50 protein-coding genes and 1 riboswitch (1 of these 51 running past the window's edge) are annotated in these 57671 nt (G+C 28.7%); of the genes, 36 read left to right on the top strand and 14 right to left on the bottom strand.

Annotation, left to right across the window (positions count from 1 at the left end; translation table 11 throughout):
• Window positions 1-134: 134 nt before the first annotated feature.
• The 4 genes from OXH55_RS01825 (at window position 135) to OXH55_RS01810 (ending at window position 5248) form a co-directional block, all read left to right on the top strand.
• Window positions 135-2249: a methyl-accepting chemotaxis protein gene (locus OXH55_RS01825; protein WP_268047719.1), complete on the top strand. Its 2115-nt coding sequence runs from the start codon at window positions 135-137 to the stop codon at window positions 2247-2249.
• Window positions 2250-2421: 172 nt separating this feature from the next.
• A complete protein-coding gene (locus OXH55_RS01820; RefSeq protein ID WP_268047718.1) occupies window positions 2422-2976 on the top strand; it encodes a sigma-70 family RNA polymerase sigma factor in 555 nt (184 codons plus the stop codon).
• A 1-nt stretch (window position 2977) separates the two neighbouring features.
• Window positions 2978-4000 carry a DUF4179 domain-containing protein gene (locus OXH55_RS01815; RefSeq protein ID WP_268047716.1) on the top strand — a complete coding sequence of 341 codons (1023 nt, stop codon included), beginning with the start codon at window positions 2978-2980 and terminating at the stop codon, window positions 3998-4000.
• 186 nt (window positions 4001-4186) lie between these two features.
• Window positions 4187-4288, top strand: a riboswitch (purine riboswitch).
• 126 nt (window positions 4289-4414) lie between these two features.
• The gene (locus OXH55_RS01810) at window positions 4415-5248 is read left to right on the top strand and encodes a 5'-methylthioadenosine/S-adenosylhomocysteine nucleosidase (RefSeq protein WP_268047714.1); all 834 of its coding nucleotides are present in this window, start codon (window positions 4415-4417) and stop codon (window positions 5246-5248) included.
• A gap of 98 nt (window positions 5249-5346) precedes the next feature.
• Here the strand turns inward: OXH55_RS01810 and OXH55_RS01805 are convergent, their stop codons facing one another.
• Window positions 5347-5745, bottom strand: a complete 399-nt coding sequence (locus OXH55_RS01805) for a (deoxy)nucleoside triphosphate pyrophosphohydrolase (RefSeq protein WP_268047712.1) — start codon at window positions 5743-5745, stop codon at window positions 5347-5349.
• 68 nt (window positions 5746-5813) lie between these two features.
• On the opposite strand from OXH55_RS01805, the gene OXH55_RS01800 reads away from it, so the two are divergent.
• From OXH55_RS01800 to OXH55_RS01740, 13 genes are all read left to right on the top strand, one after another.
• Window positions 5814-6089, top strand: a complete 276-nt coding sequence (locus OXH55_RS01800) for a hypothetical protein (RefSeq protein WP_268047710.1) — start codon at window positions 5814-5816, stop codon at window positions 6087-6089.
• Between the two features lie 200 nt (window positions 6090-6289).
• Window positions 6290-6844, top strand: coding sequence for a PadR family transcriptional regulator (locus OXH55_RS01795; protein WP_268047708.1), 555 nt, complete (start codon window positions 6290-6292; stop codon window positions 6842-6844).
• Between the two features lie 4 nt (window positions 6845-6848).
• Complete coding sequence (locus OXH55_RS01790; protein WP_268047707.1) at window positions 6849-8537, top strand: NAD(P)H-dependent oxidoreductase; 1689 nt, start codon at window positions 6849-6851, stop codon at window positions 8535-8537.
• Between the two features lie 65 nt (window positions 8538-8602).
• The gene (locus OXH55_RS01785) at window positions 8603-8890 is read left to right on the top strand and encodes a hypothetical protein (protein ID WP_268047705.1); all 288 of its coding nucleotides are present in this window, start codon (window positions 8603-8605) and stop codon (window positions 8888-8890) included.
• Window positions 8891-9272: 382 nt separating this feature from the next.
• Complete coding sequence (gene uhpT / locus OXH55_RS01780) at window positions 9273-10688, top strand: hexose-6-phosphate:phosphate antiporter (protein ID WP_268047703.1); 1416 nt, start codon at window positions 9273-9275, stop codon at window positions 10686-10688.
• 321 nt (window positions 10689-11009) lie between these two features.
• Window positions 11010-11528 (top strand): GNAT family N-acetyltransferase, encoded by a 519-nt coding sequence (locus OXH55_RS01775; protein WP_268047701.1) that lies wholly within the window; start codon window positions 11010-11012, stop codon window positions 11526-11528.
• 164 nt (window positions 11529-11692) lie between these two features.
• Window positions 11693-12850, top strand: a complete 1158-nt coding sequence (locus tag OXH55_RS01770; RefSeq protein WP_268047700.1) for an amidohydrolase — start codon at window positions 11693-11695, stop codon at window positions 12848-12850.
• 36 nt (window positions 12851-12886) lie between these two features.
• The gene (locus OXH55_RS01765; RefSeq protein ID WP_268049004.1) at window positions 12887-13222 is read left to right on the top strand and encodes a YqfO family protein; all 336 of its coding nucleotides are present in this window, start codon (window positions 12887-12889) and stop codon (window positions 13220-13222) included.
• Between the two features lie 15 nt (window positions 13223-13237).
• A complete protein-coding gene (locus tag OXH55_RS01760; protein ID WP_336296761.1) occupies window positions 13238-13513 on the top strand; it encodes a DUF2691 family protein in 276 nt (91 codons plus the stop codon).
• Window positions 13514-13626: 113 nt separating this feature from the next.
• Entirely contained in the window at window positions 13627-13809 is a 183-nt protein-coding gene (locus OXH55_RS01755) for a hypothetical protein (RefSeq protein ID WP_268047699.1), read from the top strand.
• 161 nt (window positions 13810-13970) lie between these two features.
• Window positions 13971-14540: a hypothetical protein gene (locus OXH55_RS01750; RefSeq protein ID WP_268047698.1), complete on the top strand. Its 570-nt coding sequence runs from the start codon at window positions 13971-13973 to the stop codon at window positions 14538-14540.
• Between the two features lie 292 nt (window positions 14541-14832).
• Complete coding sequence (gene nagZ, locus OXH55_RS01745) at window positions 14833-16098, top strand: beta-N-acetylhexosaminidase (RefSeq protein WP_268047697.1); 1266 nt, start codon at window positions 14833-14835, stop codon at window positions 16096-16098.
• A 10-nt stretch (window positions 16099-16108) separates the two neighbouring features.
• Entirely contained in the window at window positions 16109-17197 is a 1089-nt protein-coding gene (locus tag OXH55_RS01740) for a glycerol dehydrogenase (protein ID WP_268047696.1), read from the top strand.
• 79 nt (window positions 17198-17276) lie between these two features.
• Here the strand turns inward: OXH55_RS01740 and OXH55_RS01735 are convergent, their stop codons facing one another.
• Window positions 17277-17447: a hypothetical protein gene (locus OXH55_RS01735; RefSeq protein ID WP_268047695.1), complete on the bottom strand. Its 171-nt coding sequence runs from the start codon at window positions 17445-17447 to the stop codon at window positions 17277-17279.
• 203 nt (window positions 17448-17650) lie between these two features.
• Here OXH55_RS01735 and OXH55_RS01730 point away from each other — a divergent pair, with 203 nt between their 5' ends.
• The 4 genes from OXH55_RS01730 to OXH55_RS01715 all read left to right on the top strand — a co-directional run bounded on the left by OXH55_RS01730 (window position 17651) and on the right by OXH55_RS01715 (window position 22319).
• Window positions 17651-18319, top strand: coding sequence for a response regulator transcription factor (locus OXH55_RS01730; RefSeq protein ID WP_268047694.1), 669 nt, complete (start codon window positions 17651-17653; stop codon window positions 18317-18319).
• The gene (locus OXH55_RS01725) at window positions 18316-19329 is read left to right on the top strand and encodes a sensor histidine kinase (protein WP_268047693.1); all 1014 of its coding nucleotides are present in this window, start codon (window positions 18316-18318) and stop codon (window positions 19327-19329) included. The genes OXH55_RS01730 and OXH55_RS01725 overlap by 4 nt, the downstream gene beginning before the upstream one ends.
• 211 nt (window positions 19330-19540) lie before the next feature.
• Window positions 19541-20308 (top strand): ABC transporter ATP-binding protein, encoded by a 768-nt coding sequence (locus OXH55_RS01720; RefSeq protein ID WP_268047692.1) that lies wholly within the window; start codon window positions 19541-19543, stop codon window positions 20306-20308.
• Window positions 20298-22319 carry an FtsX-like permease family protein gene (locus OXH55_RS01715; RefSeq protein WP_268047690.1) on the top strand — a complete coding sequence of 674 codons (2022 nt, stop codon included), beginning with the start codon at window positions 20298-20300 and terminating at the stop codon, window positions 22317-22319. The genes OXH55_RS01720 and OXH55_RS01715 overlap by 11 nt, the downstream gene beginning before the upstream one ends.
• Window positions 22320-22395: 76 nt before the next feature.
• On the opposite strand, the gene OXH55_RS01710 is transcribed toward OXH55_RS01715, so the two are convergent.
• Window positions 22396-22815, bottom strand: a complete 420-nt coding sequence (locus OXH55_RS01710; RefSeq protein WP_268047688.1) for an NUDIX hydrolase — start codon at window positions 22813-22815, stop codon at window positions 22396-22398.
• Between the two features lie 170 nt (window positions 22816-22985).
• On the opposite strand from OXH55_RS01710, the gene OXH55_RS01705 reads away from it, so the two are divergent.
• The gene (locus OXH55_RS01705; protein ID WP_268047687.1) at window positions 22986-23684 is read left to right on the top strand and encodes a hypothetical protein; all 699 of its coding nucleotides are present in this window, start codon (window positions 22986-22988) and stop codon (window positions 23682-23684) included.
• Window positions 23685-23864: 180 nt separating this feature from the next.
• Here the strand turns inward: OXH55_RS01705 and OXH55_RS01700 are convergent, their stop codons facing one another.
• A complete protein-coding gene (locus OXH55_RS01700; protein ID WP_268047685.1) occupies window positions 23865-25277 on the bottom strand; it encodes a sensor domain-containing diguanylate cyclase in 1413 nt (470 codons plus the stop codon).
• Window positions 25278-25504: 227 nt separating this feature from the next.
• On the opposite strand from OXH55_RS01700, the gene OXH55_RS01695 reads away from it, so the two are divergent.
• From OXH55_RS01695 to OXH55_RS01660, 8 genes are all read left to right on the top strand, one after another.
• Entirely contained in the window at window positions 25505-26191 is a 687-nt protein-coding gene (locus OXH55_RS01695) for a pseudouridine synthase (RefSeq protein ID WP_268047683.1), read from the top strand.
• 564 nt (window positions 26192-26755) lie between these two features.
• Window positions 26756-27901, top strand: coding sequence for a DUF116 domain-containing protein (locus OXH55_RS01690; protein WP_268047681.1), 1146 nt, complete (start codon window positions 26756-26758; stop codon window positions 27899-27901).
• Window positions 27902-28114: 213 nt separating this feature from the next.
• Window positions 28115-30073, top strand: a complete 1959-nt coding sequence (locus OXH55_RS01685; RefSeq protein ID WP_268047679.1) for a BglG family transcription antiterminator — start codon at window positions 28115-28117, stop codon at window positions 30071-30073.
• Window positions 30074-30084: 11 nt separating this feature from the next.
• Window positions 30085-30540, top strand: a complete 456-nt coding sequence (locus tag OXH55_RS01680) for a PTS sugar transporter subunit IIA (RefSeq protein WP_268047677.1) — start codon at window positions 30085-30087, stop codon at window positions 30538-30540.
• Window positions 30541-30562: 22 nt separating this feature from the next.
• On the top strand, window positions 30563-30871 hold the full coding sequence (locus tag OXH55_RS01675; RefSeq protein ID WP_268047676.1) for a PTS fructose transporter subunit IIB: 309 nt from the start codon (window positions 30563-30565) through the stop codon (window positions 30869-30871).
• A 33-nt stretch (window positions 30872-30904) separates the two neighbouring features.
• On the top strand, window positions 30905-31975 hold the full coding sequence (locus tag OXH55_RS01670) for a PTS fructose transporter subunit IIC (protein WP_268047674.1): 1071 nt from the start codon (window positions 30905-30907) through the stop codon (window positions 31973-31975).
• 18 nt (window positions 31976-31993) lie between these two features.
• Entirely contained in the window at window positions 31994-34603 is a 2610-nt protein-coding gene (locus tag OXH55_RS01665) for a glycoside hydrolase family 38 N-terminal domain-containing protein (protein WP_268047672.1), read from the top strand.
• A 57-nt stretch (window positions 34604-34660) separates the two neighbouring features.
• Window positions 34661-35698, top strand: coding sequence for a metallophosphoesterase family protein (locus tag OXH55_RS01660; protein ID WP_268047670.1), 1038 nt, complete (start codon window positions 34661-34663; stop codon window positions 35696-35698).
• Window positions 35699-35756: 58 nt separating this feature from the next.
• On the opposite strand, the gene OXH55_RS01655 is transcribed toward OXH55_RS01660, so the two are convergent.
• From OXH55_RS01655 to guaD, 3 genes are all read right to left on the bottom strand, one after another.
• Window positions 35757-36617, bottom strand: a complete 861-nt coding sequence (locus tag OXH55_RS01655) for a hypothetical protein (RefSeq protein WP_268047669.1) — start codon at window positions 36615-36617, stop codon at window positions 35757-35759.
• Between the two features lie 130 nt (window positions 36618-36747).
• On the bottom strand, window positions 36748-37899 hold the full coding sequence (locus OXH55_RS01650) for a GGDEF domain-containing protein (protein ID WP_268047667.1): 1152 nt from the start codon (window positions 37897-37899) through the stop codon (window positions 36748-36750).
• 350 nt (window positions 37900-38249) lie between these two features.
• On the bottom strand, window positions 38250-39506 hold the full coding sequence (guaD, locus tag OXH55_RS01645) for a guanine deaminase (RefSeq protein ID WP_268047665.1): 1257 nt from the start codon (window positions 39504-39506) through the stop codon (window positions 38250-38252).
• Window positions 39507-39845: 339 nt separating this feature from the next.
• Between guaD and OXH55_RS01640 the strand changes: the two genes are divergently transcribed.
• Both OXH55_RS01640 and OXH55_RS01635 read left to right on the top strand, forming a co-directional pair.
• Window positions 39846-42188, top strand: a complete 2343-nt coding sequence (locus OXH55_RS01640; RefSeq protein ID WP_268047664.1) for a glycoside hydrolase family 31 protein — start codon at window positions 39846-39848, stop codon at window positions 42186-42188.
• Window positions 42185-43213, top strand: a complete 1029-nt coding sequence (locus tag OXH55_RS01635) for a LacI family DNA-binding transcriptional regulator (RefSeq protein ID WP_268047663.1) — start codon at window positions 42185-42187, stop codon at window positions 43211-43213. The genes OXH55_RS01640 and OXH55_RS01635 overlap by 4 nt, the downstream gene beginning before the upstream one ends.
• Window positions 43214-43381: 168 nt before the next feature.
• On the opposite strand, the gene OXH55_RS01630 is transcribed toward OXH55_RS01635, so the two are convergent.
• The 3 genes from OXH55_RS01630 to OXH55_RS01620 form a co-directional block, all read right to left on the bottom strand.
• Window positions 43382-44029 carry a DUF3298 and DUF4163 domain-containing protein gene (locus tag OXH55_RS01630; RefSeq protein WP_268047662.1) on the bottom strand — a complete coding sequence of 216 codons (648 nt, stop codon included), beginning with the start codon at window positions 44027-44029 and terminating at the stop codon, window positions 43382-43384.
• Window positions 44030-44728: 699 nt separating this feature from the next.
• Window positions 44729-45799: a DUF6709 family protein gene (locus tag OXH55_RS01625; RefSeq protein ID WP_268047661.1), complete on the bottom strand. Its 1071-nt coding sequence runs from the start codon at window positions 45797-45799 to the stop codon at window positions 44729-44731.
• Between the two features lie 110 nt (window positions 45800-45909).
• On the bottom strand, window positions 45910-47241 hold the full coding sequence (locus tag OXH55_RS01620; protein WP_268047660.1) for a DUF5050 domain-containing protein: 1332 nt from the start codon (window positions 47239-47241) through the stop codon (window positions 45910-45912).
• Between the two features lie 297 nt (window positions 47242-47538).
• Between OXH55_RS01620 and OXH55_RS01615 the strand changes: the two genes are divergently transcribed.
• Entirely contained in the window at window positions 47539-48627 is a 1089-nt protein-coding gene (locus OXH55_RS01615) for an RNA ligase RtcB family protein (protein WP_268047659.1), read from the top strand.
• Window positions 48628-48705: 78 nt separating this feature from the next.
• On the top strand, window positions 48706-49632 hold the full coding sequence (locus OXH55_RS01610) for a VgrG-related protein (RefSeq protein ID WP_268047658.1): 927 nt from the start codon (window positions 48706-48708) through the stop codon (window positions 49630-49632).
• A gap of 61 nt (window positions 49633-49693) precedes the next feature.
• On the opposite strand, the gene OXH55_RS01605 is transcribed toward OXH55_RS01610, so the two are convergent.
• Window positions 49694-51742, bottom strand: coding sequence for a methyl-accepting chemotaxis protein (locus tag OXH55_RS01605; protein WP_268047657.1), 2049 nt, complete (start codon window positions 51740-51742; stop codon window positions 49694-49696).
• Between the two features lie 228 nt (window positions 51743-51970).
• Entirely contained in the window at window positions 51971-53185 is a 1215-nt protein-coding gene (locus OXH55_RS01600; protein WP_268047656.1) for an alanyl-tRNA editing protein, read from the bottom strand.
• 187 nt (window positions 53186-53372) lie between these two features.
• Between OXH55_RS01600 and OXH55_RS01595 the strand changes: the two genes are divergently transcribed.
• A complete protein-coding gene (locus OXH55_RS01595; protein ID WP_268047655.1) occupies window positions 53373-55037 on the top strand; it encodes a ribonuclease J in 1665 nt (554 codons plus the stop codon).
• Between the two features lie 150 nt (window positions 55038-55187).
• Here OXH55_RS01595 and OXH55_RS01590 read toward each other — a convergent pair whose 3' ends face one another.
• Together OXH55_RS01590 and OXH55_RS01585 are read right to left on the bottom strand one after the other, a co-directional pair.
• Window positions 55188-55649: a ribonuclease H-like YkuK family protein gene (locus OXH55_RS01590; RefSeq protein WP_268047654.1), complete on the bottom strand. Its 462-nt coding sequence runs from the start codon at window positions 55647-55649 to the stop codon at window positions 55188-55190.
• A 306-nt stretch (window positions 55650-55955) separates the two neighbouring features.
• Window positions 55956-56447: a hypothetical protein gene (locus OXH55_RS01585; protein ID WP_268047653.1), complete on the bottom strand. Its 492-nt coding sequence runs from the start codon at window positions 56445-56447 to the stop codon at window positions 55956-55958.
• A 337-nt stretch (window positions 56448-56784) separates the two neighbouring features.
• On the opposite strand from OXH55_RS01585, the gene OXH55_RS01580 reads away from it, so the two are divergent.
• Window positions 56785-57671, top strand: partial view of an insulinase family protein gene (locus OXH55_RS01580; RefSeq protein ID WP_268047652.1) — the 5' end (the start) only. It continues 2494 nt past the right edge of the window; only the first 887 of its 3381 coding nucleotides appear in the window; its start codon is at window positions 56785-56787; its stop codon lies off the right edge, out of view.

Here is a 57671-nt window from a genome sequence, read left to right as displayed (position 1 = left end):
ATAATAAAAATTAAATATAACGATCTGATAAGACTTTAGAGAAAATTTTTAAAATTAAGCTTTGAAGAAGTCAGTGTAAAAAAATTTAAAATTTTTTTGTGCTGACTTTTTTTATTTTAAAGGGGGAAGAGAGAATGACAATTAAGTTTAAAAGTTTTTCATTTAAAGTAATGATGGTAGTATCTATTGTAATACTCATATTTTCTATTAGTGTGAGTGCTTTTATAGGTAGAAAAATAAGCAAAATAACTGAAGAGAAGGCTTATGCAGAATCATCAAATTTAGCTTATAAATATGGGACGTTTATTAAACAAAGAATGGAAAATACATTACAAACTACAGCTACATTAGCATCAACTATAGATGGAATTATGGATTATGGTAATGTAAATAGAACTCAATTAGATTATATGCAGATAGCTGCTTTAAAAGGAAATAAAGATGTAAATAGTATATACGTAATTGCTGATAATAATGGTATTGATGGAAATGATGCTAATTTTGCTGGAAAAAAAGGTCAAATCAATAATGGAAGATATGTAACTTTTTTTGTAAGAAATGGAGGCGAAATTATTAATGAACCAATTGAATCAGATTTTACACCAGGTAAATATTTTCAAAACATGAAGAGTGACAAGCAACCAATAATGTTTGATCCTTATTTTGATACTGTAGCTGGAAAAAAGATTTTATTTACAAGTGTATTATCACCTATAGTGCATAAAGATAAATTTTGTGGATTAGTAGCAGCAGATATAACATTAGAATCATTTCAAAACTATATTATGGAGCTTACAAAAGATAATCCAGATATAAGTGTTAGGTTAGTTGCCTATAATGGAACTTATATTACAAATCCTAATAAAGAGTTGTTAGGAAAACCAGTATTTAAGGATGATAATAAAGAAAAAGAACACATTATGAGTATAATTCAACAAGGGAAAAATTCGGAAGAATTTGTATATTCTGAGTATTTAAATGAAGAGGCATATAGAATTTATGCACCTGTTTTTGTTGGAAATGTTAAAACACCATGGTCTCTTATTGTAGATACTCCAGTATCTAAAATTAAAAAAGAAGCAAACATGGTAAAAAAATATACTGTAATTATTACTATAATTTTATTGGTATTCCTTTTAATACTTATATATATTGTTTTAAAGAAAGTAACTAAGCCTTTAATAAAAGTTTCTGACCACTTAAAATGTTTATCAACAGGTAATTTTATGGAAGAAATACCTGAGGAAATTATAAAAAGAAATGATGAGTTTAAAGTTTTAGGAGACTCTATTAGCAAAATGCAGTGCAATATAAAAGATATTTTAATTAAGATAAATACATCCTTTAAGGAAGTAGATGAAGCTTTTGAAGGGGTAGCACATATGGCTGATCAATCAAATAAAACTGTGTGTGAAGTATCAAAAAGTATAGATGAAATTTCAAGTAGTATAGTGGGGGAATGTAATAGCATTGAAATATTATCAGAAAAAGCAAATAGTTTGGGCGATAAAATTAATGATTCTAATGAGTTAGTTTTTGATGTCTTTAATATTTCTTCTGACACAAGTAAATTAACTAACGATGGAATAGAAATTATGAAATTACTAGATGTTAGAACCAAAGAAAGTAATGAAAAAACTTTAGAAATAGCAAATGTGATACAAGATACTAATGAATATGCAAATAGTGCAGGAAAGATTATAGGATTAATTAATAGTATAGCTGCACAAACTAATTTATTAGCTTTAAATGCAAGTATTGAAGCAGCTAGAGCTGGAAGTTCAGGAAAAGGATTTGCTGTTGTTGCAGAGGAAATAAGAAAATTATCAGAAGAAACATCTAAAGCAACAAATGATATAAAAATTTTACTTGATAATATACAAGGGAAATCTAGTGAAGCAACATCTACAATGAATGAATTTAGTGAAATAATAGAAGAACAAAATAAAACAATTAGCAACACAAATGAAATATTTAACAATACTTCTCAATTGCTAGAAAGGTTTGTTGATAAAATTAATAAACTAAAGAAATACACAATGGAAGTACAAAATAATAAAGATGAAATAATAGATTCTCTTTGTAATATGTCAGTAACAACTCAAGAAGCAGTAGCAAATACAGAACAAATAGCAGCATCATCTGAAGAACAACTAGCAGGATTAGAAGGAATATCTACTTATACTGAAAACACAAAGAATTTAATTGAAAATCTTAAAAAAGAGATTGAAAAATTTAAAGTGAGTTAAAAAACTAAAGTCATTCATCCGAATGGCTTTAGTTTTTTATTTGTAGAAAAATAACAAGGCATCAAAGTTTTATAACTTCATTGATAGATAATGTAATATATAATACGAAGTATTAGGTGTAAGGGAAAATAATTCAAGTAATAAGCTTATTATTTAGAAGGAAGGGAAATGCATGAAAATTACAGAAGAGAATTTTGTTCCTCAGCTGAAAAAAAAGAATGAGAGGGCTTTGGAATATGTTATAGATAATTATGGATGGATTATTAAATCTATTGTAAAAAAACATTTATATAACCTTGAAAGTCATCAAGAAGAGTGTATAAATGATATACTTTTAGGAATTTGGAACAATATAGATAGTTTTAATGAAGATAAAAGTACTTTTAAAAATTGGGCAGCAGGAATAGCAAAGTACAAAACTATTGATTGCAGACGGAAGTATTTAAGAGATTTAAAAAATGAAGATATAGATCAGATAGAAATAGTAGTAGAAGATGATGTTTGTAAAGAAGTTATAAAAAACGATTTAGACAGGGACTTGGATGAACTCTTAAATTGCTTAAAAAAACAAGATAAAAAGTTATTTATTAAGTTGTATGTTAAGGAGCAGGAGATTGATTGTGTAAGCAAGGAGATAGGTTTAAAAAGAGAGATAATTTATAACAGAATATCTAGAGGGAAAAGAAAACTAAAAAAGATGTTTAATATTATGGAAAGTAGGGGATAAAATGAAAAAAAATATATATGATATGTTAAATGAAGTTGAAATAGACTTAAATGAATATGATATAGAAGATTTTAGTGATATTGAAAAAGCAAAGATTAAAAAGAACTTTAAAAAATCAATTAGAAATAAAAATACCCTATATAAAAAAGGTGCAATAATTGCTTCAATAGCTATATTAAGCATAGGATTAGTTGGAAGTAATTTAGGCAATCAAGTTTGGGCATGTGCAAATACAATTGTTTATGATATAGCAAGTCATTTGGGAATAGAAAAAAGCTTAGATGAATATAAGACTGTTATAGATAAATCAATAACTAACAATGGTATAACTATTAAATTAAATGAAGTTATTTTGGATAAAGACGAACTTATTATTTCATCTATTAGAAAATACAGTGAAAAAATAGGGGAGGATTCATTACCAATAACTGCTGATATTTATATAAATGGAAAAGAAGTAAGCGATGCATGCGGTGGAGGTTCAAGAAAAATAGATGAATACACAGTAGAGGATATAATGTCTTATGACTTAGAGGAAAATGATTTTAGTGGTGATTTAAACATTAAAGCTGTGTTTTCAAATGCAAGAATTAATGGAAAGACAAAAAAAGGACGTTGGGTGTTTGAATTTAAGACCAATGGAGATGAATTAAAATTAGACACTAAGGAAATTTCACTTAATAATACTTTTACACTTGAAAATGGTCAAAATATTATTTTAGAAAAATATACTAGTAATAATTTAGGACAAAAGATTTATTACTCTAAAACTCCTAAAGGTACTGATTATGATATGGTATTAAGAGGACATGATGATTTAGGAAATAAAATTGAGTTTTACGCATCTAGAGAAACTGCTAGTAATGGAATATTCAAGTTAACTACTATCCATGGAAACCTTAATGAAAATGCAAAAATATTAACACTTACTCCTTATGCTGTTAAGTTTCCTGAGAAAAGTGGCAGAATGAGTAATGATTTTAAAAAAGTTGGTAAGGAGTTTACAATAGATTTATCAAAATAGGTATTTCATTATTTGCCATGATTGCAAAGTTAAATTGCAGTCATGGCTATTTTATATTAATTAAATTTTTGTTTTTAAACGTTATTGTACGGATTTTTATTGAAAATATATATTAAAACATATCAAATTACATGTTGAAATGTGTAAAAGTCTAGTGTATAATATTGAATACAAACATTTTACAAAAAAACATAAATAATGTTCGCTTATATAAATTTAGCAATATGGGCTAAATGTTTCTACCAACTACCGTAAATAGTTTTGGCTATAAGTGTTTTATTGTCATGCATATATGACATATCTAACACCTTATACCAATAATGTAAATAAGGTGTTTTCTTTTTATATAAAATTAAAAGAACACTTATTCATAAATTTAATACATTATTTTACATAAGAAAAGGAGATATGGACATGAAAAAAAGTTTTTTAGCAGTAATTTTAGCAATTTTGATGACAGTGGTATTTATAGGATGTACTAAACCTAAAAATGAAGAAGGTTCTAGACCAATTGTAATTCAAGGTGCAATGGATGTAGAAACAGAAAATATGGTAAAACAACTGAAAAATGTTGAAGAAATAACATATGGAGGTTGGAAGTTTTGGAAGGGAACGATAGATGAGTTTCCTGTAGTTGTTGCTAAAACAGAAATAGGTATGACAAATGCAGCAGCATCAACACTATTAGCTATTGAAAAATTTAATCCTAGAGCAATAATCAATCAAGGAACTTCTGGAGGACATGATCCTGCTTTGCATCGTTGTGATATTGTTATAGGAAAAAAAGCTGTTAATTTTGGATCTTTTAGATCTGAGCATAGCGACTATGGTCAAGGAATTCACTCTGAAAATTGGATTCCAATGGATATCAATGTGAATGTAAATGGTGAAATGAAGGAAGTTAAAGAATTTGAAGGGGATGCTCAACTTATTAAAGCTGCTAAAAGTGTAGCAAATGTATATAACAAAGGTAAAGTAGTAGAGGGAGTTATTGGATCTGCTGATCAATGGAATCGTGAGCTAGATAGAATCAAATGGATTAATGAAAAGTATGGAACATCAGTAGAAGAGATGGAAACAGCTTCAGCGGCTCAGATTGCGAAAACATATAATGTTCCGTTCCTAGGAATTAGAATATTATCTAACAGTGAAGTACATAATGAGGACTATGATAGAAATTCAGGAGAATATTGTCAACAATTTGTTGTTGAAGTAACAAAAACATTAATTAAGGAATATTCAAAGTAAAATTCTTTCTAATATTTTATTACTAATAATATTGGCAAGAGACAAGAAAAGTTAATATTTTTATAGAAAGTCAGAAAAAGTATAGTTTTAATCTAAAACTATACTTTTTCATTTGCTAGCTGTTCTACTGCAGGAATATCCGCTGGCGCCCATCTTAAAGACTTCAGATTTTCTCTTTTAAGCCATATAAGCTTAGAGTGCTCATCAGCAATAGGCGTACCCTCTTTGATTTTACATTTGATTGTTATAAGGTTTACAATAAACTTTTCATAATCATGTGTATTATCATTAAATATTTCTTTATATTCAATGGAGCACGTTAGTTCCTCTTGAATTTCTCTTATTATAGCTTGGGCAAGATTTTCATTTTTTTCAACTTTTCCACCAGGAAACTCCCACATGTTTGGAAGACTCATTTTAGGGGAACGAAGAGCACACAATATCTCATTATTATCATTTTCAATTATTGCACCAACAACTTTTATTAATTTTTTCATCTTAAACACCTCCAGGTTAGATTAACATATGAGGAAAAAAATATCAATTATTAAGGTTTCATAAAGTCTTGGTAGTATGGGTAATAACATCATACATAAAAATAACTGTGTACTATTATGTTATTTTAAAATGTATTGAATATATATTTAACTTAAGTGATTATAGAAGAGTTGCATTTGCATTAGCCATATTTGTTGTACCTATTAGTTTAAATGTAATTTCAGGTATTGAAGATGTACTTAGTTATTTATATATTCCACCTATAAAAATTCCAGTATTATTAGTCACTATATTGGTATATATAAGAGCAAGAAGAATATGTGATGAAGATGAATTGAAATGAGAACATAGGTAGAGCATTTTAACACCAAAATCTTTTTTCAATTCATTTAAATTCACTATAATTTGACTATTTATAAGAACCATTGAAAATATTATTTTAAGTTTTAATAAAAAATCCTTGCAATATTATATTCTACATGTATAATATAATACATGTAGAATATAATATTGTGAATCTATTAAGATTTGAGGAGGTTAAAAATGTCATTAAAACATGGAATATTAGGATTATTGTCATATGGTTCAATGACAGGATATGATGTTATGAAGTTGTTTAATGAATCACTAAATTTTTTTTGGAACACACAAACCAGTCAAATATATCGAGAATTAGATACTCTTGAGAAAAAAGAGTGGGTAACTTCAGAATATGTAGTACAAAAAGATAAGCCGAATAAAAAAATATTTACACTATCTGATGATGGTAAAAGAGAGTTAATTAGTTGGCTAGATGAGCATTCGGTGAAGAATGCTATGAAAATACGTGATGAAATGACCATGAGAGTATTTTTTGGGTCAAATGGAGATAAAGATATTTTAAAAAAAGAACTCATTGAGTATAGAAAAATTAACGAAGAATTTTCTAGAAGATTAAAACAAGCAGAAGGAGAACTTGATTATAGAGAACAATTAACTGGTAAAAAAGGTGAGAAAATGTATTGGTTAATGGCAATAAAGAGAGGACATTTTACAGCTGAGTCCAATATTCAGTGGGTTGATGATTGCATGGAGTTACTTGAAGCAGAGGAGGGTTAATAGGGTGAAAAAAATAACAATCGTTAATGGAAGTCCTAGGGGTAAGAATGGAAATACAGCAAAAATAATTGATGGTTTTTTAAAGGGGTATCAATCTGTTGAATTAGAAAGTCAAATAGAGTATATAGAACTTCACAAAGAGAATATAAAAAATTGTATAGGATGCTTTACTTGTTGGACTAAAACTCCAGGAAAATGTATACATAAAGATGGTATGGAGAATTTATTACAAAAACTAATTGATTCTGATTTAGTAATATGGGCAACACCGGTATATCATTATGGTATGACATCAATTTTAAAAACATTTGTTGAAAGAACTTTACCTTTAGCGGAACCATTTATTGTTAAAGAAGATGGTGAATACGTTCATCCAATAAGATATAAAAGAATTAAAAGTAAAAATATAATTATTTCCAATTGTGGTTTCCCGGATTTTAGCAACTTCGACATATTAAAAGAGTCATTTGATAAAATTACGAAAAATAATATAGATGAAAGTATTTGTTGTGTGATGGGAGAATTATTATCCCAAAATGCTATGAAGGGAAGATTAAAGTGGTATTCAGATACTTTGGGACAAGCTGGGATTGAATATGCCAGAAATGGAAAGATTGAATCTAGTACAAAAGAAATGCTTAATCAACCTTTAGTTCCTGTTGATGATTTTATTGAAATGGCAAATTTAAGCTGGGATATTAATAATGATATAGATACTGAAAGTGTGACAAAGGGTGATGAAAGAACACAAAATAATAAGAAACAAAAGGGACTTTCATATTTAAAGCTTATGAGGCAAAGTTTTGTTAGTGAGAATGCTAAAGGAATAGATTCTATACTTGAATTTGAGTTTACAGATTTAAAAGAAACTCATCATTTTATAATCAAGGATCAAGTATGTGAGTTAGTTGAAGGTGCTAGTAATTCTTTTACAACAAAAATTATTACTACTTATGAGACATGGCTTAAAATTTCAAATGGAGAACTAGAAGGTGCAAAAGCTATGATGGATGGTCTTTATCGTATTGAGGGAGATCTGAATTTCATGATGGCTATGGGAAAAATTTTTGGATCAGATGATTCAAAAGAAGCTAATGATTCAAATGAAGAGCCTAAGAAGGATAAAATCCTGGGAATAAAAGGACAAAAATGGATGGGAATAACCTTTATACCTTGGATTATATCATGGTCAAGTATTACTTTTAGTACTTTCTTTGGGGTTTGGATTCCGCTGCTGCTTAGTTGTTTAATAGTAATGGCAAAGAAAAAGCATAAAGAAGTCACTTATTTTGAGCAAATGAGCTTTCAATATTTTGGTTTACTAGCAATAGTTCAAACTGTAGGAACTTCATTACTTAAGTCAGATGGTGCCCTTATAAATTACTTTGCCATAGCTTTAATATGGGGTGCTTCGCTGTTCAATGAAACACCACTGACATCTGACTATTCGAAGTTTGATTTTAATGGGAATATTAAAGGAAATATCTTATTTACTAAGACAAATGAAGTTTTAACATTATTCTGGAGTGTAATATTTATTATACAGGGAATCTTGTTTGCTATTTTGAAAGAATTTAGTTTATTAGAATTTACACCAGCTATATATATATTAACTTTTGGTGCATTGAAATTTACTAATTGGTTTTCAAATTGGTATCCTAAATATGTAGCAGGAGGAAGAAGAAGAAAGTAATTATCATAAAGAAAAATTTAATTAATATTGAAGATATAAAGTTGAAAATTTATGGAGGTATCATTATGAAATTAGAACGTAAACATGTATGGATTATAATATGGGCTATTACTTTACTAGCGATATTTAAAGATGGAGGCTCAGGAGCTAATATAGGTGGATTTTTTAGTGGTATATGGCATGGATGGATAGCACCAATAAAACTTATTATGGGAATATTTGATGAGAATGTTCGTATATATCAGGTCGCAAATAGTGGATGGTTGTATGATTTTGGATTTTATATGGCTGTTATAAGTGGATTTGGTGGGTTATCTTTAAGTCGTAGAAAAAGAAAAAAAGAAACTGCTTAATAATTTAATTATATATATTACATTGAGAATGTAATATATATAATTAAAAATAAGAAAGTTAAGGAAACTTCTTAAGAATTGTGCAATCTGAATTCTTAGGGAGTTTTTTTATTTTACAAAAATAGATAATCTAAGTAAAATATTAAATTTTCTATATTAGGAATATTATAGGATTTTAGAAAAGAAAAAAATAAAAGTAATAATAGCTAAAAATATATAGAAGAAATAATAAAAATATTTTGGAAACGACAAAATGTTACATTTGTGAAACATTTACGCAATATTTATGAAAAATTAAAAATTTATTATATAGGAGGATTAAGAAATGAAAAGGATTAACAACAAATTTAAATTGTAAATGGTTATGACAGGAGTGGTAAAAATGAGTAAAGTATCGGACTTTTTTAGTATTAAGAAAAAAGAACCATATGTGCCCCTTGAAGAACAAAGAAAGCAATGGGGTAAAGAGTTTTTTAAAGCATTCTTTGTTGTGTTTGTAGCGTATGCATGTATGTATCTAGTTAGAAACAATTTTAAAGCTGCTCAACCATTATTAAAAGATCAGCTAGGATTTACTACAACAGAACTTGGATATATAGGTTTTGGTTTTTCTATAACCTATGCTATTGGAAAAACTGTTTTAGGTTATATTATTGATGGTAGAAACGCAAAACGTGCAGTATCAGTACTGCTAATTATGTCAGCTACTATAGTTTTGGCAATTGGAGTTATTTTATTGACGGGTAACAAGCCTACAGGTGTAGTTTTAGTATTATGGGGATTAAGTGGATTCTTCCAAGCACCTGGTGGTCCAAGTGCCTATTCTACAATTACTAGATGGACTCCAACTGAAAAAAGAGGAAGATATTTAGGATTTTGGAACATGTCTCATAACATTGGTGGAGGAGTAGCAGGGATATTAGCGTTATTTGGAGCAAATGTATTTTTCCATGGAAAAGTAGCTGGAATGTTTATAGTACCAGCAGTAATAGCAATTATAGTAGGTTTTAGTATATTATTCATTGGAAAAGATGAACCTCAAGAATTAGGATGGAATTCATCAGAAGAAATATTTGGTGAAGCTAAGAATGAGAATGATGTAGAAGTAGAAGAAATGAGTAAGTTTGAAATATTTAAAACATATATTTTAAAGAATCCTTGGATTTGGATTTTATGTGTAGCTAATATATTTGTTTACATAGTACGTATCGGAATTGATAACTGGGCACCATTATATGTTACAGAACAACTACATTTTGGAATAAATGAAGCAGTAAATACAATATTCTATTTTGAAATGGGAGCACTTTTAGGTAGTCTTAGTTGGGGATTTATATCTGATTTATTAAAAGGAAGAAGAGCTCTTGTAGCTGTATTCTGTTTAGTGTTAACTGGTTTTGCAGTGCTAGGATATATGAAGGCTACAAGTATTACAATGGTAAATGTTTCATTATTCTGTCTTGGAACATTAATATTTGGACCTCAACTATTAATTGGAATATCACTTGTAGGATTTACTCCTAAAAAATCTATTGCAGTAGCAAACGGTTTAAGTGGTACCTTTGGATATTTATTTGGAGATTCTACAGCTAAAGTTTTATTGGCAAAAATAGCAGATCCAAAAGCAGGTGGTATAAATATTGGAAGCATAAATCTTCATGGATGGCATGATGTATTTACAGTATTTTATGGAGCGCTTATTTTAGGAATTATTCTTCTTTTACTTGTTGCTTATGAAGAAGAGAAGAGAATAAGAAGAGTGAAGAGGGAACCAATAGAAGAAAAGTTAGCTGCTTAGCAGTATAAAGGTTCACGATTTTTATGTAATATAATGCATAAAAATTGTGAACCTTTTTCTTGTAGCATTAATCATAATGAAGAACTTTTACTTAAGTTTTAGTGCAACCTATTTACATTTAATTAGACATATAATACAATTTATACAAAAGGATGGATATATTATATTTGTATCTTTTTATAATAAATTGTAACAGGAGTTGGTTTTATGAAAAGTTTTATAAATGGAAATAAGGTGGTTTATTACTTAAGTTAGATTTACAGGTATTAATCCACCTTTATTTCTATAAGTTATTTTTTATATTGAAAGGTGGAAAATAAGATGAATTTAAAAAATATATATACAAATAGGTTAATATTAATACCTATAACATTGAAAATAACTAAATCTTTAATAAGTAGAAGTAGTAAAGAAATTGAGAAACTTGGAATTAAATGTGATAAAAAGTGGCCTACAGAAGATACAATGGATATTTTACCAATTATAAACAATTCATTAGAAAAGAGTAAAATACCAACTGGATTTGAAACTTGGATGATAGTAGACAGAAATAATAAGAGAATAATTGGAGATATAGGTTTTCATGGAAAACCTAATGAAAAGGGCGAAGTTGAAGTTGGATTTGGATTAGTAGAGCATGAAAGAGGAAAAGGTTTCGGTTCTGAATCTTTAAATGCTATTATAGATTGGTTAAATTTTCAAGAAAGTGTTAAAGTTATTAAGGCTGAGTGTTTGATTAGCAACAAGTCGTCTGCTCGAATATTAGAAAAGGCTGGATTGAAAGAAGTTAATAGAGACAATGAATTAATTTACTGGGAATTTATTAAATCAGTATGCTAATAACCTGATATAATAAAGTTTTTCAGTATATGAATAAATAGGTAATCCGAAAACGGATTACCTATTTTTAAATACATAAATCAACAATTTATAAAAAAATACAATGGTGATAAAATATACTTATAAATAAAAACAATAACACTTAAAAGCTAGGGGGAATAGATGTGATTTTAATTAAAAATGCCAATATATATACTATGGCTGAGGAAAATTACGAAAATGGTATGATATTAATTGAAGATGGAAAAATAAAGGATATTGGAGTTAATATAGATATTCCTGAAAATGCTGAAGTTATTGATATAAAAGGTAAGTTCGTTATGCCAGGAATGATAGATGCACACTGTCATCTTGGTATGTGGGAAGATGGAATGGGCTTTGAAGGTGCTGATGGAAATGAGATTGTTGATCCAGTTACACCACATTTAAGAGCCATAGATGCTATAAATCCTATGGATGTATGTTTTAAAGATGCATTAGAAGGAGGAATAACAACTGTAGCAACAGGGCCAGGCAGTGCCAATGTTATAGGAGGACAATTTGCAGTTATTAAAACTCATGGGGACAGAATTGATGATATGATATTAGAGCAGTGTGTGGCTATGAAGTGTGCCTTTGGAGAGAATCCTAAGAGATGCTATAACAATTTGAAGAAAAGTCCAAGTACAAGAATGGCAACAGCAGCTATATTAAGGGAGAGTTTGATTAAAGCACAAAAATACGTTGAAAAGCAGGAAAAAGCAAATAATGAAGGAGAGAAGACTCCAGAATTTGATATAAAAATGGAGGCTCTTTCAAAGGTTATAAGAAAAGAAATACCTTTAAAAGCACATGCACACAGAGCTGATGATATTTTAACAGCCCTTAGAATTGCTAAAGAATTTGATGTTGATATTACTCTAGATCACTGCACAGAAGGACATCTTATAGGTGATTATCTAAAAGAAGGTTATCAAAAGGGAATCATCATAGGTCCAAACTTATCTAACAGATCAAAGATAGAACTTAGAAATCGCACTTCTGAAACATCAGGAATACTTAAAGAGAAAGGAATTAAAGTTGCCATAATGACAGACCATCCTGTAATTCCACTGCAATACCTACCAGTTTGTGCAGCTATTGCAGCAAGAGAAGGATTAGGGGAAGAAGAAGCTCTTAGAGCTATAACTATCAATCCAGCTGAAATTCTTGGGATAGATGATAAGGTAGGAAGTTTAGAAAAGGGTAAAGATGCAGATATAGTTGTTTTTACAGGACATCCTTTTGATTTAAGAAGCAAGGTTGAAATGGTAATGGTAAATGGGAAAATAATAAAGAAGTAAATAGTTCCATAAATTTTGTTGAAAGGAATATATAATATGCAGTTTAATATTTTCAAAATAGAAACCTTTATCCCAGAAGAATATGTGAAAGAATTAAGAAGAAGTCTTAATGATATAGGGGCACTTACCATAGGCGGAAATTATGATAATTGTATGTCAGTGTATAAGGTTATTGGTTCTTGGAGACCTTTAGATGGTGCTGATCCTTTTGAAGGCACAATTGGTGAAATATGTGAAGCAGAAGAGTGTAAAGTAGAATTTTGCTGCAAAAAAGAAATAGTAAAAAAAGCAGTTGATACAATTAAAAAAGTTCATCCGTATGAAGAATCTGTTATAAATATAATTCCTATATTAAATCCAAATGATATATAAAAACTCCATAATCTAATATATTATATCTCCCGTAGTAATGAAAAGTACTGCGGGAGTTTTTATATTCTTAAATTTACAATCAAGAACTTAACTATATATAAACTTATAGATCAAATAGGAAGTGATTGTGAAATAGCACTCGCAGTATATGACTGTTCTTATATTATGTTTTGGTGCAAAAATAATCAATTAGTATCGAGTATGTATAATTATGCTCTATCAGAGGAATATGAAGATATAAAGTATATTAGTGAAGAAGAGTTGCTTCAACGGAAATATTACATTGAATAGATAATATACTTTGTGATTTTCTAAAAATGCGAAGCAAATATGATACAATGAGTTATGATAAAATTGTAAGGAATGATGAAGATTATTTATATTAGACGAGGGAGAGATTTATTATGACAAAAGAAGACGAAGGACAAGGGAAAATATCACTTATGATATCAGCTCTGCTTTCACTCATAGTGGCAGTATTGAATATAAAATCCAAACACTATTTTTATGGGATTACAATGTTAATAGTGTTTGTTTTGGTCTCTATTGAAGTATTAAGAAAATTTAAAAATAGACATAGTACTTAAAATGTATTTTTCTTAAATTACGGAGTAAAAGGGTAATAATCAAGAAAACATATAAGTTATATTATAAAGAAATTATGTAATAATGAATATAAATTAATTAAATCATAATCGTAAAATATCACGTAACAAATATTAGAATAAATAAGGTCAGGTGATAAAAATTGAAATTTACATATGAATTATTAGGTGTGGGATGGGCAGAGGTAAATATTGAAATAAATGGTCAAAAGAGTTATTCTTCACCAAGTTACTTATCAGACGCATTAGGAGATTTGTTAAATGCTTTATTAAGAATTATTCCTGAATTAGATTATTATGAAGGAGCACCAGATAATAAAGAATTTGTTGTTTGGAGTGAAGAACCAGCAGAAACTCAATGGACTTTAGAATTAGTTGATTTAGATAAAATCAGAATTAAGATAGAATGTTTTGAAGATGAAGATAATGATAATGGAACTATTGATATAGACGAAATATGTAATTTAAATCAATTTTTAAGTGAAGTAGTGAAAGCACTAGACTTATTATTAGAAAAGCATGGATTCATAGGTTATAAAGAAATGTGGTATGAATATGAATTTCCTATAGGCGCTTATTTAAATTTGAAATATTATTTAGATAATAAATCTAGCTTTCCTATGCAAGAAAAAATTCAAGATGGTGAAAAATATAGAAAAAGTTTGATAAAAGAAGAATTAATGATTTTAAAAAAATTAAGTAGTAAGTTATAAGACACAATATTCTTAAATTACGATACAAAAGGTTAAAAATCAAAGAAGTAGTTAAGTCATAATAGCAAAATTTTATGTCTTAAAATAGGAGCACTAGCTCCTATTTTATTGGCTTGGAAAGAGTAGTGGAGGGTGTCAAGCTTCTTAAGAATTTAAGTTCTTAGGAAGTTTTGTTTATGTTTTGAGTAGTACCACTTAGACACAGATTACAGACAAGTTTAATGTGTGAAAAATTGTATTTATATGTTATAGTATGTATGAAAAAATAAAAAATTCTAAAAGGAAATACAAAATGAAAAGAATATTGATTTTAATGATAATAGTTTTAACAATAGTGGCGGGATATAAAATAGTACATATAAAAGATACTAATAACTTTCAGGAAGGTAAAACAAAAAAAATACTAGAAAAACAAGAAAAGAAGGAATTTGACAATCCTGAGTATTTGGAAGAAAAAAAATTAAATGATATGATAGATGATTTATTCTTAGAAGAAAAATTGGGGCAAATGATAATTGTAGGATTTAATGGATATGAAGTTAATCCTGATTTTCGTAAGTTAATAGAGGATTATAAAATAGGTGGGGTTATTTTATTTGAAAGAAATATACAAAATTCAAAACAACTTTTAAATTTAAATAATAGCATAAAAAGCATAAATTCAAAGAATAAGTTACCATTGTTTATAACTGTTGATGAAGAAGGCGGAAGGATTGAAAGATTACCTAAAGGTTCTACAAAATTTCCTTCAAATAAAGTTATAGGAAGGGTAAATGATGAAAAAATATCTTATGAAATAGGTAAAGTTATAGGAACAGAGTTAAAAGCTTTTGGTTTTAATATGAATCTTGCACCTATATTAGATATATACAGCAATCCTAAAAACAAGGTCATAGGGAATAGATCCTTTGGAACTGAGCCTAAAATAGTTAGCACCTTAGGAACTGCTACTATGAAGGGATTACAAGATGCAAATGTTATTTCAGTAGTAAAGCATTTCCCGGGTCATGGAGATACCAATGTAGATTCTCATATAGGATTACCGGTTGTAAATTATGATAAACAAAGGCTGGATAATTTTGAATTGATTCCTTTTAAAAATGCAGTTGATAAGGGAGCAGATGCAGTTATGACGGCACATATTGTTTTGCCCAAAATTGATATCAACAAAAAACCAGCTACCTTATCTAAAAAAGTATTAACAGATATTTTAAGAAATGAATGGAAATTTAATGGAGTTATAATTACAGATGATATGGAAATGGATGCTATTGCTAATAATTATAGTATTAAAAATGCAGCAGTAGAAGCTGTAAAAGCAGGAGCAGATGTTGTTTTAGTGTGTCATACTCTAGAAAAGCAAATTGAAGTATTACAAGAATTAAAGAAGGAAGTAAATTGTGGACAGCTTAGTATGAAAAGAATTGATGAAAGTGTAAAACGAATTATTAAATTAAAAGAAAAGTATGGTTTAAATAATGCTGTTAATAAAGAAGAAGAATTAAAAGTAGTAGGAAATCAAAAACATAAAGAAATTTTAAATAAATTATATAAATAGGAGGAATATTATGGCAACTATAATAAAATCCCCTGCAAAATACATACAGGGAAAAGGTGAACTAAAGAACATATTTAAACACATAAAAAAATTGGGAAGTAGAATATTTTTGTTAGCAAGCGAAAATAGCTATAAAAGAGTTGGTGAAATAATAGAAGAAAGCATGAAAGATATAGAGGGTGCAGCTGTAACATTTTCACCTTTTGGCGGAGAATGTTCAAAAGATGAGATAAATAAAGCTGTAGAGGCTTGCAGAAAATCAGAATGTGATATAGTAATAGGAGCAGGTGGTGGAAAAACAATAGATACAGCAAAAGCTGTTGCAGACAACCTTGATATACCTGTAGTAATAGTACCAACTATAGCATCAAATGATGCTCCATGCAGTGGAATTGCAGTTATATATAACGATGAGGGTGTTGTAATAAAAGCACTTTTCACCAAGAAAAATCCAGATTTAGTACTTGTTGATTCAGAAATATTAGCTAATGCTCCTATAAGAATGTTAGTAGCAGGAATGGGAGATGCCTTGGCAACATATTTTGAGGCTAGAGCCGTTAAAAACTCTGGTTCAAGAACAATGGCAAGAGGACAAAGCACAAATACAGCTTATGCAATGGCAGAGCTTTGCTATAAAACACTGATAAAAGATGGAGTACAAGCTAAGAAAGATAATGAACAAAGAATAGTATCAGAAGCATTGGAAAATGTGCTTGAAGCTAATATATATTTAAGTGGTGTGGGATTTGAAAGCGGTGGACTTGCCGCAGCGCATGCAATAAATGATGGATTTGGACATTTACCTGAAGCTCACGGAGCTTATCACGGTGAGAAGGTAGCCTTTGGAACAATAGTGCAGCTTGTACTGGAGGATGCAGCTGAATTAAATGAAGTAATAGATTTTTGCATATCAGTAGGGTTGCCTGTAACATTGGAGCAATTGGGTGTTACAGATATAAGTATGGAAAATATAAAAAAGGTTGCGGATGCTGCTTGTGTTAAAACTCAATCTACAAAGAATATGCCATTCCACGTTGATGCTGAAAAGGTGTGTGCAGCCATATTAAAGGCTGATGAATTAGGCAAAAGCAAACTTTAAGTTATAAAATTTATAAAACTTCTTAAGAATTTAGGAATTTAAGTTCTTAGGAGGTTTTATTTATATTTTAAGAAATACATTATATAGTAAACATGTTTTGTATAGTTATAAGAGCTTCTGCTGCTTCTCTATTATACTTTTCATCATTATCAAGTTTGTCTTTTATTTCTTCTAAATGACTTATTATTGATATTTCATTTTCTTCAACATTTTTAAATAATCTATCATAAAAATTTTTTAACATTTTCATTTAAATCACCTCTATAATTTATTTTGGATTTCTTAACTTCACTTTGTAATTTAATTATATATATTATGGAGCAGAGCATCCATTCATCTATATTACATTTAGCTATTTTAAACTTACACTTTTGTAATGTTGTTACTAATTTTCTGCTATAATATGTACTAAGTAATTAAGCAGTTTCAAATGTTTTATGTTGGAGGATGAATATGAAAAAAATTATTATAATCGAGGATACAGAAATTATAAGAGAAGAACTTAAAATATTTTTATCTAAATATGGTTACGAGATTGATGCTCCAGATGATTTTGAAAATATAGTTGAATATATAGATAGAGCAAATGCTGATTTAATATTATTGGATATAAATTTACCCGTTTTTGATGGGTATTATATATGTAGAGAAGTTAGAAAAAATTCAGATATACCAATAATAATAGTTACAAGTAGAGACAGCGAAGTAGATGAGCTTATGAGTATGAACTTGGGGGCAGATGATTTTATAACTAAACCTTATAACACACAAATACTTTTAGCACGTATTTCAGCAGTCTTAAAAAGAGCTTGTAAAAATAATTATAAAGATGTATTGATGTATAATGATGTTGAATTAAATTTATCAAATGGTTGTGTTACTCATAAAGGAAATACGGAACAACTAACTAAAAATGAACTAAAGATACTTTCTTATTTGATGAAAAATAAGGGAACTATAGTATCAAGAGATATATTGATGGAATACTTATGGAGTTCAGATGTTTTTATTGATGACAATACATTATCTGTTAATGTCACAAGACTAAGAAAAAGACTTGAGGAAATAGGGGTAAAAGGTGTAATAGAAACTAGAAGAGGACTAGGGTATATAATGCCATGAGTATGAAAGAGTATTTAAAAGAAAGGATTTTATTCCTATTTATAAATTTCATAGCATTTTTTATTTTAGCTTGTATACTTGCAATAGTAGATATAGAAAGTATTGTGATATTTTCAATTTTTATTGTATGGTTTTTGCCACTAATAAGTTATATTATTATAGAGTTTATTAAGCATAAAAAATATTATCATAATACAGAAGTTGTATTACAAAGCCTTGATAAAAAGTATTTACTCCCAGAAATTATGGAAAAACCAGAGTTTTTAGAAGGAAAACTTTTTTATGAAATATTAAGAGAATGTAATAAAGAAATGCATGAACATGTAAATGAGTATAAAAATCTTCAGTTAGAGTATAGAGAATATATAGAGACTTGGGTTCATGAAATAAAAACACCTATTGCATCAAGTATGCTAATTATAGAGAACAATAAAAATTCTATCATGAATAATATAGGGCAAGAAATAAAGAAAATAGATGAATTTGTAGAACAGGCGTTATACTATTCAAGAAGCAGTGATGTTAGTAAAGATTATCTAATAAAAAAATTTGAGCTGAAAACTGCTGTCAATAATGTTATTAGAAGAAATTCTAAGGATTTTATAAGTAAAAAGATAAGCTTACAATTAGATGAAATAGAGAATGTTGTATATAGTGATATAAAGTGGGTACAATTTATACTTAATCAAATTATAAGTAATTCCATTAAGTATATTAAAGATAAAGAAGGTAAGATAAGAATATATTCTACTAGCAATAAGAATAATGTAATACTTACAATTGAAGATAATGGAATAGGAATTCCAGAGAAGGATATAAATAGAGTTTTTGAAAAGGGCTTTACGGGAGAGCATGGAAGAAAGTACAGCAAATCTACAGGTATAGGACTTTATCTTTGTAAAAAGCTTTGTAGTAAGCTAGGTTTAGGAATAAATATTACATCTGAATTGGGTGTAGGAACAAAAGTTAATATTATATTTCCTTTAAGTAAATTTAATTTGGGTATTTAAAGAGTGTGAATTTTAATATTTACACTTTTTTTGTTTTATTATATATTCTAATCAATTTGTAATACATTTTATATCAATAATCTTAATGAAAAGTTATCTTACAAAAATGTAACTTTAATGAAAGCTAATGCAATATGTAATTTTTACATAGGATAATATAATAATCTTGTAAGGCAATTTGAAAATCAATTAGTAAATGAAGGAGATACATATGAAAAATATACTAAGTGTAGAAAAAATAGAAAAATATTATGGGAAAAAAGGAAATGTAACTAAGGCATTAGATAATATAAGCTTTAAGGTAGATAAAGGTGAATTTGTTGGAATAATGGGGCCATCAGGAAGTGGTAAAACTACATTGCTTAACTGTATTTCAACAATTGACAACGTAACAACAGGTCAGATTATCATAAATGATCAAAATATTACAAAGCTGAAATCCAAGAAATTAGATAAATTTAGAAGAGATGAGTTAGGGTTTATATTTCAAGATTTCAATTTGCTTGATACATTAACTGGTTATGAAAATATAGCTTTAGCGTTAACAATACAAGAAAGGAACCCAAAGGAAATAGATGGTTTAATAAAGATGGTTGCAGAAACACTTGGAATCTCACCAGTTTTAAATAAATATCCTTATCAAATGTCAGGTGGGCAGCAACAAAGAGTAGCATGTGCTAGAGCAATAGTTACCGATCCATCATTAATATTAGCAGATGAACCTACAGGAGCGTTAGATTCTAAATCGGCAAGACTACTATTAGAGTCTTTTGAAAGATTAAACAAAGAGTTAGAGGCTACTATATTACTTGTAACTCATGATGCTTTCACTGCAAGCTATGCTCATAGGATATTATTTATAAAAGACGGTAAGATATTTAATGAATTAGTTAGGGGAAATGATTCTAGAAAAGAATTTTTTAATAAAATTATTGAAGTTGTCACACTTTTAGGAGGTGACGTTAACGATGTATTTTAAAATGGCTGTTAACAATATAAAAAAGAGTTTTAAGGATTATGCTATATATTTCATAACACTTACATTAGCAGTATGTATATTTTATAATTTTAACTCAATTGATTCTCAAACAGTAATGTATGAGATGAATAACTATCAATTACAGAGTATAAGTGTGTTATCTAAGGGAATATCATATATATCTATATTTATATCGATTGTTTTTGGTGGATTAATTATATATGCTAATAACTCCTTAGTAAAAAAACGTAAAAAAGAGTTTGGAATATATGCTACATTAGGTATGGCTAAAAGGAAAATCTCTCTAATATTAATTTGTGAAACCCTTATAGTTGGGATTATATCATTAATTGTAGGGTTATTGTTAGGAATAGTATTATCACAAGGAATTTCAGTGCTTACAGGAAAATTGTTTGAATTTACTATGACTGAATATAAATTTATCGTATCTATGAGTACAATTAATAAAACCATTATGTATTTTGGAATAATGTTTATGCTAGTTATGATATTTAATACAATAGTTGTGTCAAAACATAAGTTAATTGATATGATAAATGCTTCAAAGAAAAATGAAGATTTAAAGCTTAGAAAGCCTATAATTTCAGTTATAATATTTATTTTAGCATTAATTGTTTTGGGTAGAGCTTATTATTTAGGATGGAAGTTTGCACTTACTCCTAAAAATACGAACTTTCCTTTATCTATAATATTAGGAAGCTTGGGTACTTTACTATTTTTCTTTGGATTAGCTGGGGTTATATTAGTTATACTTAGAAAAAGTAAAAAAATATATTTGAAAAAGTTAAATATATTTGTTATAAAACAGTTTAATAATAAGATAAATACAAATTTTATATCCATGGCAATAATATGTCTTATGTTGTTTTTAACTATTGTAATGTTATCATCTAGTTTAAGTTTTAAACATGAAGTAGAAAAAAGATTAAAAAATGTAATGCCTTTTGATGCAGAAATTGAATTAAGAATTCCTTCTGATAATAAACAAGAAGTGAAGGATATAAGAGAAGCTTTGAAAAAAGTAGGGTTTGAATTAAAAGACTATTATAAGTATAATATTATAGATTTTTATGGGACAAAGGTTAAAACTTCTAGTTTACTAAATGAATATGCAAATGAAAATTTAAAGAAAAGATTAAGAAATTATGCTTGGGAGTTAGGTGCTGTAAAAATATCGCAATACAATGAAATGAGAAAATTAAGAGGAGAATCCACCATAGATTTAAAAGAAAATGAAGTTTTATTAATAACAGATGATGTCGATGAAAATGAAACATTACAGAATTTAATAAAAAATAAAAAGGAAATAAAGATTGACAATAAGAACTATATTATAAAAAATAACATAGGTATAAAAGAAGATTATTATGGTTTAACTGCAGTAGTACCAGATTCTTTAGTGAAAAATATGACTAAATACTCCTCGAAAATGCATATAAATGTAAGTGAAAAGAATAAAGAAGAACTTGATGATGCAGTTAGAGAAATAGAGGTAAAGTTTAAGAATGTAGACTATGAGCGTGACAAGCTTTTAAAGAAATATGGATTTATTATATCTGCTTATACTAAAACTGGAATGGATAATAAAGTTAAAAGTGCTGTAGGTACATATTTATATATAGGAATATACTTGGGATTTGTGTTTTTGATATCAAGCGCAGCAATATTAGCAATTCAACAATTAACGGAAGCTAGTGATAGCTTAAATAGATATAAGGCGCTAAAAAATTTTGGAGCATCTGATGATATGATAAATAAAAGTATATTTGCTCAAATTTTCATACATTTTATGCTGCCTCTTGGTTTAGCTTTAATACATTTTGCAGTGGCACTACAGATTATAAAAAGAATGTCTGAGTATGCAGGGGTATTAACGATTTTAGATATTGGACCAACTATGATGGTAACTGCAGGTGTTATTATTATAATATATGGGGGATATTTTTACGCTACTTATTTAGGATATAAGAATATAGTTAAAAATAATTAATAACAATTAATAACAAGACATAAACCCATCACGATGTATCAACACACTTTGATGGGTTTTTATGTTTATAAATAAACTATATTTTTTCATTTTCTTCAACTTTTCCATTAGGGAATTTCCACATGTTAGGAAGAGACATTCTAGGAGAATGAAGATCACACAACATCTCATTATTATCATTTTTTTTCTTTTCATTTTGTTGCATTTCAACAATCATAATCATATCTGCTGGGCTCAAATTTTCTACTTGGGCTAAGATTGATGGATCTGCATCTTTTAAAGGAATTGTTTTAATACATTCCTTCTTAATTCCGCCTTCTACAAGATATAACTTTATTACCCCACCTTCTAAAAAGTATTTATAAGCTCTATCTTTAGGTTTATTTGCCCTGAATTTTTGAATATCAAAAACTTTCTTTTCTTCATTACATTCTTCGATATTTTTTTTGTGTGTATTTTTTTGATAAGAAATGTTATTGAGTTGTATTTTTTCCATTAAGTAAATCTCCTTTCTAAAATAATATATATTAAATATTAGCATTTAAAGAAAATTATTTCAAATGAAAATATTGCTAAAACTATAGTAAAGATGATAATATTTTTAATGACTTTAAATAAGAAATTCACCTTTCATAAAATAGGGAAAGGGGGAATAAGGGGGAGACTATGTATTGTCCAAAATGCAAAAGAAAATATACTGATGGAAGTTTAAGATGCAGAGAATGCAATGAAAAACTAGTAGTAAGATTGCCAATGGAAAAAGTTAAAAAGAAAAAGGAAATTCAGCATCATAATTCAAGATTAAAAAACAACAAAAGAGATATCATAGGAGAATTGTTCCTTAAAATGATATTTTCTAATAAACCTTTGCATATTTATATTTTGGGATTTTTAATAGGTGGATTAGTAATATATTTTGGTGCAATGGAATTAGCTTTTGAGAAGATGGATTTAAAAGATGCATTGCTAGTAGTGAAGATTCTTGAAAAATTTAAATTTATACTGCTAACAATAGTGCCTTTAATACTTTTTGTATATGGAATAGAGGAGTGGAGATGCTACGAAAAACTAAAAATGAAAAATAAGACTGCTGCAGTTATAATGAAAGGTATGTTAATACTGTTTATAGTTACTGCTGAAATTAATATGTTAAGTAAACCAGTCCTTGATTTTATTTACAAAGACCATTACATATCCAAAGGTACAGTAACTAGTATTTATAAAGAAAGACGATATGGAAGAATTACTATATACGTTGACCACAAAGGTTACTCATATACAAAAAGATTAAGACGTGTGACAATTGGAAAAACATATACTTTTACTTATTCTAGAAGAAGTCATCTAATACTTGATATTAAATAATATAGGTCCACTATAAAATTGGTAGTATCAGGTGATTTTGTGAGTGGTATTTAAAGAGAAAAAAAGCTCTGCAGTTATAAAATACTGCAGAGCTTTACTTAGGACAATAGAAACTTTGCTTTCTTGGATCTGTGATAAATCACAAGAAGGTTTATCTAAATAAGAAATTTTTTCAAGTAATTAGTTATTTACTCTATTACGACCACCAGTTTTCGCTTCGTATAGAGCTTTATCAGCTTTGTCAATTACCTGTTCTATAGTAATTCCATCACAAAATTCGCTTACACCGAAACTGGCTGTTAAATTACCAACTCCAGTGAAGGAATAACCTTCTATTTTTTTACGTAGATATTGAGCTAAGAGTATTGCTTTACACAAATCAGTATGTTTACAGATAATTAAGAACTCTTCCCCACCCCATCTACCAACAACATCAGTTTTACCAATATTACTTTTTAATAGGTTTGCTATTTCGTAAAGTACTTTGTCGCCAACATTATGTCCATAAGTATCATTCATTCTTTTAAAATGATCAATATCTAATATTATTATAGAACATTTTTCTTTATATAGATCATAAGATTTTTTTTGATTTAATAGTATTTTGTCAAGCATCATTCTATTGTAAATAGTAGTAAGATTATCTGTTTCAGATAATTTTTTTAATTCTATCATAAGATTTTTATTTTCTAAATTGATTTTCAGCCATTGAATTACAGATTCAATAAGTTTAGATATGTTGATAAATGATTCTCTCCATTCTTTCAATAAGTGTTTTGAACTGTTGAAATCAATTATCAAAAGTCTTTCTTTATTAGGCATTGTGTCATCATTAATTTTAATGATCATTGTGTAATCTTCATTTCCAGTTGAAATAGGCAAATTAAGATAACCGCTTTTTTCAATTATAAGTATTTTGTTTTCTTCTGTAAGAGTATTTTTTGTGATATATTCTTTAGCATATTCGATAATAGATTTTTTATTTTCATCAAGGGTTTCGGATTTGTCAGAATTAGGTTCAAGGACAGCTTGTAGTATTTCAGGAGGTTCATTTAATATTGCACTTAAATTATTATAATAATCATAATCTTCGTTCTCAAGAAGAAGGGCGGAGATATTTGCTTCAATATACATAATCATTTTCAAAAATTTTTCATAAATTAGAAGTTGAGTTACTGCATTAACTGAGTGCATATAATAATCTAAAGTCCTCAATTCACAAAATGTTCGTTGAAATTCACCATCATCACTGTATTTTGATGTACCATTTAAAGCAACTTCTATAACTACTCCATCTTTACGTTTTAGCTTTAAGCATACATTATTTACAAAACCATAGTCTTTAAGATGAGGAAATTCTGTTTTGGTTTTTGAAAGACTTTCATCTACAAGAAATTCTCCAAAAAAATGACCTATAACTTCTTCTCTTGCATAACCAGTCATAAAAAGCCACCCTGGACTGACATCTATTATAATACCTTCCTTGTTCAAAGACTGCACCATTTTCTTTGTACTTTGCAAATCCATTGAATGTTCTCGTGTATTAATCATATTAATAGCATTTTCCATTAATAATTTTCTTTTTTTAATCATTAAAACACCTCAAAAATTCATTTTAATTAAAAATACATTACGCAATTAAAATATCAATAATTATAACTATTATACTATAATATACTTATTTAAAATATCAATAATCATTATATGGAAATAATAATATATTATAAAAAATTTTTTTATATAGTGAAAGGAAAGTGTAATTTAAGATATAATATTTTTATAATTCAAGTAGATATAAGTGAAAGGATAAAGATTTTAAAATGAGAATAAATAAACTTCTTAGCAATTTGGGCTTGTGTTCAAGAAAAGAAACCAATAGACTTATTGAGGCAAATAGAATAACAGTAAATGGACGGCTTTGTGAGCCTGGGCAGTGGGTAGAAGAGGATGACATTATTCTTATCGATAATGAGCCTATTCCAGTGAAAGAGAAAATTTATATTGCATTAAATAAACCAGTAGGGATTACCTGTACTGCAGCCAAGGAAGTTAAAAGCAATATAATTAATTTTATGAATTATCCAGAATATATTTTCCCGGTTGGCAGATTAGATAAAGCGTCTCAAGGGTTAATACTAATGACAAATGATGGAGAGTTAGCAAATAAAATTTTAAAATCAGAAAATGAACATGAGAAAGAATATATAGTAACTGTTAATAAACCTTTTGATGATTTGTTTATGAAAGGAATGTCTGAAGGGGTGGAAATTTGCGGAGTTAAGACAAGGCATTGTAAAGTGAGCAGAGTTAGTGAAGATACTTTTCGTATTATTCTTACGCAGGGACTTAATAGACAAATTCGTAGAATGAGTAAAGCTTTTGGATATACAGTTGTGCGACTAGAACGCATTCGAATTCTTAATATAAAAATTGATGGGATAGATATTGGCAAGTGGCGTAATCTTACAGAGAAAGAAGTAATAGAATTAAGGAATTTATGTATTTAACAATAAAACTTCTTAAGAATTTAGAGATTTAAGTTCTTAAGAAGTTTTTTGTTTAATAAGAAAATACTGAAAATTCAGAAAAAACCTTTTCATTTTTATTAAGACATGCTATAATATACACAAGAAGAAGAAAAAAACTTCTTGCAAACCCTAATATTAAAGGAAAATTAGTTTTAAAGTAAAGAAGTATGTAGGTTAAGAATTAAGAATCAAAGAATTAAAGAATTAAGAATCAAAGAATTAAGAATCAAAGAATTAAGAATTAAAGAATCAAAGAATCAAAGAATCAAAGAATTAAAGAATTAAAGAATTAAAGAATCAAAGAATCAAAGAATCAAAGAATTAAAGCAAGAAAAAGTGTAAAGTGTTTTAGAAAGTAAAATTTTAGATTTACCGAAATATCAATTAAAGAGTATGCAAGTGCAATTGGAACCGAGGTAATTAGGAAGGAAAGTTTTGTGATTAAGGAAACAAAGAATCAGTTTAAAAATGAATTAGGGTTTGCTTAATAGCCAGTTTATAGATTTTATATAAACTGGCTATTATCATAGAGGAGATTTAATTATGAAAATAATAACTTATTCCTTAAGAAATCATAAGGAAAAGTCGGAACAATATTATAAAGATGTTTCTGTTTTTACTGATAATGTTTTAGAGAAAGCTTATACAGAATTAATAACTTTTCTTCAGGATATTTGTGATTTTATATCATCTAGTAAGGTTGAAAAGATAAGGAGTAAAGATGAGTATATTATAGATTTTTTAGCTCTAAGTGTATTTTATAAATTATATATAGGTAAAGCAAAAGGATTGCATACAATTCCACAGAGAATATTAAAGAATATATCATATAAGCGTGATAATAAATATTTAAAAACAAGTATTGATCATATTAGAGGTATACTAATTACTTTGTTTGCTGTACATGATAAAAGAGATTCATTATATGATTTAAATAGTATAGAAGTTCTTATTAAGTGGATGATGGCAGTAGGTGATTTTAAACAGGAAGTTACAAGATTTAATATTATAACAAGTTTTCTCACTGAAAAAGATGAAGCATATGTTAAAAATTTTTTAGATACAATTTTAGACTTTGGAGAATGGTTTCAGCATGAAAGCAAACAAGCTTTAGGAATTTACACATGTAATGTAGAAAAGTTTTTAGAAGAAAATCATAAATCTTATAGATATAAGGAAGATTTTGTTTTCTGCGGTAGAAAGGAAGTTGAATACCATCTTAATATGGTTGGTGCAGAAATAATGAATAGAGCCTTTAAAGAAGATTTTCTTAACACAAGAAGAAAACTTCTTTTGCTGCCAGCATGTATGAGAAAAGCTGGGAGCAGTTGTAAAGCTGTTAAGACAGAGCAAGGATATTCTTGTATTGGATGTAGGCAAGACTGCCGAATAAATGAATTAACTAATTGGGGTAAAAATAATAATTTACAAGTTTTTATAATACCACATCAATCAGATGCCTTTTCAAACAGAAAAATAAAGCTAGGAGAAATTGGAATCATTGGAGTGGCATGTGTTTTGAACTTGTTAGATGGGGGCTGGAAGGCTAAGGAGTTAAATTTTGTTCCACAATGTGTATTATTAGATTATTGTGGATGTAAAAATCATTGGGATAAAAATGGAGTACTTACAGATATTAATGTGAAACAAATTGAAAGAAAACTATCAAGATGTATAAATACATTTTGATAGTTTTTTTATTTTACTTAAAATAATAGCTTATTTAATATATTATCAAATATGGAATAAAGTGAAACTTATGGTAAAATGAATAAGCAAGAAAAGATTGAAAATAAATAGAAATTATAGAATAGTCTGACAAGTTCCTTTGACAAGGGAACTTATTAGACTATTCTTTGATATAGGGTGTTTGCTAAAATAAAACTAAGATGAGGTGAGGAAATGATTAATGAAAGAGAACTAAAAATAATAAATTTTCTGATAGATAAAGATCATTACATTACTGGAGAGGAAATTTCATCTTTTATAGGGATCTCATCTAAAACCTTAAGAGTAGATGTAAAAAATATAAACCAAAAGCTAAAAGCAATAAATACAGAAATAGCTTGTGTAAAAGGAAGAGGATATATATTAGATACTTTAGATAAAAATGCATTTAATAGAGAACTAGTTAAATTATATGAAGAAAAGGTTAACAATAAAAACTTTATTCCAACTACAGCTAATGGTAGAACAGCCTACATTATAAAAAGACTATTAATATTAGAACTTAAAGAAAACAAAGGTATAACTCATAGTGAATTATGTGATGAATTATATATAAGCTTAACTACACTAAAAAGTGACTTGATAACTGTAAAGAAAAAGCTGCATAAATTTAATATACAAATACTAAAAGACGGTTTGAGGGGAATTGCTTTAAAAGGCAGTGAAGATGACCTTAGAAGCTGCATAAGCTATTTTATTTTTCGTTGGGATGAAAACGATATTGTAGATTTGGAAAATGTGCAGGCTATATTTAATAAAGATAAGGCTAAACAAATAGAAGAAATATTAATAAAATCTATAAATAAAAACGGTATAACAATTACAGATATGAGTTTTTATAACCTGTTAATTCATATTCTTATAGCAATTAAAAGAATCGAAAATGAAAATACTGTACAAGTAGTTGAGTTTATAGATGAACTAAAAAATACCTTTGAATTTCAGGTAGCTAAGAATATTGCAAATAGCATATTTGAAGTTACCCAAACAGAGTTACCAAAGGAAGAAATATATTATATAACTCAACATCTATACACTAGAAAAATAATTGATAATGCTAGGGAACAACAAGAAATAGATGTGCAAGATGAATACAACGTATTAGTAAAAGAAATTTTAGAAGAAATAGAAGAAGCTATAGGCATTGATTTTAAAAATGATAAGGTATTAATTTGGAGTTTAGCAACACATTTAAAGTCATCTATCAACAGAATAAAGTTTGATATGCATATAACAAATGATATGCTTCAAGAAATAAAGAAAACCTATTCCTTTGCTTATAAAATTGCATCTATTTCAGGTAATTATCTAGAGAAAAAAATAGGTAAAGAAATTAATGAAGATGAAATAGGATTTATATGTTTACACTTTGCAGCAAGTCTACAAAGATTAAAGGGAGAAAAGGGTAAAAACAAATTAAGAACCCTTATAATATGTGCTTCAGGACTTGGAACATCAATGATACTTTCAGCAAAGATAAAAAGTGATGTCAATAATAAAATTGAAATAGTAAAAGTACTTCCTTTAAACGAATTAACTTCTGTTAATAAGGAATCCTATGACTTAATAATTTCAACTATTAAAATTGATGCTAATGCTTATGGAGTACAAGATAAAAAGGTTATATATGTATCTCCTATCTTAAAGCCAAAGGATATGTGCTATATAAAGGATTTTGTTGAAGAAAGCAGTGATGAGTTTCTTTTAAGATTTTTAGAATTTACAGAGGAGGAGCTATTCTTTGTAGATAAGGATTTTAAAACCAAAGAAGAAATATTAAATTTCATGCTGGAGGAAATGGTTTCAAAGGAGTATTTAAATGAAGAAGATAAAGCGTATTTCTTTAAAAGAGAAAATATATCTTCAACAGAAATAGGAAATTTAATAGCTATTCCTCATGCAATAGATATTAATCCTGAAATAAGCAAGGTATGTATTTTAGTAAATAAGAAGCCTATACAGTGGGAAGAAGAGAATGTAAGACTAGTAATTCTTATGAGTATTGAAAAGGAATTGTATTTGGAATTTGGTGAAATACTTGAGAATTTGTATACACAGTTTAGTGATGAAGAAAAAGTTATAAAGTTGGTAAATTCAAGGAACTATAAAGAGTTTATAAAATTATTGAGATAAGGAGAAGAAAAATGGATATAACAACTATGATAACGACAAATACAGTGGAATTAGATGTAGACTTAAAGTCAAAAGAAGAAGCATTAAGTTACATTACAGAAATTTTAGAAAGAGAAAAAAGAATAACTAGTAAAGAAGAAACATTTAAGGGTTATGTAGATAGAGAAGAACAATGTACTACAGGTATTGGATTTGGATTAGCTATACCTCACTGTAAGGTTGAAAGTGTAGTAGAACCAACTATAGTTTATTTAACCTTAAAAAATCCTGTAGATTGGCAGGCATTAGATGATAAACCAGTAAAGATAGTTATAGGATTAGCTGTACCAAAGAAGGATGAAGGTACACTTCACTTAGAAATATTATCAAGTCTAGCCTCGAACTTAATGGAAGATGAGTTTAAAGATAGCTTGTTTTCAATGAATAGTAAAAATGATTTAATAAAATTTTTATATAACAATCTTTAAATATTATAAGGGGGAATTAATTATGAAAATTGTAGGAGTAACAGCTTGTCCAACAGGAGTTGCACACACAAATATGGCAGCAAAGGCATTAGTAAAAACAGCAGAAAAACTAGGACATATTATCAAAGTAGAAAAGCAAGGAGCATTAGGAATTCAAAATAGGTTAACTAAACAAGAGATAGAAGACGCAGATGTTGTAATATTTGCAGTTGAGCAAAAGGTAAGAGAAAAAGAAAGATTTACAGGGAAAATAATACATCAGGTTCCAGTAGCAGCGCCAATTAAGAATGGTGTAAAAGTAATAGAGGATGCATTGAATTTACTTAAATAAAATTTTTAATATTAATATGAGGGGGAAATATTAATGAAAGAATTTTTTCAAAGTCTTAAAAGACACGTTTTAACAGGAGTATCCTACATGATTCCATTTACTATTGCAGGAGCGGTAATAATGGGAATTGCAAGAGTTGGTGCAATGATTTATGGTGTCACAGATATATGGGATGCAGCTCATGAAACAGCAGGAGGTTTGGTTCCGTTCTTCCACACTTTAGACGGTTTAGGTGGATTAGCTTTGGGATTAATGTTACCAGTATTTGCAGGGTTTATTGCATATTCAATAGCTGATAGACCAGCTTTAGTTTCAGGTTTTGTTGGTGGTATGCTTGCTAACAAGCTTGGAACAGGATTTTTAGGTGCATTAGCAGCAGGGCTTATAGCAGGTTATTTAGTGAAGATAATGGCTGAAAAAATTCAGCTGCCTGAAAGTGCAAGCAGCATAGTACCAGTGTTTATATTACCAGTGTTTGGAACTTTATTTACAGTTTTAATAATGCAATATATCATTGGTGGTCCATTTGCAGCATTAAATAGTGGTTTAGTAAATTGGATGAGTACAATGAGTAAAGGAAGTGGATCATTAGTAATAGCATTAGTTGTTGGTGGTATGGTTGGTTTTGACCTTGGTGGTCCTATAAACAAAGCAGCAGTAGTTACTGCAATGGCTTTAATTACAGAAGGTTTATTTGTTGCAAACACAGCAGCTCAAGTTGCTATAATTATACCAACTTTAGGTTATGGTATGGCTACATTAATTAAAAAAGCTAAATTCTCAAATGAATTAAGAGAAGCAGGAAAAGCTTCATTTATAATGGGATTAGTAGGAATATCAGAGGGTGCTATTCCATTTACACTAATCAATCCAATTAAAATGATTCCAGTAAACGTAGTAGGATGTGCTGTTGGATCAGCAGTTGCAGTTTCATTAGGTGCTGTAAATACAATTCCAATCTCAGGCATTTATGGATGGTTATTAGTTAAAAATTGGCCAGTATATGTTTTAGGAATATTAGTTGGAGCTTCAATAATTGCAGCAGGAGCTATTTTCTTAGGAACAGGCTTTGATGCAACAGATGAAATTGATGCAGTAATGTAATAATCAGTTATGGAGGAGATGAATATAAAAATTTATTATTTAGTTAATCATACTCATTGGGATAGGGAATGGTACTTTACAACTATGGATGCATTGGTTCTTAGCGATCAAGTATTTACAGATGCATTAGAGGAACTTAAAAATAATAAAGATGCTAAGTTTTGTTTGGATGGACAATCATCTATTATAGAAGAATATCTTTCAATTAGACCAGAAAAATTAGTTCAAATAAAGAAGCTTGTAAGTGAAGGTAGATTATTTATTGGACCATGGTACACTCAAACAGATGCTCAACTAGTTTCAGGAGAATCTATCATTAGAAACCTAAGTATAGGAATTAATGAAACAAATAAAATAGGTAAGCATATGAATGTTGGGTATTTACCAGATACCTTTGGATTTAATGCTCAAATACCAACTATACTAAAAAGCTGTGATATAGATAATGTGATTTTCTGGAGAGGAATAAATTATGATAAGCACGTAAAATCACCTTATTTTCTTTGGCAAGGTATTAGTGGTGATAAAGTATATGCAGCAAACTTCATAGATGGATATGGGAGTGTTCCAAGACTGTATACAACAGAAGAATTTAGAGAAAAGAAACTATTTCCTTTAGCTAATAAAATTAAGAAACTATCAAACTTAGATGAAATAATTATACCTATTGGAAATGACCAAGTTGAAATGACTCATGATTTAAATAAGAAAATAGAAGAAATAAACAAGCATACTGAGGATGTATACAAGCAAAGCACTTATGAAGAATTTATTGATATCCTTAGAAAAAATAAAGAAAAACTAGAAACATATGAAGGTGAATTTAGAGAACCAAGAACAGGAAGAGTACACAAAACTATCGGGTCTGTAAGATATGATATAAAGAAAACCAATTTTGATGTGGAGCAATTATTGATAAATAGAGTAGAGCCATTATATGCAATGGCAAAAAGCTTAGGAATTGATATAAGCAGAAATTTAATAATTAAAGCTTGGAAGAAAATTATGGAAGGTCAAGCTCATGATAGTATAGGGGGATGTATTACAGATAATGTGGCTAAGGATGTTTTATATCGTATGAAGCAAGCTAGAGAAATCTGTGATGGATTAGAAAATCTTATTAAAAAAAGAATAGCTGAAGGTATAGAAATTAAGGAAGATCAGGTTATTGTGTTTAATACTCTGCCATATAAGTATTCAGGTTATAAAATTGTAGAATTTATGAGTAAGAATAAAGACGTTTCAATGGAAGGCGTAGAAGAGTTTACTATACTTTCAGTGGAGGATTTTGAAGGAAAGAAAAATATTCTAATAGAAGCTCCAGAAGGAAACTACTATATAAATGAAGAGCCTTATTGCAAGATTACTGCAATGGTTAAGCTAGAACTACCATCTATGGGATACAAAGTATTTAACATAGTGAAAGATAGTGCAAAAGAAGTAGAAGCTAGCAGGGAATTACAAATAAGTAATGGGGAATACAAAATTTTTGTAGAAGAAAATGTACTCTGTATAGAGTTAAAGAATGGAACAATAATTAAGGATTTTATAAAATTTGAAGACTGCGGTAATGATGGTGATACCTACGATTTCTCGCCATTGAGAGAAGATAAACAAATTTGTTTTACAATTACTGAAGGAATCAAAGTTTATGGAGATAATATTGAAAAGTTAATATTATGTGGTAAAAAATTATTACCTAAAACTCTTGAAGATAGACTTACAAAGAAAGAATTAGGGGAGTTAGATATTAAGTTAGAAATAAGCTTAATAAAAGATTCTTCATTAATTAAGTGTAAAATAATGGTGGATAATAAAATAGAAAGCCATAGATTAAGAATAGGAATAAAATCAGATATATTGGCAAAGGAATCAATAGCTTCAATTCCATTTGGATATATCAATAGACCTATACTTAATGGAAAAATTAGAGAATGGAATAAAAGCTATCTAGAAATACCAATTGATATAGAAGTATTTGATAGCACAGTATCTATTACAAATGATAAAACCACATTATCAATTTATTCAAAGGGAATTAAAGAATATCAAGTAATAGAAGATACAATGTACTTAACTTTACTTTCAACAACAGGACAGTTAGGTAAACCTAACTTACTATACCGTCCAGGTCGTGCATCAGGGGATACGACAAAGCAAGGTCATGTAATGATACCAACACCTCTAGCCCAAATTCAGGGAGTAAGCCAATTTGAATTTGCAATATCATTGATAGAAGAGAAATTTAATGAGCATGTGGTAGAAAAAAGATATGAAGCATATACCTCACAAGATATTTCATACCAAATGCAAACATTAAACAAATTTATACACAGAATAGATAATAAAATTCAACCAACTCCAAAAGCAAGGGTTAAATACCAAAAAGAATATAGCTTGCTATCTATAGGAGAAGAAGTTGCATTTAGTAGTATTTCACCATCACTTAAAGATGAGGCTCTGCTGCTAAGATTAAAAAATTCTTCAAAAGAGAAAATTACATTAAATGAGTATAACTTTGAAAACTTCACAAAATGGGAATTGGTAAACAATATTGAAGTAGCTAAAGAAAGTAATAATCTAGCAATAGAACCATATAACATGATTACTATTAAGTTATATAAGTAAGTGGGGAATTGAGGTTAGTTCAAGTAATACTATGCTAGTCTAAAAGAGGGGGATTTTATGTTAGGAAAATTTATAAAAAAAGTTTTAATTACTACCATGGTCATATGCTTTAGTAGTATTAGTTTTTCTACTTATGCGTATGCTAGCCCTAAAGTTGTTACTTCATCAATTAATAATGAGCAAGGAGGGAAAAATTTTACCTTCGCACATATTACCGACATTCATATGGGAAGAGATATTGATGACTATGGTACTGAGGGATATGATGATGAAGCGCCAGAAGGAGATGTAGGAGTTGCAGCACAGAATTTAAGAGACACTGTTAACTGGATTAATGAAAATTACGAGAGCAAAGGGATAGAATTTGTTATTATAACTGGAGATATAAGTGACAGTGCTGAAAAATCAGAATTTGTGAAGGCAAAAGAAATTCTTGATACACTTGAAATTCCATATGTTCCGCTTACAGGAAATCATGATATATGGCCTTATACTTCTAATGATGAAGCTCCAGAAGCTGTTGGTGAGCAATATTTCATGGAGGTTTTCGAAGATACTTTTGATTCTTTGAGTACTCATTTTGAGGAATGGGATGATGGTACAAGATTAACAAAGACTTGGAATCCTGAACAGAACTGTTATAATTACTTTCAAAATTTTGCATTTAACTATAAAGGATATCATTTTATGTGTGCAGACTTTAATGCTAGATTTCATTCTAAGACGGTAGGAGTACCTTCTGAGGCTAGTTTATATGATTTTTCAGGAGGAACGTGGTCTTGGTTTAAAGATCACTATAACGAATATAAGTCAGATGAGGAAGATAAAATGCTAATATTTGCACACCATGGTCTTACAAATGATTTTAAAAGTACTTTTTCACCAAACGAGTATAAGAAGGTTAGCAGTTTTTTATATGATAATGGGAATATCAATCGTACAGGACTTTGGTGCTATGGACATATGCATATGAACATAGAGGCTAATGCTTATAAGCTAGGATCACTAGGAGCAATATGTCCTAGAATACAAACTGCTGCTTGTAAAGATGGGGACGGTAAGTTGAGAGTTATTACAGTATGGGGTGCTGAATAATTTATAAAATATAGAAGTTATGTGCTATCACATAACTTCTATATTTTATATTTGTTATTTATTTAATATCAAATGCTTTTTTTAATCCTTCTTTTATTTTATTATCAATTGCATCGCTATGACCGCTTTCGTCAGATATAACAGTAGCATTTTTTGATTTTAAAAACTCTATTTCTTTATCATTCAATTTACCAACTTGTTCATCTGTTTTACCGTACACATAAGTTACCTTTGATAAATCATATTTATCTAGTTTATTTGTATACCTATTTCTACCCAAACCAGCAGCTAGTTTATACATATTTTTTTCTGTAATATCAGTTACATCTTCAAGAACTGGTTTTACTCCATTTACATAGTGTCCATTTTTGCCTTGGCTAAATCCTTTCCAAAACATTTCATTAATATTTAATCTTCCAACCATTATTAAGTATTTGTCTGCTGCATCAACGCCTTTTTCAGCTATTAATTCTTGAGTCATAAATGCTCCAAAAGATATACCTAAAACATATACTTTTTTATTTTGATCCTTATAATATTTCACAATTTTATACAAGTCTTCTACACTTTGTTTATCGTATTTTATTGCTTCATCAAAAGATATTTCTTTTTTAATAAATAATTCAGGTTTTTTTGTTTGTGATTGATGTACATTTACTATCAAATAATCTTTTGTATTTACTGAAGATAAAATTTCCTTTAATTCATCATTCATAAGTTCAGGAACAGGTCCACCTTGAGTATTAATTATTACAGTATCACTTTTTTTATTACCATAAATATAAGTAAGTGAATTAATTTCTTCATTATCTGTAACTATAGATGATTTGTTTGTCTTATTTGTTCCACATCCAGTAAATAAAATACCAATCATTAAAGTGATAATAATTGATTTGAAAAATGTTCTCCCTTTTGACATAATTATCAGCTCCTCTTTTGTTCACTGCTATTTTAGCAAGGTTAAGTTTTTTACTTTATATTTATAATAACTAATTATTCTTAAATCACCCTTAAAGTGACCTTAAATTATTATGAAGATATACTTAAATTTACTCAGTAATTTCAACCCTATTTCTTCCATTTTCTTTGGCTTTATACAATCCTTTATCTGCTCTATTTATTAAACTCTCAATTGTATCTCTATTTTTATAAGTTGCTACACCAAAACTACCAGTTCTTTTATTTACAACTGAAAATTTATAAGTTTCAATTGCTTTTCTTAATCTTTCAGCCATATGTAATGCTTGTTGCATAGTGGTGTCAGGACAAATAATCAAAAACTCTTCTCCACCCCATCTACCAACCATATCACTGTTTCTAATGTTATTCTTTAATATTTTACATGTTTCAATTAATACTTTGTCTCCTACATTATGTCCATATGTGTCATTAACAGATTTAAACCAATCTAGATCCAAGAGGATAATTGAAAACTCTCTACAATACCTTTTGGCTCTATTATATTCACATTCTAAAATTTCATCTAATTTTCTGCGATTGTAAATATTCGTTAATCCATCTTTTATTGAGATAGCTTTTAATTTTTCATTCATCTTCTCAATTTGCAGGGTCTTTTCTTTAAGCTCTTCATTGTTTTGGTTAATAATTTTCTGATTTATAAATTCTTTCACATACTTTTCATAATTAATTATTGAAGCAATCCAAGAAATAATATTATTAGATAAAATATCTTGTATGTAGCTATTTTGTATAATAGTTGGTTGAAATATTGGAAATGCTACAATTAAAATCGCACTAGTTAGCCCATACACAAAAAAGCTTTTAACAGGATGAAAGCAAAAAATTACAGCAAATCCATAAAGCACTGCAATGTATATAGTTGGTAGTGGAAAAACATTATTTGGTATTAGAAGCCCTCTTATTATTGCAATTAAAAAGCCATAAAAACCAAAACTAATTTCATAAATTTTATGAAGCCAAGAGGTGCAAAGAGGTCTTTTCATTTGAATATATATACTTACAATAGCATAAAACAACATAATAATAGCAGTGAAAAAGTGAACCTTTTGAATAAAACTTCCAGGTTCTCGTACATATAAACAATAATACATCTGTTCTATTGTTAAATAAACAGATAAAAACAATATGCTTAAATTATTATGCATAAATCTTTTTTCAAAAAAATCCTGTTTATGCTGTAGTAAAACAGGATGAAAAAGGTTTTTATGAAACGAAAACATGGTAACCCTCCAAGTAATTAATACTTTTTTACATGCTTTTGCATATTTACTGTAAATATTGAAGAGAATTTTGGCTTAGGGTATAGTGTTGAAAATTTATTAAGGAATAATAAAGTTTATAACATGTGAGTGCTGAAGAAGTCTATCAAGAATAGAGTTAGTTATCATAGAGCAACTAAAGATTTTTAGTCACTTCTGAAAGGGGTGATTAGTAATTAAAATTGTATTTTTACCTATATATGGATAACTTTATTTTACCACTAACATACCATATTTGTCCAATAGTAAAATAGCCAGTTTATAGATTTTATATATAAACTGGCTATTATTATGAATTTTTAATGTATCTATTAAAGTTTATTACCTTCTACATATCGTGCACAAATATTTCTATCATCACCAATATACAAGAATCTTTCTAATCTATCTTTTAAAGTATATCTATCGGATATCAACCTATCATCTTCGATAACTAATGCATCAAAACAATATCCTTCTTCAAAGCTTCCAATTTTTCCAAAAAATTGTCCGCCTCCTTTAGTTCCTAAATAAAATGCTTCTGACACACTAAGTGGTTCATATTCTGGTTGATTCATACTTAATAATTTAGATAATTGGATAGCCCTAACTATTGCTTCATTTAGAGCAATTTTATGTCCGCCTGCTATATCACTACCTAATCCAACTTGAATACCCATGTTTAAATATTTTCTCAAAGGCATTATCCCACTTCGCACATTAATATTTGAATCGGGACAATGTACTAATGTTACTTTATTTCTTTTTACCTTATCGATTTCAGAATTATCTAAATAAATACCATGTGCCATGACTGTAGGAGTTTGTCCAAATAAAGAGTGCTTATCATAAACATCTAAATATTTTCTTGAATCAGGGAAAAGCTGCTGTACCCAATTTATTTCATCAGTATTTTCACTTAAATGAGATTGTACAGGTACATTGTATACTTTAGCCAATTTACCTAGTTCCTCTAATAATTCATCTGTACTTGTAGGTGCAAATCTTGGTGTTATAATGGGTTTAACTAATTTTTCATTATTATATTTTTCTATAAGATATTTTGTACCTTTTATTGATTCTTCTGTAGTTTCAATAATAAAATCAGGAGCATTTCTATCCATATTCACTTTACCTACATAAGCACCAATTCCTTTTTGTTTCAATATATCAAATAATACTTCTGTACCTTTAGTGGATGAAGAAGCAAAAATACATGCTCTAGTGGTACCATTAGCTATTAGTTTATCTGCAAATTGTGTATAAACTTCTTTTGCAAATTCCACATCTTGAAATTGTCTTTCCAAATCAAATGTATAATCATTTAACCAATCAAGTAATTGGTTGGTCATACCCATTCCACATTGAAGAAATTGAGCGGCATGTAAATGTAAATCAACAAACCCTGGAATGATTAATCTATCTCCATAATCTTCAACAGTACAATCCATATATTTTTCAGGTAATACTTTATATATGCCTTCTACCTTTCCATTAACCGATACTATATAACTATTCTTACAAATTTCAAATCTATCAGATGTTTTTGTAAATATAATATTTCCTTTTAGTATTAAAATATTTTTCATTTCTATTTCTATACCTCCTAATTTTTAGGCTGAAAACACAATTATATTTTTGTAGTTTATATATTTAAGTAATTATTATACCATAAATTACATTATTAGATAAAAATTTCAGTTGAAGAATATTAGAAGAACAATGGTTTTGCCAAATAAAATATTTGCTGCCAATATATTGACAGAATAAAATCAACTATGATATGCTAATAAAAAACATAGGTTAAACGTTTAAAAAACTTTTCATTTAAAACATTGTCATGCAATTATATAAAACATTTTATATTTTTTTACCCAATCGGTTAAACGTTTAACAAGATTATTATAATTAATAGAAGAGGTGGTAAAATGTTTGGTAAAATAAAACGTTTTCAACAGGAAGATAATAAGATTTTCATTGAATTTGAAGAAAAAAAAGTAACAGTAGAAGTTATTACTCCTTTTATTATAAACTTTTTTGCGCCTATTAAAAGAGAACAGCGTTTATCTAAAGCAGTAGAAAACTTAAAAATACAAGAATGCAGCTTTAATGTGGAAATGAAGAAAGAAAGTATTGAGATAACTACGGACGAGCTACAAATTTATATTTTTGATAACTTTAAAGTGGATATTTACGATAATGAGGGAAATGTATTGTGTCAAGATTATCGTTATGATAGAGAGCCTTTTGTACGAAGAGGTAATGGTGCAGATTTGGCAGCAGCGGAAGGACATAAAGTAGGAGAGGAATCCGGAAAATATACCGTAGAAGTAGTAAAGAAAATGGAAGATGATATGTTCTTTTATGGGCTTGGAGAAAAAACAGGTCATCTAAATAAAAAAGGATATCATTATAAAATGTGGAACACTGATGATCCTAGACCGCATGTAGAAAGTCATGAAGCTTTATATAAATCCATTCCTTTCTTTATTGCACTAAAACAAAAGAAAGCTTTTGGAATTTTCTTTGACAATACTTTTGAATCTCATTTTGATATGGGAAAGGAAAATAGTGATTATTACTATTTTGGAGCAGTAGATGGAAATTTAGATTATTATTTTATATATGGACCATCAATCAAAGAAGTTTTAGGAGGATATACTCATTTAACAGGAAAAACTCCTATGCCACAACTTTGGACTCTTGGATATCAGCAGAGTCGTTGGTCTTATGCTCCAGATAGCAGAGTGTGGGAACTTGCAGATAATTTCAGAAAGAGAGACATTCCTTGCGATGTATTACATTTAGATATAGATTACATGGATGGATATAGGGTTTTTACATGGGATAATGAAAAATTCCCTAATCACGAAGCAACAGTTGGTAAACTAAAGGAAAAGGGATTTAAGGTAGTAACTATCATTGACCCAGGAGTAAAGAAAGATAAAGGTTATAATATTTATGATGAAGGTATTAAGAATAATTACTTTGCTACAGATAAGGATGGAGTACCTTATGTAAATAAAGTTTGGCCTGGAGATTCTCTATATCCTGACTTTGCAAATGAGAGAGTTAGAAAATGGTGGTCAGAAAATCAGAAAATCATGATGGATTCTGGAGTTTCAGGTATTTGGAACGATATGAATGAACCTGCAAGCTTCAATGGTCCGTTGCCAGATGATGTAATGTTCAATAATGATGGCGTTGTGGCAGACCATAGAGAAATTCACAATGTGTATGGACATTATATGTCTAAAGCTACTTATGAAGGAATTAAGAAATGTACTGGGAAAAGACCATTTGTTATTACTAGAGCTTGCTATGCAGGAACACAAAAATATTCTACTGTTTGGACAGGTGATAATCAAAGCTTCTGGGAACACTTAAGAATGTCTGTTCCTATGTTAATGAATTTAGGATTAAGTGGAATGAGTTTTTGTGGTACTGATGTAGGAGGATTCAGCTTTGATTGTACTGCAGAGCTTTTATCAAGATGGGTACAAATGGGATGCTTTACTCCATTATTTAGAAATCATGCATGCAGTAATACAAGAGATCATGAACCTTGGGCATTTGATTCTGCAACAGAAGAAATTAACCGTAAATATATTAAACTTCGTTATAAACTTATTCCTTATATTTATGATCTTATGTGGGAAGGTGAAAATACTGGACTTCCAATAATTAGACCTCTTATGCTTCACTATCAAGAAGATGCAAAAACTTATGAGATTAATGATGAATTTTTATTCGGTAAAAACATTCTGGTAGCCCCAATATTAGAGCAGGGTAAAACTGCAAGAATGGTATATCTTCCAGAAGGAGATTGTTGGATAGATTATTGGACAAAAGAAGTCTTTGAAGGTGGACAGTATATTATAAAAGAAGCACCTTTGGATGTATGTCCAATCTATATTAAAGAAGGCAGTATCCTTCCAAACTATCCTGTACAAAATTATATTGGGGAAAAAGAAATTGAAGCATTAACTTTAGATATTTATCCTCCTAAGGAAGGAACAGAAGTGAAGTACGTGCATTATCAGGATGATGGAGAAAGCTTTGAATATCAAAATGGAGAGTTTAATTTATATGAGTTTACAGTAAGAAGAGAAGCAAAAGGTATTGTTATTGATATACACAATACTCATAAAAAATATAGAAATGCTTACAAAGGATTTAAATTTAAGGTGAATGGTATACAGATTTCAGAAATTTTAGTAGAGGGAAAATCAGTTAACTTTAGTATAAAAGATGGAGTTGCTGAATTATGAAGTCTAAAGTTACAATAAAAGATGTAGCAAAGGAGGCTGGAGTTTCTACAGCCACAGTGTCTTATGTAATAAATGGAGTAGACAAGGTTACAGAAGAAACAAGAGCTAAAATTTTAAAAATAATAGATGAACTTGGTTATAAACCAAATTTAGCTGCTCGAAGCTTGGTAAAAAAAGAAAATAGAGTTGTTGGTATCTTTGTTCCTTGGTCGGAAAGTTATCAAAAAACTATATTCACAGAAAATCCATTCTTCCAAGAATTTTTAAGTGGAGTAGAATACAAATGCAGAGAATATAGATACAATACTTTGATAATATGTGTTAAGGATGAAGATGAATGCATAAAAACTTTAAGAAGTGGTTCTCTGTCAGGTTTAATAGTATTAGGAGAATACAATAAGAATATTTATAAAAGATTAGAAGAAGTAGATATTCCTGTAATTATGATTGATCATCAGAAAATCAGTGATAAATTTACTTATATATCTTCAGAAAATGAAAAAGGAGCTTACTTAGCAACGGAATATTTGATTAAGAAAGGTCATAAGAATATTGGATTTTTAGGTCATCCAGCACATAAGGATAGATACGAAGGATATTTAGAGGCTTTAAAAAAGTATAATATTGATCCTAAGAGTGATTTTGTGTTCGAATCAGAAGTTAGTTATGAAGGTGGAAAAAAAGTAGCTCTTTTAGTAAAAGAAAAAGTAGAGGAAATCACAGCTATATGTTGTGTTTCGGATATAATGGCAATAGGTTTAATTAAAGGACTTTATAAAGAAAAAATATATGTACCACAGCATATTTCAGTAGTAGGATTTGATGATATTAAAAATAGTGAGTATTTTATTCCTGAACTAACTACTATAAGGCAAGATATATTCAGAAAGGGTGAAAAGGCTGCAGAGGTAGTAATAGATAGTGTAAATACTAAAAACTATGCTGCTAGAGAATATGTAATGCCCGTAGAGTTAATTGAAAGAGAATCAGTAGTTGATAGTAAGGGGTTAGCCAAGGGGTGTTAACAAATTATAAATAGCATCAAATTCAAAATGCAGAGACTTAAATAGATTTGTGTAAGTACAAATTTATTTAAGTCTCAACTTTTTTACTTACTAGGAAATTATAAAATTTTATAATTTCCAACCTTTGTTCTTGCAGTACATCATATAGTATTTGCTAGTACTGCATTGCTAATCATATAACATTTTGTAAAGTGGAGTATCTTCCTGAATAATATCCTGTATTTCGTATACTGAGATTGGAAAATAAGGAAAGCCATATGCATATGCGGTTAATTCATATAATTGAAAATATATTACTAAAGCTTTGTCAGCTATATAATAGTCTTGATCACTAGTTTTAATACCTTTAAATTCATTAATTAGATGAATATCGCGTTCCTTTATTTGTTTAGAAATAATGTCGGATAGTATTTCCATATAGTCGCTTTCGGGTTTAAACAAATTATATAATTGATATATTCTCCCTGTTTGTATATCAAATGTTAATGACTTAATAATGGTAAAACCATGAGCAGCAGGATACGCCATAGTGTAATTGCCTATGGATAAACTTAAAACACCTCTTTCGTTTGTTTTAATTTCATACCAACCATTAACTTCCATTTTAGGTATCTGCGGGTATCCTTGAAGAAAAACTAGTTGATTGATCTGATCAACATATAGCTTGTTAACAAGAAATAGTATTGCATCATTTATTTTCTTTTGAACAGCCTTATTTGTCATACAAATAACCTTCGGATATTCTATAACTATCTTGTGGCCTGGTTTAATCAATCCTTTTGTTATAATCTGAACAGAATTCTGTATGTAGTTCATATACTATACACCTACCTACCCACATAATAATGTTACAAAATATAATATTCAAAGGTGCATAAGGTTGTTAACATTTTAGAGATAAGAGAATTAAGAAATTTATATACTTAACAATAAAACTTCTTAAGAATTTAGGAATTTAAGTTCTTAAGAAGTTTTTGAAATAAGAAGAAGTAGAGTGTTTTTTAGTAAAACAAGAAAATACTGAAAATTCAGAAAAAACCTTTTCGTTTATATTAAGACATGCTATAATATAAACAAGAAGAATAAAAAAACTTCTTGCAAACCCTAATGTATTAAGGGAAAGTTAGTTTTAAAGTAAAGAAGTATGTAGGTTAAGAATCAAGAATTAAGAATCAAGAATTAAGAATTAAGAATTAAGAATTAAGAATTAAGAATTAAGAATTAAAGAATTAAAGAATTAAAGAGTTAAGAATTAAAGAGTTAAAGAATTAAAGAGTTAAAGAGTTAAAGAGTTAAGAATTAAAGTAACAAGAAAAAGTGTAAAGTTTTTAGAAAGTAAAATTTTAGATTTACCCAAAGATCAATTAAAGTGTATGTAAGTGCAATTGGAACCGAGGTAATTAGGAAGGAAAGTTTTGTGTTTAAGGAAACAGAGAATCAGTTTAAAAATGAATTAGGGTTTGCTTAGTAGCCAGTTTATAGATTTTATATATAAACTGGCTACTATTTACTTTATTATAAATCTGTCATATTCATTTCTTTACGCATTCTCCATTGACGTATAAACTCATTAGGATTTTTCTTCAATAAATCTTTAAGTTCTTGAGAAAATCCCACAATAGATGTATTACAATGTTTTGAAATATATTGTATAGTCTCATCAATACGTTGACCTTTTCTATACAAATCAATCTTATAAGTTCTTTTATCTGAAAATACAAATACTATACTATCTATTTTCATACCTAATGGAATAAAGCGGCATAATTTACTTTGTACAGTGCTTTTGTAGACCCACATTAGCTCGTTTAATGGCATAGCAAATACAATTGCCTGACTTTCAACTATTATATAGTTTGGTGTTACTGTAAAGGGAGCCTTTTTATATACATCCCATAATTTAATTTCATTATCAATTTCTTCATAGGCTTTTTCAAGGTTGCCGTTTGAATAGTTTTTAAGGCTTTTTAAAGCTTTAGTATTTCTATACATACAAGGTATAAATAACGCTATAAGTGCTATGGCAATGCAAACTGCTAAAATAAAATATGGTGCGGCTAAGTGAGATGGAGTTATATAGTGTAGATAGTTTCTATGTAATAATGAATTTACCTCTTTAGCTGAAAATCCATCTGTTATAAGGATGTTTTTAAAAAATCTTAAGTCATCATTTTTGAATTCTTTTATGTTGCCCACCAATAAGTAAGATACTTTTTTTTGTTCCATCATTTCTTTATATACCTCAGGAGGAAGAGATACTGCAAGTATTTTTCCATCAAGGTTTATAGCTGTAAACATTGCTTTTGTATGTTCTGATAATTTTTTACCATGTTTACTTTTGGTTTCTACCAGTTCAATACCTAAATCATATAGTTCTTTCGAGTCAATTTTGATATAACTATTGTTCTGTACAGCTTTCATATAATCTGATTCGGTTTTAACAATAGTTGGATTATTTGTGCTGTTATAGTATGTAACTGCTCCTTGGTATATTAAACCAATAATACCAATACCCCAAAGGAATAGTACTATAAACCTATAACGCCATCTTTTTTTATAGATTTTCATAAAGTAAGATTGTTCCATTTATATTTCTCCTTCGTTGTTGTGTTAAATTTTACATTATGTACAAAAAAGAACAAAAAGATTGAAACTACCATAGTATACAAAATATACTGTGGTAGTTCTTTTAAAATCTATTTTTGTGATGCAGCATTAGGTTTTGAGATTAATACTATTCTCTTAACTTTTTTATCACTTAGTTTTGTACTTGTTTTACCATCATTGTTCATGTGATATAATCTACCATTGTCGCCAGCATTAACATAGAAAAATCCAGGTACATTATCTTTATACATACATAAATCCCATTCAATTCCAACCATTTTTTTAAGAGATAAATCAGGTTGTAACATATATGCTCCGCTTTGTGCGAATAGCATAGTTGCTCCTACTTTACCATCAGTCATAAGATTACGTACATAGCCTGCATAATTTATGGAAAGTTGCTTTTTATTTACAATCTTGTTGTTGTTTAGTGTACTAACAAAAGCATTACCATATGCATCTACAAATACAAGTTTGTTAGGAGCAATGTTAGCAATTTCATATATACCTGTATCATGTATTTGAATCATATTACCTTTCATATCCATGATACAACCTTTACTAGTTGTATAGTCATATTCTCCATTTAAATCAAGTGATATACCATTATTAAATAGAAAATATCCGTTAGTCCACCAGCCAGAATATACAGAGTTTGCGTTAAGTGGAGTTTTTAGATTAAGTGCTTTTGCAGCTCCACCTTTTTTAGGTATTGAATAGAGTACCATGCAGTTTAATGAATATCTAGTTTCCTCAGGTTTAGTGTTTATCATCATATAAATAGATGTCTTATCGGTACGTGTAAACCATGGATTAGGAATAGCACCTGATGCAATCCATTGTACTTGTCCACTTCCGTTAGCAGCCTTTGAAGCTACCCAAGTTGTACGTCCACTTTTAAGTGCATTATAATATACTCGTCCTTCAATAACAACAAATCCAGGATGTTTTGTATCTGCCATATCTGTTATTAGTTTGGCTTCAGAAGCTTTTTTAGCATTTACAGAAGCACGGTATATAGCACCTTTATCGTTCATGTAGTATATAAAATCACCATCTACTACAAAGTGTACTACATCAGATTGAAAACGTGATGGGAGAACTGCTGAACCATCCATAGGAATACGTAATAGTGTGGTAGATCTTTCGTCATACATGTAGTATAGATAATTCCCAGCTGGTGTAAGTTGAACACCTTGAAAAGAGTTAACTAACCTTTGTTCTTTGGTACCGTCGCTCATTACACGGTATAAAGATCCATTTGATACATAGTAAACATATGCATTGTCAGATGCTGTTGCTGCTTTTGCAACAACTGCTGGAGATAAAGCAGCTTGTGCTACCATGACTCCAGTAAAGACAAACAAACATGATAGTAATGTGCAAAATGTTTGTCTTAACATAGAAGTAATTTTTTTCATAATATCATCCTTTCAAATTTTCTCATTACTGATTATCGGAAAATGTATCCATAACTTTAACATAAATTCAAAATTAGGAATAAATTATAAAATTAATCAACAATAGGATCTAAAATTCGTCAATGTGTTATAATTATATAAAAATAGTCATTTGAAAGGACGTGTTTAATATGATGTTAGTAAATAAGATGGGTGAGAGAATATAGAAAGAACTTAATAAAATTTCTATTGGTTAATCTTTGTTCTCTCAAAGAATATAAAAACAAATAATGAATTTAAGGAGAGAATATAGAGAATATGATAAAGATAGTTAAAAGTGAAAAGTCATGGATAGAAAGTAATGCTGTTGAACAGCTTAAAAAAGTTGCACAGTTAAAAGGAATAGTTAAGGCAGTAGGACTTCCTGATTTACATGTTGGAAAGACACCAGTTGGAGCTAGTTTTATAACTAAAGATATTATATATCCTCATATTATAGGAAATGATATAGGCTGCGGTATGACACTTTTTAGTACAGGATTAAAGAAGGATAAGCTTAAAGTAGATAAAATTATGAAAAAACTGCAAAAAATAAATGGTATAGAAAACATAAATATAGATGAATTAACTAAAGAAGTGGAGTTGCCATTTAAGGGGAAATTGGGAACTATAGGTGGCGGTAATCATTTTGCTGAGTTTCAACAAATAGATGGTATATATAATAAAGAGGCCTTAGATAAAATAGGAATAGATAAAAATAATATATATTTATTAGTTCACAGCGGTTCTAGAAGTTATGGAGAGTATATATTGAATAAATATATAAAAGAGTATTGCTGTCAAAACGGACTAGATGCTAATAGTAAGGGGTTTCATGATTATTTTTGTGAGCATACTAGAGCTGTTGAGTTTGCAAAGTTAAATAGGGAGTTAATTGCATACAGGATATTAACAGCGGTAAATGGTAAGGATGACAAAAAGCTGTTAGAAAGTGTTCATAATAGCATAGATAAGTATGAAATTGATAATGAAATATTCTATATTCATAGAAAGGGAGCAGCGCCTTCTGATAAAGGATATATTGTTATAGCAGGTTCTAGGGGAACTAATTCATATATAGTAGAACCAGAAGATAATCTTATTGATTATGCTTTTTCAATTTCTCATGGATCTGGAAGAAAGTGGGCCAGATTTGGATGCAGAGAAAAACTTGAAAATGTTTATTCTAAAAAATCTATTAGAAATAATTCTTTTGGTTGTAATTTAATATGTAAGGACAAAACCTTAATATATGAAGAAGCACCAGAAGCTTATAAAAATATAGAAAGAGTAATAGAGGATATGTTAGAAGAAAAAATGATTAGGCTTGTAGCTAGTTTGAAGCCTGTAGTTACTTATAAATATTAGGACTATATATAAACTTTTACTTTTATCATACGATAACAATAACATTGAAAAATTTTTATATAAAGTGGTGAGAGAGTAATGGCGATATCTGCAAATGATGTTAACAATATATTTTTGAAAAACTACATGTCACAAATGAAAAATAATGTTGATAATAATGGAAAAATAGAAAATAACGAGAAAAACTTAAATAAAGCAGTTGAGAAATTTGCTTTTGAAGTAATGCTAAATCAAATGTCAGAAAATACAGGCAACCCAATGATGCAAGAGTTTGTATCAGCTGCTTTGGATCAGGGAAATTCTGGAAATTCAGTAGATTCTCTAGGAACTTTAAGTAATTTTAATTCAATTATGAGAAGTACTAGCTATCCACAGTCATATTCAAAAGGAATATACAATAAATTTAGTGGATTAGGTTTAAAAGCTTCTAAGTATGAATCAAACTTAAATCCTGGAGCAATAAGTAATACCCCAGGAGATTATGGTGGAAAGTCTTATGGAGCATGGCAATTTTCCTCAAAAACAGGTTCGCTAAATTCTTTTGTAAATTCCCTTAAAGGAAATTATGGAGAGTTTTATTCTAAACTTTCAGAAGCGAAGAGGAAAGATGGTAATAAATTTGGTAAAAATTTTGATGCTGCATGGCTCAATATAGCTTTGACTAATAAGGAGAAATTCATGAAAGTTCAGCAAGATTATGTAAAACAATCTTATTATGATAAAGCTGCACAAAATTTAAAATCCAAATTTGGTTTTAATATAGATAAAAGAAGTGATGCTTTAAAGGAAAGTTTATGGTCTACGGTAGTTCAACACGGTGTGGGGGGAACTTCAGCTATATTTTCAAAGTTAAATTTAAATAAGGATGATCGCAGTATTATAAATGATTTATATAATGAACGTCAGAAGGTTAATATTTACTTTAGAAGTAGTTCGGAACAAGTAAAACGAAGTGTATACAATAGATTTACGAGAGAAAAGCAAGATATGCTTAATATGCTATAGGAAAAACCCCCCATGGATTAGAAAACCATGGGGGGTTTTTGGAATAGGAATTATAGGTTAACTAAACTTTAAACTCATTAACCATGCCGTTTAAAGCTTGAGCAAGGTTAGCTTGTTCTTCTGCAACTTGTGATAGATTTTCAGATGCAGCTTTTGTATCATCTACATTGTTTGCTATTTCAGAAGAGCTAGCAGCAACTTCTTCTACAACTGCAGATACTGATTCAATAGACTTTACTAACAACTCAACTGATTCAGAAACTTCGCTTATATTTTGTGAAAAACCTTTTACTAACTTAAAAACATTATCTGAATCTTCTAAAGATAATTCTGCTCTATTTATCATTTCATCATAATCCTGAGTAACATTTTTGTCTATAAAATCTAATAATCCATTGGCATTATTGGATAAATTATAAAATGAATTTTTAACTTGAGTAACAATATTTTGGATATTATTTACAGTTTCGGCAGATTCAGCAGCGAGTTTTCCTACTTCTCCGGCAACTACTGCAAATCCTTTTCCTTGTTCTCCAGCTCTAGCGGCTTCAATAGCTGCATTTAGTGCTAAAAGATTAGTTTGTTCTGCTATACCTCTAATTATATTTGCCATATTAATTATTTCATCTACTATTTTACCTTCTTCTATGGCTTTTAGTATAGTTTCTTGTTTTTCCTTATAGATATCTAATGCTTTTTTCTTAGATTCTTCTGATTCAGCCTTCATTTTTAAAGCTCTTTCCTTAATTTCTAATGCAGAAGAGTTACCATTATAAGCTTTTTCATTTAAAGTAGTGACACTGTTTTTGATTAATAATCCTGATGAAGTCATCTCTTCAGAAGCTGCATTTGTTTCCTCCATAGCAGTAGCAATTTCTTGAGTACTTGATGTAACAGTTTCTATTTGTTTATTTATTTCTGATATAGTAGCAAAAAGTTCTTCACCACTAGCACTTACATTTTGACTGTTTACAGAAATCTTCTCTACAATACTTCTTAAATGAACAGACATTTTATTAATTTCTTCAGCTATTTGACCAATCTCATCTGTAGATTTAACTTCGATTTCTGATGTTAAATCTCCAGAGGCAATTGTTCTTATTCCATCTAATAATTTAGGAACATCTTTCAATATTTTCTTAATAACAAAGAATATAACAATAATCATTAATACTAAGCCTATAGAGTAAATTAATATTAAGATTGTATTGAATTTAACAATATCTTCTTCCACTTCATTCGTTGTTATTACAGAAGCAACGGACCACCCATTTGACTTAATTGGTGAATATGAAATATATCTTTCTACATTTTCATATTTATAAATATCAATATTACTTTCACCTTTAGCCATCTTTTCACCTATATCTTTTAATTTATCATCACGTTGTGTTAAATTATCTTTTAATATTTTAGAAGTGTCGGGATGATATATAACTAAACCATTTTTGTCAACAAGAAAAGGATAACCTGTATTTCCTATTTTATATTTCTCCATAATGCTACCTATTTGATCAATGGAAAAATCTATTCCTACAGCTCCTACAGCTTTGCTGTTATTGTCATAAAGAGGATATGCTATAGTAATAACCATTTTACCTGTTATTTTATCTACATAAGGTGCAGAATAAGTCAATTTACCATTTTGCATTGTTTCTATATACCAAGGTCTTTTATTTATATCCCAATCAACAGGACAATTCCATTCAGATTCAGTAACTAAATAACTTGCTTTTTTAATAGCGATATAGGCTGAAGCAACATTTTCATTTGAAGCTTTAATCTTTTTAAGACTAGCAATTACATCTGAATAATTGGCATTACCCTTAAGATCAGTTCTTGCGTTAACCTCACTTGCAAGCTTTAGCATTTGAGTATTTGTTGCCATCTGGGTAACTAATATACCTCCAGAATTAAAAAAAGAATCTATATCCTGGGATAGAATAGTACTATTAGCTTTAAGTGCTTCATTAATATTTTCAAATGTTATGTCTTTATTAAATTTATTAACTACAAGCCCTGTAACTAAAAAAACAATAATTGTTATACTGACAAATCCAGCCAATACCTTAGTTAAAATACTTTTTGATAATTTGTTTTTTATAAACATCTTATTCATCTCCTTATTAAGTTTTAATAAATTGAAATATTTAGAAAATTCTGTATATTTCAATTGCTTTAGTTTGAAACTACCTAATTAATTATTATATAGTAAATATCGAATATAATAATATTTAATTGAGTGTTTCATATTAACAAAAAAAAGAAAATGTTATTTTTAAGATTATAAAGAGTCTTGCAAAATTTACAAGACTCTTTATAATCTACTTAATGCTTATTAAGCTAGATTAGATATTATGAAATCTTTAACTTTATTATAGGCATATTCTATTGCTGAATCTACATTGTTATTATTTTTTCCACCGCCTTGTGCAGAAAAATCACTTCCGCCACCTTTTCCATCAATCAAGGTTATAGCATCTTTTAGAAGGTTATTCATGCTGAGAATATTTAAGTCTTTTGAACGCATGAACAAAAGTTGCGCTTTATCTTCAGATTTTACTCCAAATAAAACTATAACGTTTGGAAAAGATATTAATTTTGATGCCAAATTATTAATATCCTTTAAATCTACATTTTCATATATAGACTTAAGTATCTTGATATTTTTTATGCTTTCACAGGAATTTAGCATATTTTGTACTTCATATCTAGAAACTTCTTCTTTTAATTCCCTTTTCTCAGCAACAGTTTTATTAAGTTCTTTTTTTAGTCTTTCTACTTCACATAACACATTACTATCACTGCAGGATAAAAGATTTGACATTCTTTCTATTGAATCATGTTTATAAAAGTAATCGGAAACTGCTCTTGAGCCGCAAAGAAAATGAATTCTTGTACCGTTTTTGTATTTCTCCCACTTACTAACTTTAATTAATTGAACTTCAATTGTTGAATTTGGGTGTATGCCGCAACATGCGTTTATATCAATGTCTCCAATTTTAACTATTCTAATTTTTTTAGCAGTTTTTGGTGGAGTTTTTCTAAGACGCAATTTTTTTAGCTCAGTTTTGGTTGGATATAATATTTCTACATTAATATTATCAAAGATTATTTTATTAGCCTCTTCTTCAGCTTTTCTAATTTCATCTTTTGAAAGAAGTTTATCAATATCAATAGTTGAAGAATCTTTTCCAAGATGAAAACCAATAGTATTTGCATTAAATAATTCAACAAAGCAAGCAGAAATTATATGCTGGCCAAGGTGATGCTGCATATGGTCATATCTTTTCTTACAATCTATGCTGCATTTAACTCTATGAATTTTCATAGGATTTCTTTCAGTTACATGATATATTTTTTCATTTTCTTCATATACGTGGGTTACTGGAATAGAATTTATGTAACCTGTATCACTTGGTTGACCTCCACCTTCTGGATAAAAATAGGTTTGAGCAAGTTCAATATGATATTTATTATCTTTCTCAAGTATATTTATGATCTCAGCAGTAAATTCTTTTTTATATGGATTTTCGTAATAAAGTTTTTGCAAAATTAAACAACTCCTTTTAGTGATTATGCTGTATATAACTATATTTTAACATGAAAATTTTAAAAGTCATTGATTTTACTATTATGTATAACTTTATCAAAGAAAAAGAATTAATTTTAACACTATAAGGCAAAATAAAATAAGTGAAATTAATAATATAATTTATAAGAATAAAGGAGAGGATTTAGTGAAAAACGAGGATAGTGTAAGGGTTATTCCCTTAGGAGGTCTTGGAGAAATTGGTAAGAATATAACTGCTATTGAGTATAAAGATGAAATTATTGTTATAGACTGTGGAATATCCTTTCCGGAGGAAGAGATGTATGGTGTAGATTTGGTAATTCCTGATATAACTTACTTACTAAATAATGCGGATAAGGTAAAAGGCATTTTTCTAACTCACGGACATGAAGATCATATAGGCTCATTACCTTATATTTTAAAGCAATTGAATGTACCTATTTATGGTACAAAGTTAACATTAGGGATAGTTGAAAATAAATTAAAGGAGGATAATATACTTTCAGATTGTGAACTGCATGTAGTAAAAGCTGGAGATATAATAGAAATACAAAATTTGAAGATTGAATTTATAAGAGTTACTCACAGTATAGCAGATTCTTGTGCCATTGCTATCCATACACCGGTTGGTACAATATTACATACTGGTGATTTTAAAATAGACTATACACCTATTGATGGGTTAGTCATGGATTTAGAGCGTATCTCAAATCTAGGAAAAGAGGGAGTAATGCTGCTTATGGCTGATAGTACCAATGTGGAACGTCAAGGGCATACGATTTCAGAAAAAGCTATAGGAGAAACTTTCACTAGAACTTTTTCTAATGCTGAAGGTAGAGTTATTGTGGCAACTTTTGCTTCAAACATTCATAGAATGCAGCAAATAGTAAATGCTTCTATAGAGTATGGAAGGAAGATAGCTTTCAGTGGAAGAAGCATGGAGAATATATCACAGGTAGCTATGGAATTAGGATATCTTCATATACCAGAAGGTTACATTATAGATGTAGATGAAGTACGAAAATACCCTAATGAACAGGTAACTATAATAACTACTGGAAGTCAGGGAGAACCTATGGCAGCTCTTGCAAGAATAGCTTTTTCTAACCATAGAAAAATTAGTATTGAACCAAAGGATTTATTTATTATTTCTGCATCTCCAATCCCAGGAAATGAGAAACTTATATCTAGGGTAATTAATCAATTATTTAAAAAAGGTGCAGAGGTAATTTATGATGATTTAGAAGAAGTACATGTATCAGGTCATGCCTACCAAGAAGAATTAAAGTTAATTCATACATTGGTTCATCCTAAGTATTTTATGCCAGTTCATGGAGAACATAGGCATTTGAAACACCATGCTGACTTAGCTAAGAAGTTAGGTATGAAAGGTGAAAATATATTTACTTTGGATATGGGAGAGGTTTTAGAGTTATCAGATAAAGAGGCTAAGATATCTGGAAAAGTTCGTACTGGCTCTGTATTTGTAGATGGACTTGGAGTAGGAGATGTGGGAAATATAGTACTTAGAGATAGAAGACACTTAGCCGAAGATGGTATGCTCACTGTAGTTGTTACTTTAGAGAGAGAGTCTTATAGTATTATAGCAGGCCCAGATATAATCACTAGAGGATTTATATATGCAAAAGAATCAGAAGAGTTGATTCATGGAGTAAAAGAAATTGTTAAAAAAGAGCTTAATAGCTGCCTAGAAAATAAAATTATTGAGTGGTATGTATTGAAAGCTAATATGAAAAAAGCCATAGAAAGATTTTTATATGAAAAAACAAAACGAAGACCCATTGTTCTTCCTATTATTATGGAAATTTAATTGGTTAACAGGGCTAAGAGAATTAAGGAATTAGTATATTTAACAATAAAACTTCTTAAGAATTTTGGAATTAAAGTTCTTAAGAAGTTTTTGTATTTTTGATATATAGGCTGATAAAATTACTAATCAATATTTAATTAATGTTATGAATTATTTTGAATACCTATTTGCAATTGATGAAGCTGCATATGAATTAGGTTTAGTATTGCAGTTAAATCCACAACCTTTAACCCAACCTGTTATTTCAGGTATTACAGATGATGAAGGTCCATTGTCACCAGCATCAACATGAATACTGATATCATATTTTTTATCATGCTCATTAAAATACGAAGAGAGTTTTGTAGCCATTTCTATACTTAAACTGGTTTCATAAAATAGTTTTTGCCGTATGTTTGTAATCTTATTTACTTTTTTTACATCGTAAAAAAATATTCCACCTTTTCCTATTCTACAAATTGCTACTACAATTACAACCTTAGTTATGTCATAATTTTGAGAATCTGTACCTACAGTTATTTTATATTCTTCCTTATTCTCTTTTGAAATATAGTTTTTAATTAATTTACACATTGCTCCAAAGGATACTTCGCCATATGTGATACTTTTCATAACATTTTACCTCCCATTTTAATTTTGTGAGATGGTTAAATAAAGTATGCATTTTAATTAATTCATTATACTTATATTATATCCTATTATTGTTATGAAAATTTTAAGAAAAGTGATATTTTTTTCGATGCTTGCATAATTTGATTATCTTATTTGTTAAGTTTTTTCGAATGGTATTGGGAAATTTATTCTGATAGGAAACATTACTCCTCAACAATGTGAAAACAGGGCCCAAAAATCTATATAAAAAATTCGATTTTTGTGTCTGTTATATTCACATAAGTTCAGGATTTATTATAAAAAATACTAAAGTTTTTTTCTTTCGGCACGTGAAATCATACCTTGAGTAATATCTAAATATTTTTGAGATACTTCAGGACATACTGTCAATATATTATCTATCACATAGTCAATATTATCATCGTCTATTTTTTTTGAGTTAATATCTGAATCACAAACCATATCTTCACTATTTAAAGAATTATATATGGTACTCACAATTGGTGATTGCATAACTTCAGTACTTTCTGTACATACTTCTGAAAAATATAATGTTCCATCGATTACTACAAGTTGACCATAGGCATATTCCTTTTGACATGTGCTTGAATTACAATCGTAATGTGTGTGTTCAACATGTTTTAAATCAAGTCTATAATTATCTTCTTTTCTTGTTAAAACACATCTTACTTCTAAGTCTAATAATTTTTTCTTTGTATGCTCAGAAAAATTTTCTCCAAATTCCGAAATAAATCGTTTTATGGATATTGTTTTTTTGATTTTATAATTTCTTTTCATTATAAGTATTCTCCTTTTTCTGAGTTAAAACATTTTACTGTTTTAAGCTTCATTAATTATCCGCGTAAGGCAAAAATGCTTAGCTTATATACTTTGATTTTACATCAATAGTATTTTCTATCAATTATATTAGTATATCATAACAATTAAAAAATAGCAAAAATTGTGCCAATTTCAGTGAATTAATTATAGATAAAAATTTAAGTCTTATAGTTTTTATTTTTAGAAATAAAATATACTTAATAAGTATTTAGGAACGTTCAAAAAATTGTATGAAATTTAATAATGTGCTAATATATAGTAAATTATCAATAAATATAAAAAGAGGGGAGTTACCATGAATAAAAAATTAAAAGCTACATTAATTTTAACTCTAGCTGCAGTAATGACTTCTCAAACTTTAGTGTTTGGAAGTTTTAATAAAGTTAAAGCTTTGGATTTAAGTTCACAAGTTATCTATGCAGCGACAGAAAAAAATGCTTTAGGAGGATTTGAACTAGTATCAAAAAAATGGATTAAGGATTTAAAATGTAATGCTTATATATATAAGCATACTAAAAGTGGAGCACGTCTTATATTTTTAGATAATAATAATGAAGATAAGATGTTCTCTGTAACTTTCCGTACTCCAACCAAGGATAATACAGGCGTAAATCATATTATAGAACATTCAGTACTGCAAGGCTCTAAAAATTATCCTGTTAAAGACCCATTTATAGAAATGAGTAAACAGTCCTTAAATACTTTCTTAAATGCCATGACAGCAAGCGATAGTACTATGTACCCAGTATCAAGTAAGAATAATAAAGATTTTGAGAATCTAATGAGTATATATTTAGATGCTGTTTTTTATCCTAATATGGTTAAGGATAAAAGAATCTTTCAAGAAGAAGGATGGAGATATGAACTAAATTCTCAAGATGGAGAGTTAAAGTATAATGGTATAGTTTACAATGAAATGAAGGGAAACTATTCATCACCTGAAAGAATACTAAATAAAGCTATTGCGCAGTCTCTTTTCCCGGATACTTCATATAAATATGAATCTGGTGGATATCCTGATGATATTCCAAATTTAACTTATGAAGATTTTGTTAAAACGTATAAGAAACACTATACTCCTTCAAACAGTTATTTTTATCTATCAGGTAATCTAGATATTAATAAAACACTAAAATTTATAGGAGAAAAATATTTAAATAACTTTGATAAAAAAGAAGTTAA

The sequence above is a fragment of the Clostridium ganghwense genome (assembly GCF_026735165.1).
In the GTDB taxonomy this organism is placed as follows: Bacteria; Bacillota; Clostridia; order Clostridiales; family Clostridiaceae; genus Clostridium_H; species Clostridium_H ganghwense.
Note: the sequence above shows the minus strand (reverse complement) of the source record. Positions and strands in the feature narration are given on the sequence as shown.

Coding starts and splice junctions, on each gene's coding strand:
- OXH55_RS01785 (WP_268047705.1), top strand. CDS start 8,603: ATGAAATTAGAACGTAAACATGTATGGATTATAATATGGGCTATTACT.
- nagZ (WP_268047697.1), top strand. CDS start 14,833: ATGAAAAGAATATTGATTTTAATGATAATAGTTTTAACAATAGTGGCG.
- OXH55_RS01620 (WP_268047660.1), bottom strand. CDS start 47,241: ATGAAAAAAATTACTTCTATGTTAAGACAAACATTTTGCACATTACTA.
- OXH55_RS01765 (WP_268049004.1), top strand. CDS start 12,887: ATGCAGTTTAATATTTTCAAAATAGAAACCTTTATCCCAGAAGAATAT.
- OXH55_RS01695 (WP_268047683.1), top strand. CDS start 25,505: ATGAGAATAAATAAACTTCTTAGCAATTTGGGCTTGTGTTCAAGAAAA.
- OXH55_RS01675 (WP_268047676.1), top strand. CDS start 30,563: ATGAAAATTGTAGGAGTAACAGCTTGTCCAACAGGAGTTGCACACACA.
- OXH55_RS01740 (WP_268047696.1), top strand. CDS start 16,109: ATGGCAACTATAATAAAATCCCCTGCAAAATACATACAGGGAAAAGGT.
- OXH55_RS01680 (WP_268047677.1), top strand. CDS start 30,085: ATGGATATAACAACTATGATAACGACAAATACAGTGGAATTAGATGTA.
- OXH55_RS01610 (WP_268047658.1), top strand. CDS start 48,706: ATGGCGATATCTGCAAATGATGTTAACAATATATTTTTGAAAAACTAC.
- OXH55_RS01690 (WP_268047681.1), top strand. CDS start 26,756: ATGAAAATAATAACTTATTCCTTAAGAAATCATAAGGAAAAGTCGGAA.
- OXH55_RS01810 (WP_268047714.1), top strand. CDS start 4,415: ATGAAAAAAAGTTTTTTAGCAGTAATTTTAGCAATTTTGATGACAGTG.
- OXH55_RS01795 (WP_268047708.1), top strand. CDS start 6,290: ATGTCATTAAAACATGGAATATTAGGATTATTGTCATATGGTTCAATG.
- guaD (WP_268047665.1), bottom strand. CDS start 39,506: ATGAAAAATATTTTAATACTAAAAGGAAATATTATATTTACAAAAACA.
- OXH55_RS01715 (WP_268047690.1), top strand. CDS start 20,298: ATGTATTTTAAAATGGCTGTTAACAATATAAAAAAGAGTTTTAAGGAT.
- OXH55_RS01700 (WP_268047685.1), bottom strand. CDS start 25,277: ATGATTAAAAAAAGAAAATTATTAATGGAAAATGCTATTAATATGATT.
- OXH55_RS01650 (WP_268047667.1), bottom strand. CDS start 37,899: ATGTTTTCGTTTCATAAAAACCTTTTTCATCCTGTTTTACTACAGCAT.
- OXH55_RS01720 (WP_268047692.1), top strand. CDS start 19,541: ATGAAAAATATACTAAGTGTAGAAAAAATAGAAAAATATTATGGGAAA.
- OXH55_RS01735 (WP_268047695.1), bottom strand. CDS start 17,447: ATGAAAATGTTAAAAAATTTTTATGATAGATTATTTAAAAATGTTGAA.
- OXH55_RS01615 (WP_268047659.1), top strand. CDS start 47,539: ATGATAAAGATAGTTAAAAGTGAAAAGTCATGGATAGAAAGTAATGCT.
- OXH55_RS01825 (WP_268047719.1), top strand. CDS start 135: ATGACAATTAAGTTTAAAAGTTTTTCATTTAAAGTAATGATGGTAGTA.
- OXH55_RS01685 (WP_268047679.1), top strand. CDS start 28,115: ATGATTAATGAAAGAGAACTAAAAATAATAAATTTTCTGATAGATAAA.
- OXH55_RS01730 (WP_268047694.1), top strand. CDS start 17,651: ATGAAAAAAATTATTATAATCGAGGATACAGAAATTATAAGAGAAGAA.
- OXH55_RS01725 (WP_268047693.1), top strand. CDS start 18,316: ATGAGTATGAAAGAGTATTTAAAAGAAAGGATTTTATTCCTATTTATA.
- OXH55_RS01635 (WP_268047663.1), top strand. CDS start 42,185: ATGAAGTCTAAAGTTACAATAAAAGATGTAGCAAAGGAGGCTGGAGTT.
- OXH55_RS01605 (WP_268047657.1), bottom strand. CDS start 51,742: ATGTTTATAAAAAACAAATTATCAAAAAGTATTTTAACTAAGGTATTG.
- OXH55_RS01625 (WP_268047661.1), bottom strand. CDS start 45,799: ATGGAACAATCTTACTTTATGAAAATCTATAAAAAAAGATGGCGTTAT.
- uhpT (WP_268047703.1), top strand. CDS start 9,273: ATGAGTAAAGTATCGGACTTTTTTAGTATTAAGAAAAAAGAACCATAT.
- OXH55_RS01775 (WP_268047701.1), top strand. CDS start 11,010: ATGAATTTAAAAAATATATATACAAATAGGTTAATATTAATACCTATA.
- OXH55_RS01820 (WP_268047718.1), top strand. CDS start 2,422: ATGAAAATTACAGAAGAGAATTTTGTTCCTCAGCTGAAAAAAAAGAAT.
- OXH55_RS01710 (WP_268047688.1), bottom strand. CDS start 22,815: ATGGAAAAAATACAACTCAATAACATTTCTTATCAAAAAAATACACAC.
- OXH55_RS01670 (WP_268047674.1), top strand. CDS start 30,905: ATGAAAGAATTTTTTCAAAGTCTTAAAAGACACGTTTTAACAGGAGTA.
- OXH55_RS01585 (WP_268047653.1), bottom strand. CDS start 56,447: ATGAAAAGAAATTATAAAATCAAAAAAACAATATCCATAAAACGATTT.
- OXH55_RS01660 (WP_268047670.1), top strand. CDS start 34,661: ATGTTAGGAAAATTTATAAAAAAAGTTTTAATTACTACCATGGTCATA.
- OXH55_RS01590 (WP_268047654.1), bottom strand. CDS start 55,649: ATGAAAAGTATCACATATGGCGAAGTATCCTTTGGAGCAATGTGTAAA.
- OXH55_RS01705 (WP_268047687.1), top strand. CDS start 22,986: ATGTATTGTCCAAAATGCAAAAGAAAATATACTGATGGAAGTTTAAGA.
- OXH55_RS01815 (WP_268047716.1), top strand. CDS start 2,978: ATGAAAAAAAATATATATGATATGTTAAATGAAGTTGAAATAGACTTA.
- OXH55_RS01805 (WP_268047712.1), bottom strand. CDS start 5,745: ATGAAAAAATTAATAAAAGTTGTTGGTGCAATAATTGAAAATGATAAT.
- OXH55_RS01640 (WP_268047664.1), top strand. CDS start 39,846: ATGTTTGGTAAAATAAAACGTTTTCAACAGGAAGATAATAAGATTTTC.
- OXH55_RS01665 (WP_268047672.1), top strand. CDS start 31,994: ATGAATATAAAAATTTATTATTTAGTTAATCATACTCATTGGGATAGG.
- OXH55_RS01655 (WP_268047669.1), bottom strand. CDS start 36,617: ATGTCAAAAGGGAGAACATTTTTCAAATCAATTATTATCACTTTAATG.
- OXH55_RS01630 (WP_268047662.1), bottom strand. CDS start 44,029: ATGAACTACATACAGAATTCTGTTCAGATTATAACAAAAGGATTGATT.
- OXH55_RS01755 (WP_268047699.1), top strand. CDS start 13,627: ATGACAAAAGAAGACGAAGGACAAGGGAAAATATCACTTATGATATCA.